55 protein-coding genes are annotated in these 57,671 nt (G+C 44.1%); 27 read left to right on the forward strand and 28 right to left on the reverse strand.

The window, feature by feature from the left end; translation table 11 throughout:
- Both ACTTJ8_RS01245 and ACTTJ8_RS01250 read left to right on the forward strand, forming a co-directional pair.
- A partial coding sequence (locus ACTTJ8_RS01245; protein ID WP_442720108.1) for a formylglycine-generating enzyme family protein occupies window positions 1-243 on the forward strand: 243 nt, incomplete at its 5' end.
- Window positions 244-334: 91 nt separating this feature from the next.
- Entirely contained in the window at window positions 335-2,053 is a 1,719-nt protein-coding gene (locus ACTTJ8_RS01250) for an ABC transporter ATP-binding protein (RefSeq protein ID WP_442720109.1), read from the forward strand.
- 167 nt (window positions 2,054-2,220) lie between these two features.
- Here the strand turns inward: ACTTJ8_RS01250 and ACTTJ8_RS01255 are convergent, their stop codons facing one another.
- The 8 genes from ACTTJ8_RS01255 to ACTTJ8_RS01290 all read right to left on the reverse strand — a co-directional run bounded on the left by ACTTJ8_RS01255 (window position 2,221) and on the right by ACTTJ8_RS01290 (window position 10,972).
- Window positions 2,221-2,898, reverse strand: a complete 678-nt coding sequence (locus ACTTJ8_RS01255; protein ID WP_442716394.1) for a hypothetical protein — start codon at window positions 2,896-2,898, stop codon at window positions 2,221-2,223.
- Between the two features lie 150 nt (window positions 2,899-3,048).
- Window positions 3,049-3,945 (reverse strand): hypothetical protein, encoded by an 897-nt coding sequence (locus ACTTJ8_RS01260; protein WP_442716393.1) that lies wholly within the window; start codon window positions 3,943-3,945, stop codon window positions 3,049-3,051.
- A gap of 61 nt (window positions 3,946-4,006) precedes the next feature.
- Window positions 4,007-4,537, reverse strand: a complete 531-nt coding sequence (locus ACTTJ8_RS01265; RefSeq protein ID WP_442716392.1) for a hypothetical protein — start codon at window positions 4,535-4,537, stop codon at window positions 4,007-4,009.
- Between the two features lie 733 nt (window positions 4,538-5,270).
- A complete protein-coding gene (locus tag ACTTJ8_RS01270; protein ID WP_442720110.1) occupies window positions 5,271-6,827 on the reverse strand; it encodes an L-lactate permease in 1,557 nt (518 codons plus the stop codon).
- Between the two features lie 14 nt (window positions 6,828-6,841).
- Complete coding sequence (locus tag ACTTJ8_RS01275; protein WP_487248072.1) at window positions 6,842-7,696, reverse strand: carbohydrate ABC transporter permease; 855 nt, start codon at window positions 7,694-7,696, stop codon at window positions 6,842-6,844.
- A gap of 10 nt (window positions 7,697-7,706) precedes the next feature.
- The gene (locus ACTTJ8_RS01280) at window positions 7,707-8,585 is read right to left on the reverse strand and encodes a carbohydrate ABC transporter permease (protein WP_442716390.1); all 879 of its coding nucleotides are present in this window, start codon (window positions 8,583-8,585) and stop codon (window positions 7,707-7,709) included.
- A 210-nt stretch (window positions 8,586-8,795) separates the two neighbouring features.
- On the reverse strand, window positions 8,796-9,983 hold the full coding sequence (locus tag ACTTJ8_RS01285) for an NAD(P)H-dependent glycerol-3-phosphate dehydrogenase (protein WP_442720111.1): 1,188 nt from the start codon (window positions 9,981-9,983) through the stop codon (window positions 8,796-8,798).
- A 23-nt stretch (window positions 9,984-10,006) separates the two neighbouring features.
- Window positions 10,007-10,972: a phosphodiester glycosidase family protein gene (locus ACTTJ8_RS01290; protein WP_442720112.1), complete on the reverse strand. Its 966-nt coding sequence runs from the start codon at window positions 10,970-10,972 to the stop codon at window positions 10,007-10,009.
- 225 nt (window positions 10,973-11,197) lie between these two features.
- Here ACTTJ8_RS01290 and ACTTJ8_RS01295 point away from each other — a divergent pair, with 225 nt between their 5' ends.
- The 9 genes from ACTTJ8_RS01295 to ACTTJ8_RS01335 all read left to right on the forward strand — a co-directional run bounded on the left by ACTTJ8_RS01295 (window position 11,198) and on the right by ACTTJ8_RS01335 (window position 21,066).
- Entirely contained in the window at window positions 11,198-12,670 is a 1,473-nt protein-coding gene (locus ACTTJ8_RS01295; protein ID WP_442720113.1) for a type I 3-dehydroquinate dehydratase, read from the forward strand.
- Window positions 12,663-13,394 carry a ribose-5-phosphate isomerase RpiA gene (gene rpiA, locus ACTTJ8_RS01300; protein ID WP_442719164.1) on the forward strand — a complete coding sequence of 244 codons (732 nt, stop codon included), beginning with the start codon at window positions 12,663-12,665 and terminating at the stop codon, window positions 13,392-13,394. Before ACTTJ8_RS01295 ends, rpiA begins: the two co-directional genes overlap by 8 nt.
- Window positions 13,395-13,524: 130 nt before the next feature.
- A complete protein-coding gene (locus ACTTJ8_RS01305; RefSeq protein ID WP_442720114.1) occupies window positions 13,525-14,241 on the forward strand; it encodes a 5'-methylthioadenosine/adenosylhomocysteine nucleosidase in 717 nt (238 codons plus the stop codon).
- Window positions 14,242-14,345: 104 nt separating this feature from the next.
- Window positions 14,346-15,284, forward strand: coding sequence for an AEC family transporter (locus tag ACTTJ8_RS01310; protein ID WP_442720115.1), 939 nt, complete (start codon window positions 14,346-14,348; stop codon window positions 15,282-15,284).
- A gap of 189 nt (window positions 15,285-15,473) precedes the next feature.
- Window positions 15,474-17,231, forward strand: coding sequence for an aminopeptidase P family protein (locus ACTTJ8_RS01315; protein ID WP_442720116.1), 1,758 nt, complete (start codon window positions 15,474-15,476; stop codon window positions 17,229-17,231).
- A gap of 78 nt (window positions 17,232-17,309) precedes the next feature.
- Window positions 17,310-17,825 carry a crossover junction endodeoxyribonuclease RuvC gene (gene ruvC, locus ACTTJ8_RS01320; RefSeq protein WP_442716383.1) on the forward strand — a complete coding sequence of 172 codons (516 nt, stop codon included), beginning with the start codon at window positions 17,310-17,312 and terminating at the stop codon, window positions 17,823-17,825.
- 94 nt (window positions 17,826-17,919) lie between these two features.
- A complete protein-coding gene (locus ACTTJ8_RS01325) occupies window positions 17,920-18,705 on the forward strand; it encodes a YesL family protein (protein WP_442720117.1) in 786 nt (261 codons plus the stop codon).
- Between the two features lie 190 nt (window positions 18,706-18,895).
- Window positions 18,896-19,600 (forward strand): purine-nucleoside phosphorylase, encoded by a 705-nt coding sequence (gene deoD / locus ACTTJ8_RS01330; protein ID WP_442719160.1) that lies wholly within the window; start codon window positions 18,896-18,898, stop codon window positions 19,598-19,600.
- A gap of 104 nt (window positions 19,601-19,704) precedes the next feature.
- Window positions 19,705-21,066, forward strand: coding sequence for a CapA family protein (locus ACTTJ8_RS01335; protein ID WP_442720118.1), 1,362 nt, complete (start codon window positions 19,705-19,707; stop codon window positions 21,064-21,066).
- 300 nt (window positions 21,067-21,366) lie between these two features.
- Here ACTTJ8_RS01335 and ACTTJ8_RS01340 read toward each other — a convergent pair whose 3' ends face one another.
- From ACTTJ8_RS01340 to ACTTJ8_RS01360, 5 genes are all read right to left on the reverse strand, one after another.
- Window positions 21,367-21,759, reverse strand: coding sequence for a leucine-rich repeat domain-containing protein (locus ACTTJ8_RS01340; protein WP_442716379.1), 393 nt, complete (start codon window positions 21,757-21,759; stop codon window positions 21,367-21,369).
- A gap of 20 nt (window positions 21,760-21,779) precedes the next feature.
- Window positions 21,780-22,550, reverse strand: a complete 771-nt coding sequence (locus ACTTJ8_RS01345) for a FliG C-terminal domain-containing protein (protein ID WP_442720119.1) — start codon at window positions 22,548-22,550, stop codon at window positions 21,780-21,782.
- 153 nt (window positions 22,551-22,703) lie between these two features.
- Complete coding sequence (locus ACTTJ8_RS01350; RefSeq protein WP_442719936.1) at window positions 22,704-22,853, reverse strand: hypothetical protein; 150 nt, start codon at window positions 22,851-22,853, stop codon at window positions 22,704-22,706.
- 212 nt (window positions 22,854-23,065) lie between these two features.
- Complete coding sequence (locus ACTTJ8_RS01355; RefSeq protein WP_442720120.1) at window positions 23,066-24,754, reverse strand: ATP-binding protein; 1,689 nt, start codon at window positions 24,752-24,754, stop codon at window positions 23,066-23,068.
- A gap of 1,027 nt (window positions 24,755-25,781) precedes the next feature.
- Window positions 25,782-27,131, reverse strand: coding sequence for an acetate kinase (locus tag ACTTJ8_RS01360; protein WP_442715719.1), 1,350 nt, complete (start codon window positions 27,129-27,131; stop codon window positions 25,782-25,784).
- 348 nt (window positions 27,132-27,479) lie between these two features.
- Here ACTTJ8_RS01360 and ACTTJ8_RS01365 point away from each other — a divergent pair, with 348 nt between their 5' ends.
- From ACTTJ8_RS01365 to ACTTJ8_RS01375, 3 genes are all read left to right on the forward strand, one after another.
- Complete coding sequence (locus ACTTJ8_RS01365; protein ID WP_442720121.1) at window positions 27,480-28,106, forward strand: hypothetical protein; 627 nt, start codon at window positions 27,480-27,482, stop codon at window positions 28,104-28,106.
- Window positions 28,107-28,340: 234 nt separating this feature from the next.
- The gene (locus ACTTJ8_RS01370) at window positions 28,341-29,084 is read left to right on the forward strand and encodes a flagellar filament outer layer protein FlaA (RefSeq protein ID WP_442719491.1); all 744 of its coding nucleotides are present in this window, start codon (window positions 28,341-28,343) and stop codon (window positions 29,082-29,084) included.
- Window positions 29,084-29,833: a flagellar filament outer layer protein FlaA gene (locus ACTTJ8_RS01375; protein WP_442720122.1), complete on the forward strand. Its 750-nt coding sequence runs from the start codon at window positions 29,084-29,086 to the stop codon at window positions 29,831-29,833. The genes ACTTJ8_RS01370 and ACTTJ8_RS01375 overlap by 1 nt, the downstream gene beginning before the upstream one ends.
- A gap of 146 nt (window positions 29,834-29,979) precedes the next feature.
- Here ACTTJ8_RS01375 and ACTTJ8_RS01380 read toward each other — a convergent pair whose 3' ends face one another.
- Together ACTTJ8_RS01380 and ACTTJ8_RS01385 are read right to left on the reverse strand one after the other, a co-directional pair.
- Window positions 29,980-30,648 carry a DUF8091 domain-containing protein gene (locus tag ACTTJ8_RS01380; protein ID WP_442720123.1) on the reverse strand — a complete coding sequence of 223 codons (669 nt, stop codon included), beginning with the start codon at window positions 30,646-30,648 and terminating at the stop codon, window positions 29,980-29,982.
- The gene (locus ACTTJ8_RS01385) at window positions 30,645-30,887 is read right to left on the reverse strand and encodes a hypothetical protein (RefSeq protein ID WP_442715724.1); all 243 of its coding nucleotides are present in this window, start codon (window positions 30,885-30,887) and stop codon (window positions 30,645-30,647) included. Before ACTTJ8_RS01385 ends, ACTTJ8_RS01380 begins: the two co-directional genes overlap by 4 nt.
- Window positions 30,888-31,125: 238 nt before the next feature.
- On the opposite strand from ACTTJ8_RS01385, the gene ACTTJ8_RS01390 reads away from it, so the two are divergent.
- The 6 genes from ACTTJ8_RS01390 to gpmA all read left to right on the forward strand — a co-directional run bounded on the left by ACTTJ8_RS01390 (window position 31,126) and on the right by gpmA (window position 37,737).
- Window positions 31,126-32,448, forward strand: a complete 1,323-nt coding sequence (locus ACTTJ8_RS01390; RefSeq protein WP_442720124.1) for an extracellular solute-binding protein — start codon at window positions 31,126-31,128, stop codon at window positions 32,446-32,448.
- Window positions 32,449-32,702: 254 nt separating this feature from the next.
- A complete protein-coding gene (locus tag ACTTJ8_RS01395; RefSeq protein WP_442720125.1) occupies window positions 32,703-33,602 on the forward strand; it encodes a carbohydrate ABC transporter permease in 900 nt (299 codons plus the stop codon).
- 67 nt (window positions 33,603-33,669) lie between these two features.
- Complete coding sequence (locus tag ACTTJ8_RS01400) at window positions 33,670-34,515, forward strand: carbohydrate ABC transporter permease (RefSeq protein ID WP_442715754.1); 846 nt, start codon at window positions 33,670-33,672, stop codon at window positions 34,513-34,515.
- A gap of 57 nt (window positions 34,516-34,572) precedes the next feature.
- A complete protein-coding gene (locus tag ACTTJ8_RS01405) occupies window positions 34,573-35,211 on the forward strand; it encodes a DUF4912 domain-containing protein (RefSeq protein ID WP_442720126.1) in 639 nt (212 codons plus the stop codon).
- A gap of 72 nt (window positions 35,212-35,283) precedes the next feature.
- Complete coding sequence (locus tag ACTTJ8_RS01410) at window positions 35,284-36,849, forward strand: 1,4-alpha-glucan branching protein domain-containing protein (protein ID WP_442718589.1); 1,566 nt, start codon at window positions 35,284-35,286, stop codon at window positions 36,847-36,849.
- Between the two features lie 144 nt (window positions 36,850-36,993).
- Entirely contained in the window at window positions 36,994-37,737 is a 744-nt protein-coding gene (gpmA, locus tag ACTTJ8_RS01415) for a 2,3-diphosphoglycerate-dependent phosphoglycerate mutase (RefSeq protein WP_442720127.1), read from the forward strand.
- Window positions 37,738-37,974: 237 nt separating this feature from the next.
- Here the strand turns inward: gpmA and ACTTJ8_RS01420 are convergent, their stop codons facing one another.
- Window positions 37,975-39,177, reverse strand: coding sequence for a ZinT/AdcA family metal-binding protein (locus ACTTJ8_RS01420; RefSeq protein ID WP_442720128.1), 1,203 nt, complete (start codon window positions 39,175-39,177; stop codon window positions 37,975-37,977).
- Between the two features lie 371 nt (window positions 39,178-39,548).
- Between ACTTJ8_RS01420 and ACTTJ8_RS01425 the strand changes: the two genes are divergently transcribed.
- A complete protein-coding gene (locus ACTTJ8_RS01425) occupies window positions 39,549-40,607 on the forward strand; it encodes an MraY family glycosyltransferase (protein ID WP_442720129.1) in 1,059 nt (352 codons plus the stop codon).
- A 107-nt stretch (window positions 40,608-40,714) separates the two neighbouring features.
- Complete coding sequence (locus tag ACTTJ8_RS01430) at window positions 40,715-41,455, forward strand: tRNA threonylcarbamoyladenosine dehydratase (protein ID WP_442720130.1); 741 nt, start codon at window positions 40,715-40,717, stop codon at window positions 41,453-41,455.
- A 14-nt stretch (window positions 41,456-41,469) separates the two neighbouring features.
- Here the strand turns inward: ACTTJ8_RS01430 and fliJ are convergent, their stop codons facing one another.
- From fliJ to hslV, 10 genes are all read right to left on the reverse strand, one after another.
- Window positions 41,470-41,928, reverse strand: a complete 459-nt coding sequence (gene fliJ, locus ACTTJ8_RS01435) for a flagellar export protein FliJ (protein ID WP_442720131.1) — start codon at window positions 41,926-41,928, stop codon at window positions 41,470-41,472.
- Window positions 41,929-41,942: 14 nt separating this feature from the next.
- The gene (gene fliI, locus ACTTJ8_RS01440) at window positions 41,943-43,379 is read right to left on the reverse strand and encodes a flagellar protein export ATPase FliI (RefSeq protein WP_442720132.1); all 1,437 of its coding nucleotides are present in this window, start codon (window positions 43,377-43,379) and stop codon (window positions 41,943-41,945) included.
- A 3-nt stretch (window positions 43,380-43,382) separates the two neighbouring features.
- Window positions 43,383-44,321 (reverse strand): flagellar assembly protein FliH, encoded by a 939-nt coding sequence (fliH, locus tag ACTTJ8_RS01445; protein ID WP_442720133.1) that lies wholly within the window; start codon window positions 44,319-44,321, stop codon window positions 43,383-43,385.
- A 79-nt stretch (window positions 44,322-44,400) separates the two neighbouring features.
- Entirely contained in the window at window positions 44,401-45,462 is a 1,062-nt protein-coding gene (fliG, locus tag ACTTJ8_RS01450) for a flagellar motor switch protein FliG (protein WP_442715736.1), read from the reverse strand.
- Window position 45,463: 1 nt separating this feature from the next.
- On the reverse strand, window positions 45,464-47,167 hold the full coding sequence (fliF, locus tag ACTTJ8_RS01455) for a flagellar basal-body MS-ring/collar protein FliF (RefSeq protein WP_442718583.1): 1,704 nt from the start codon (window positions 47,165-47,167) through the stop codon (window positions 45,464-45,466).
- A gap of 50 nt (window positions 47,168-47,217) precedes the next feature.
- Window positions 47,218-47,580 (reverse strand): flagellar hook-basal body complex protein FliE, encoded by a 363-nt coding sequence (gene fliE, locus ACTTJ8_RS01460; protein WP_442715738.1) that lies wholly within the window; start codon window positions 47,578-47,580, stop codon window positions 47,218-47,220.
- 40 nt (window positions 47,581-47,620) lie between these two features.
- Window positions 47,621-48,076, reverse strand: a complete 456-nt coding sequence (gene flgC / locus ACTTJ8_RS01465) for a flagellar basal body rod protein FlgC (protein ID WP_442720134.1) — start codon at window positions 48,074-48,076, stop codon at window positions 47,621-47,623.
- A gap of 25 nt (window positions 48,077-48,101) precedes the next feature.
- On the reverse strand, window positions 48,102-48,521 hold the full coding sequence (gene flgB, locus ACTTJ8_RS01470; RefSeq protein WP_442715740.1) for a flagellar basal body rod protein FlgB: 420 nt from the start codon (window positions 48,519-48,521) through the stop codon (window positions 48,102-48,104).
- Between the two features lie 64 nt (window positions 48,522-48,585).
- Window positions 48,586-50,046 carry an ATP-dependent protease ATPase subunit HslU gene (hslU, locus tag ACTTJ8_RS01475; RefSeq protein WP_442720135.1) on the reverse strand — a complete coding sequence of 487 codons (1,461 nt, stop codon included), beginning with the start codon at window positions 50,044-50,046 and terminating at the stop codon, window positions 48,586-48,588.
- Between the two features lie 209 nt (window positions 50,047-50,255).
- A complete protein-coding gene (hslV, locus tag ACTTJ8_RS01480) occupies window positions 50,256-50,795 on the reverse strand; it encodes an ATP-dependent protease subunit HslV (protein ID WP_442720136.1) in 540 nt (179 codons plus the stop codon).
- Window positions 50,796-51,044: 249 nt separating this feature from the next.
- Here hslV and ACTTJ8_RS01485 point away from each other — a divergent pair, with 249 nt between their 5' ends.
- The 5 genes from ACTTJ8_RS01485 to ACTTJ8_RS01505 all read left to right on the forward strand — a co-directional run bounded on the left by ACTTJ8_RS01485 (window position 51,045) and on the right by ACTTJ8_RS01505 (window position 56,248).
- Window positions 51,045-51,998, forward strand: a complete 954-nt coding sequence (locus ACTTJ8_RS01485; protein WP_442720137.1) for a 3-oxoacyl-ACP synthase III family protein — start codon at window positions 51,045-51,047, stop codon at window positions 51,996-51,998.
- A gap of 63 nt (window positions 51,999-52,061) precedes the next feature.
- A complete protein-coding gene (locus ACTTJ8_RS01490; RefSeq protein WP_442720143.1) occupies window positions 52,062-53,027 on the forward strand; it encodes an ACP S-malonyltransferase in 966 nt (321 codons plus the stop codon).
- A gap of 25 nt (window positions 53,028-53,052) precedes the next feature.
- Window positions 53,053-53,511 (forward strand): hypothetical protein, encoded by a 459-nt coding sequence (locus ACTTJ8_RS01495; RefSeq protein ID WP_442720138.1) that lies wholly within the window; start codon window positions 53,053-53,055, stop codon window positions 53,509-53,511.
- A 12-nt stretch (window positions 53,512-53,523) separates the two neighbouring features.
- A complete protein-coding gene (locus ACTTJ8_RS01500) occupies window positions 53,524-54,459 on the forward strand; it encodes a DMT family transporter (RefSeq protein ID WP_442715745.1) in 936 nt (311 codons plus the stop codon).
- 115 nt (window positions 54,460-54,574) lie between these two features.
- A complete protein-coding gene (locus ACTTJ8_RS01505) occupies window positions 54,575-56,248 on the forward strand; it encodes a CoA-disulfide reductase (RefSeq protein ID WP_442720139.1) in 1,674 nt (557 codons plus the stop codon).
- A 264-nt stretch (window positions 56,249-56,512) separates the two neighbouring features.
- On the opposite strand, the gene ACTTJ8_RS01510 is transcribed toward ACTTJ8_RS01505, so the two are convergent.
- Both ACTTJ8_RS01510 and ACTTJ8_RS01515 read right to left on the reverse strand, forming a co-directional pair.
- Window positions 56,513-57,067 carry an L-threonylcarbamoyladenylate synthase gene (locus ACTTJ8_RS01510; protein ID WP_442715747.1) on the reverse strand — a complete coding sequence of 185 codons (555 nt, stop codon included), beginning with the start codon at window positions 57,065-57,067 and terminating at the stop codon, window positions 56,513-56,515.
- Window positions 57,042-57,491: an FtsB family cell division protein gene (locus ACTTJ8_RS01515; protein WP_442715748.1), complete on the reverse strand. Its 450-nt coding sequence runs from the start codon at window positions 57,489-57,491 to the stop codon at window positions 57,042-57,044. The genes ACTTJ8_RS01510 and ACTTJ8_RS01515 overlap by 26 nt, the downstream gene beginning before the upstream one ends.
- Between the last annotated feature and the right edge of the window lie 180 nt (window positions 57,492-57,671).

The following is a 57,671-nucleotide window of genomic DNA, read 5'->3' on the forward strand; positions in this document are numbered from 1 at the left end:
GGGTACGGTTTATACGATATGAGCGGAAACGTGTGGGAATGGTGCTGGGACTGGTACGACGATAATACGCCTGCCGAGGGACACGACCTTGACGGTGTTGGGGCGGGTTCGGTACGCGTCATTCGCGGCGGCAGCTGGTTTAATAGAGCGATTTACGCCGCTTGCGCCTCTCGGGACATCAGTAATCCGGTCAGCAGATGTGACTTTCTCGGTTTGCGTGTGGCGTACAGCGTTGGGAAATAATGGGGTAATGGGGGGATGCTTAATTACGCATTACAAATTATCCATTACACATTGGATTAAACATTACAAATTATTTTTAAGGGAGGTTTATATGACTAAACTACAAAAATGGTTCGGGGTAACCGAATCGGGGGCAAAAGGAATTGTTACAGCGTCGGTATGGTCGATGCTTGCGGATGTCGCATTTATTCTACCGATGTTTGTGATGATGTTCTTTTTGCAAAGTTATTTTGACGGGACGCTGCGGTCGGCGGGATTTTATATCGGTATTATTGCTGCCCTTGCGGTTGTGATGTATGTGCTTGTGCATATCAACTATAATACGCTCTACACCGCGACGTTCAAAGAATGTAAAGAACTGCGTGTGAATATTGCAGACCGGCTCAAGGCGCTGCCGCTTGCGTATTTTTCCAAACACGATGTTTCCGACTTATCGCAAACGGTGATGACCGATGTCGCTACAATCGAGCATGCGCTCAGCCACGCAATTCCGCAAACAATCGGTCTTGTGTTCTATTTAATTATAATCGGCGCAATGATGATTACTGCGCATCCGGGATTAGGCTTATGCGTATTTGTTCCGATTATTATCAGCTTTATTCTATTGATCCTGTCGAAAAAAATTCAGATACGGGAGACAACGCGCGACTTTCATAAACAACGTGAGCGAACGGAATTTTTTCAAGAAGCGATAGAACTGCAACAGGAAATTAAAAGCTATGGTCTGACGGAAGACACGGCGGGAAAACTGAACCGCAATGTCGATGAAGCGGAAAAATTGCACTTAACTGTGGAAGCACATCAAGCGATCCCGCTTAACATCGCACTGCTGTTTTTAAAGTTTTCTATCGGCATTACCGTATTTTTCGGACTAAAAATGTATCTGGCTGGCACGGCGCCGCTTTTGTATCTTATCGGCTATATTATTGCGGCTTCCCGTGTTGTGGATGCGGTTGCAGGTGTTGAAGCAAACCTTGCAGAGATGATGTATATTGACGCACGGGTCAAGCGCATAAACGAGCTGCGCGAAACAAAAACGCAGGAAGGAGAACCTGCTTCTTTGCAGCATTACGGTATTCAATTTAAAGATGTTGAGTTTTCGTATAACGATGGACAAAAGATTATCGACGGTATTTCGTTTACGGCGGAACAAAATAAAGTTACCGCACTTGTCGGTCCGTCAGGCTGCGGAAAAACAACCGTACTCCGGCTTGCGTCCCGTCTCTATGATTACGGCAAGGGACAAATCCTCATCGACGGCAAAGACATTGCAACGATTGATACCGATAGCCTTTTCAATAAAATTTCGATTGTCTTTCAGGATGTCGGGCTTTTTAATACCTCGATTATGGAAAATATCCGCGTCGGAAATAAAAATGCCAGCGATGATGAGGTAAAAGAAGCTGCCCGTCTTGCCAACTGCGCCGAGTTTATCGAAGCGCTGCCGGACGGCTACAATACGGTCATCGGCGAAAACGGCAGCAGGCTTTCCGGCGGAGAGCGTCAGCGTCTTTCCATTGCGCGCGCTCTTTTGAAAAACGCACCGATTATCATCCTTGACGAAATCAGCGCCTCGCTCGATGTGGAAAACGAAATGAAAATACAGGAGAGTCTTAACACCCTCATCAAAGGTAAAACGGTGATTATCATTTCGCACAGATTAAAGTCAATCGAGAACGCCGATAAAATCATCGTAATGAATCAGGGCAAAGTTGATGCGGAAGGTACGCACGCAGAGCTGTTGCAAAAATCAGCGCTGTATCGGAGTATGATTGAGAAGTCGGGGTTGACTGAAAGTTATACCTATTAAAAAGTGCAGGTAAAAGGAGCAGGAGATCATATATATAAAAAAATAACCAACCCTGACGTAGGGCGTTGCCGATAAACGGCGGGTATCAGGGTATTAAATCCACCGCTCGAATAAACGATAGCTAAAATCAACAACCCCGACGCTCGCACTCGCGTCGGGGTTGTTGATTAGTTTTCAGCGACCGAGGTTGCACGTAAGGCAGATATTTTCACTAATTCGTTAATACGGGAAAGAGCTTCTTTTTCCTGTTCATTTTTGGCGGAAATCTTGCCTAATGCTGTATCAATTTGCTCTTGGAAATTGTCTTTATCGATTGTGTACAAAACCACGTATTCAAATTCGGTTTTACCGGAAGACTGCTGCATTTTAACCCAAAATTCACGGCTTTTTTCAAATCCGCTAATTTTATTTGAAGAGAAAATACCGATTGCCTGCTCCGCTATTTTGACGGTTGCTGCATCATCTTTGTTTCCCTTGATTGCTGTTCCCAATTCGCTTGTTACATTCTGTGTAATACTGCGCGAAAGAGTATCTGCTGCATCAGCAGCTGCCCACGATTTGAGTAAATCAACGTCTTGTCCGCGAGCTGACGCAAACTTGATGTATTTTGAGCTGAACTCGCTCATCTTTTGGATTTTATCAACCGCATCACCCTGCAAAATAATCCGCGCCCATTCGGGAATTTCTGTTCCATATGCCGCACCTTGCCAGTCAACGACCTGAGGACGCGGTGCCATGGGCGCTGCCTGAGCACCGGATGTTGTAGTGCAGCTCGAAACTAAAAGCGCACTTCCTGCCAAAACCATAAAAACCGCACATATAAGTGCATTCATTGTCTTTTTCATTGTTTCCTCCATATAAAAAGAGTATTTTGATAGTATTTAGCACCCTAAAACCGATTCGCAGTTTACTAAGCGGACAAGGCAATGACTTTCGTGCCAGAACAAGCCGCTTAGCTTACACTGTTTAGGTGTTTCCTTTAGAGTTAATGTACGTTAATCTAATGACAAGGAATATCCAAGAGAGACTGCAGTCTTACCGTTTTCAAGTGGTGCAACTGCAAAATTCAACCCGTTGAGAATATCTGCAGCCCCCATCGATTGGTTTTTATTCCGCTTTACATAATATTTAGGACGTACAAACCCGTAAATAATTCTTGCTGCACCTGAAATACATCCGAGACTCAGAAAAGCAAGTCCTGCATCACTACCACCGCTAGACAGATCAGCTATACCGCCAATAAACATACCAAGGTTTGCCGCATGCCATGCGGTAAGAATAGCACCATCTACATAATTCCCTGCAATATACGCACCCGTTCCAAAGAGCAGATTGCCGAATCCTAATCCCGCAAGCTGCCCGCCGTGATAGCGATCCGCCCGCAGTACTTTTTTGCTGCCCTTCTTGGCTCCTGCCGATAAGAGCAAAACAACCGTCTCACTGGCATCAACTTTTGCACGATAAATGTCTTCTACTGCTGCCGTGGTAACGTTCAGTGCATGAATAACGAGCAAATAGGACTCTCCGAATGGTTTTAAGTTCCCGCGGATAACCGTCTGAGCCCCCGCCATTGCACCGATCTGCTGAATGGACTCATCGCCGACTTCACCCGAAAGCTGGAAATTCATTTCCTTTTTAATTGCAGCAAGGTTAGCACGGTCTGCAACCTTGAGCTTTCTCAATCGTACAAAGTTGACTGTCAGTTCATCCAGCATAAAGTCGCTCATATCTTCCGTGTCGGAAGAAATACCGATAATCGCTATCGTGCTGCCGGTCTTGATTGTTTTTGAAAACTGCTCCGCCGTTTCTGCCAAAGCAGCCTCAATTTCAATGGCAAAAGCCGCTGCATGAACCGTTAGCACCGCTACCATAATGCCAAGGATTTTTTTCATTCCTCTCCTCCTCATATTTTAGTATTTTCCGGCTGCAAAACATTTCCACAGCCGTATTACACTATTTAAAGACATCCATAAAGTTGGCGCGCAAATCTTTACCGATTTCGGTGTATGCCTTTCTGACCGCACTATCAAAATCGCGGTGTCCCCATTTCTTATAGCGGCGGGAATAAGAATACAGAGAATCACCGTGCCGATTGAGGATTTTCAGCACCAGATTCGGCTGGACAAACACGCCCGCATCATTTTCCGATCGCTCCAGCGTAATCTTGCCGGAGATGAGCAGCCCTGTGTTGCCTCCATAAATAAAGCCTTCATTTTCGAGAATTTCTTGTAAGACTGCAGCAATGGCGCCGTTCTCATCGTTTTCAATCCTTATTCCAAAAGATAAGCGCGGTTTAATTGTACGCATTCCCGTAATGCATTCATTTTCGATTGCGTTAATTTCTGCCTGATAGATTTTACTTTTTTCTGCGTTAAGAACGGTGAGTGTGTCTCGTGTTTTTTGTAATTGTCCTAGGTATTCTTTGAGGTGGGAAAAACCGGTAAAAGCGGAAATAGAAATACCTGCATTCTTACAGTCTCTCAATGTGTTTTTTGCTTTTTGAATACCACTATCCAGCTCTACCGTGCAGCGTTTTGCAGCATCAGCTTTATTGATGTAGGCGCAAACATGCCATTCCCCCGCGCGGTCGCAAAAAGCTTCGGAAAAACTGAGAAGAGGTAAGTCTGTCTCGGATTCGATTATGAGAGAGCTTGAAGCGGAACGGGATTTTTCGATCGAAGCAGATTCGGTAATAGTGCTTGAAACTTCACGGTTGATGGTTATGGTAGAATTAAAGTAGAGTGCGAGCTGCGTAACGGCATCTTCTTTTGCCTGTGTCTCGGATGCACCTGAACCGAGCGCACTTATGAATAGCGTATCAGGATATTTTACACTTCTATGAGAGAGCCACAGAGGAGCTTCTTGGGCATACGCAGAAGCAGTAAAGTAAAGTAAAGTAAAGTAAAGTAAAGTTGCGGTGTTTCATAGCTATAACATATAAAGATTGTAAGATTGTCTAGAAACCAATCCTATCTACTGTTTAGTATCTCAAATCAAAACAGTTTTGTCAAGTATCGTCCTTAGAATACAACAGTTGTATAAAGTATGAACTTTGGAGACTGTTGCATTGGTGTGCGATAGCGCACATACAATAAATGAGGTTTGCGGTACGCAAACTTGCCGTTCAGGAATATATAGGATGGATATTCGTGGGCGCGGATGTCCATGGTATTAATCAGAAGTACGTTTGAACAACAAACGTACCACCCGATAAGCACTACGCCTGCGCAGTGCTCCCAAATACTAACACCCCAAGCCAGCAAATCAATCCGGCGAGCAGTGCATACAGAATGAAATACTTAAATACCGACGCTAAAATCTTACTTTCCGATCCGGTTAAATTGGTTGCGCCTGCTCCGATGGCGATATTCTGCGGACATACCATCTTACCGATCCCTGCTCCCATCACATTCGCTGCAGTAATCCAATACGGATTGAGCTGCAAAGCCGTTGCTGTTTCCAATTGCAAATTACCGAATAGCACACAGGTTGACGTGCCTGAACCGGTTATAAAAGCTCCTAACACCCCGATCAGCGGAGCGACAAAAGGATAAACCGGACCGGCTCCGGCAACCGCTGCAATAGCAATATCGGAAATCATACCGCTATAGATCATAATCTTTGCAGTTGCTATAACAGCGCATATCGTAAAAACTGCTGTCCAGTATTTTTTAAGTGTTGCTATAAAAACACGCATCGTATCACTCAACCGTGCCTTTTGAATCAAACTGCCGCAGACTGCTGCAATAAAGATCATAATCCCCGGCGTATTTATCCAACTAAATGTAAGCGGTTTGCCGCCCGTGCCTGTGTACACCATAACGGAAGTTTTTATGTCTTTGATTGCATTATACAGCGGAGGGAAAAGCGGAGAGGTAGACAGCAGCAGTATAAAAATCAATATGAACGGAGCCCATGCCTGCAGCCCTTCTGCAAAGCCGATGTGAGCTGTTTCCGTCTCTGTCTGCACCGGCTGCGCTGCCGACTTAGTGAAAAAAGCATTGCGTATTTTGACAGCGATAATAATACAAAGCATTGCACACATCGAGCCGACAATATTCGGCAATTCAGGTCCCAAAAATCGTGCAAATAAAAGACTCGGTATGATAAAGGACAAAGACGCAATCAATGTAGTCCCCAGCACCCCTTTCAGCGCTTTTATCCCGCCGCCGCAGATCATTACTGCAAGGAATGGAGAAATAAAGGTATGAAGCACTTGTATGAAAGCAGCGGTCGAGGCAAGCGGTAAAAGCTCCAACCCGGTAATAGATGCCAATGTAGCAGTAGGTACCCCCACGGAACCGAATGCAGTCGGTGTTGTATTCATTACCAGACAGGCAAGTACTGCGGACACAGGATCAAGACCAATACCGGCAAGCATAGATGCAGGAATTGCAACAGCAGTTCCGAACCCAGCCATTCCTTCCATAAAATTGCCGAATCCCCACCCGATAATCAGCAGCAATATTCTTTGATCATTGGAAATAGTACCGAGCATTGTCTTAATGCGCTCCATAGCCCCGGTTGCTACACTCAGATTGTAGGTAAACAATGCGGCAATAATGACCAAGCAAATCGGCCATAGCGCATTCAGTATGCCTTCCAGCGCAGCTGATGCAACATGGAGTACCGGCAGCTTCCAATACAATCCTGCTAAAGCAGCAGTCAGGAGCAAGGCAATGCCGCATGCCGTATAACTCGGCATTTTAAGTTTACCTAAGGCAAGAATAAGCCACAAAATAGGCAGCAGTGCAAGTATAAAGTGTACCAACATCGGTTTTCTTCTCCTTATTCTTTTAATGCACCTTCGCCGAATCCCTTGATAAGCTGTGCATGGAAGATAATATAGAACACAATCATCGGAAGTACTCCGATGACAAGCGAGGCATATTGTAAACCGTAATCGATATTAAGCCGTCCTGCAAATTGGGTGATAGCAACCGGTAAACTCTTCAGAGCCGCCTTCGTAGTAAAAACAAAGACAAATAAAAATTCATTCCAATGATGTAGGAAAGACAGGATCACCATCGTTGCAATCACGGGAACCGATAAGGGCATAATCATCATCCAGAATATATAGCGGTATTTTGCACCGTCTATTTCAGCAGACTCGATCAACGCATTGGGAATGCCCCGGACGTATGAAATCGCAATCATAATGGAAAGAGGCAGATCGAATGCAATGTACGGAATAATAACACCGAGGCGGGTATTGATCATTCCTAATTTTGATTCCAATTGAAATAGCGGAATAATAACAGCATGAACACTAATCATTAAACCAAAAGCAAAAATCGAGGTAAATACTTTTGCTGATTTAAAAGGAAATTTAGTAAGCCCGAATGCAGCAGCCATTGCGAACAGCATGGTAGACACTGTTGCTGTAATGGTATAGATAAAACTATTGAGCAGTGCAATACCGAGACCGCCCTTAGCCCATGATTCGGTGTAGTTAAACAAGGTAGGCTCTTTTGGTAATCCTAACGGATAAATCATAATTTCAGCATTCAATTTAAAAGAGGAATAAAAAAGCCAAATCAGCGGGAACAGGGTGAGTACCGCAAAGCTCAGCATTAAAATATAAGCGCTCACTCGCCAGCTTTGAGAGGCTTCTTTCAGTATATTCCGTTTTGGGATCATCATATTGAGCCTCCTAATAATCAAAGCGTTTTGTTACGGCACGGCTTACCAGCAAGGCAATAACAGTAAAGATGATAATGATAACAGCAAGCGCGCTACCGTAACCATAGTTTTGAAACACAAAGGTTGTATTGTACATATACACAGCGATAACCTCTGTAAAATGCGCAGGACCGCCGCCGGTCATTGAATACACAAGATCAAAACTCTTAAAACTGCCGGAAACTGCAAGAATGGTATTGATAAAAATCACGTTTGCAAGCATCGGCGCAATAAGGCGGATAAAAATTGTTCCCTCCCGCGCTCCTTCCAGTTGAGCAGCCTCTATTACACTGTAGGGTATCCGCTGTAAATTTGCTAAAAAGATGACCATATAAAGACTGGTATGCTGCCACAACAGCACAAAAAGGATAGGCGCAATCGCAAAATACTTATCCTCAAATATTGTCATAATATAATCAGGATTATCGGTTAACTCACGTACAATAGTAGGAACTACACCGACAGGAGAAAAAATCCGGTTCCATAGCTGCGCTACAATAACGGAAGAAATCGTAATGGGAAGGAAAATCAGTACTTCAAAAAAATTAGCATGTTTGACCATTTTGCGGTACAGCATATAAGCAAGAAGAAGTCCGAGCGGAATTTGTCCCAATACCGAAATCAATACAATGAGGATATTATTCCGTAAGCCGATATAGAATACCGGATCGGTGAACATTCTGATATAGTTTCCCAGTCCGATAAATTCCATCTTTCCATATCCTTTCCATTTCGTCAGGCTTAAATAAAAGCTGAACAGCACGGGAAAAACAATGATTCCAATGTAAATGAAAAAAGCAGGCAAGATAAAAGAAAGATAGCTCATCCGTTTTTGCCGTAAATAAGTCATAGAACGTGAACCGCCTTTTAGAGATATCCTCTATACCAAAATTTTAAAAGTAGAGCAAAACTCCAAAAATTTATGCCTAAGTTTTTAGAGATGCCCTGTATGCACTAACCGGAATTGAACACAGCGGTATTAGCTTATCATAACAACTTATCCCTAAACAAGCCCCCATGACATTTCGGTGGAGCATACCGTTCCTCATACATCGCATTGCTATGAGCCGCTTAACATCTCTTCGATAAACTCTGCCGGTTCCCATTCCTTATTCAATATCTTATAGAGCCCTGCACACAAGGGCAGGCGCAGATCATATTGAGCGGCGAGTTTTTTCAGATAAGAGCACGCTACAATGCCTTCCGGTAAATATCCGAGGTTTCCGATATGGGCGATAAGATCATCAATCCCAGTAAAGGACTCCAAAAGCCGCTTGGTGATAATCTCCCTACCGAATTTACGATTCCGCCCGTACTTACTGCGGCAGGTAACATCCAAATCTCCAATCCCGGAAATAGAGGTAAAGGTTTCAGGATGGGTTGCGCCCATTGCCCGTCCAATAATCTGAATTTCGTTTAAGCCTGCCGCTAACAGAAGCGATTCCGTATTATCACCGAAAAAGTCAGACGATTCGATTAAAGCATCCAGTAAACCGAAGGCAATCGCAATCACGTTTTTTGCAGCGGCACAAACTTGTACACCGATAATATCAAGACTCGAATACACCAATAAACTGCGGGATTTCAGCATTTCGCGGCAGCGGATCGAATTGAGAGGATTCTTTGAAGCAGCAATTAAGCCGGTAAGCTTTCCGGCAGCAACTTCTTCCCCATGACTCGGTCCGGCAACATATACAACATGATCCCGATACACATCCGGTAATTTTTTTTCTAAAGCATCGAGAATAAGCTGCGGTTCACCCTTCGCATCGGGAAGAAATCCCTTGGTCAGTACCGCAATAAGCGGATATGTGTCATGGGTATCGGAAGAAACTCCAATACCGGGAAAAGATATTCCGGTGCCGGAAGATGCAGCGCCGGCTACAGTATCTGCACTCTCTGCAGAATCCGCGCTATCTATAGAGGATGCACCGCCTACAGGCTCTGCAGTTGCAAAAGGAGTACACGTAAGTAAGCGCTCAACCGTATCCATTAAATAGAGTGAAGGGCTTGCCAAAAAAAGAACATCTGCAAATCTGCATACCTCCTGCATATCAGAAGAAGCAGTAACAGAAGGCGGCAGTTCATAACCCGGTAAGTATTTTGTATTGACATGTTCAGTATTGATTGCGGAACACAGCTCAGGGCTGCGGCTCCACAGCATAACCCGGTTCCCGCTCCGGGCAAGCGCAGAGGCGGCAGCAGTTCCCCATGAACCTGCACCAAGCACCCCAACATTTTCACGCATAATAAAGCTCCTTTACCATAGACCTATTCGGTATACACAATACCGAGGTTACTTGCAACAGGGATATGAATATTCCATCCGCGGCTTGGAGAAATAAGCCTTTGTTCAGCACCTTCTTTGAGTACCAGCGAACTTGAACTGCCGCCGTCGAATTGCAGAGCATCGGAGGCTCCTAAACCCCGCAATAGTACTGCCGATTCCGTATACGAAAGTCCTTGGCTGTAGCCTTTCCATTCACCTTCCACTGCAAGCATAAACAACGTAGCACCATCGGCGGTAAGCCCTACAGCTGTCCGGGAATCGCGGCGTTCCAGCTTTTGAGGCAACACACGTCCATCCTTTAAAATCATCCAAAATCCGCCAAGAGCTGAGCGCACTTCCTCCGAGAAGGCAGCTTCCGTCTGCGTTTCAATAATCCGTGCAGTCTTATCGGCAGAAAAAAGCAGCGCCCCGTAGCGCGGATTCGGTGTACTCATACAGCTATACTCCGTTATATGAACCCCAATTACCCTGCGGTATCTACTAAATAAAAGCGATTCAGCATGGAACGGAGCCGCATTACAGGCAGCAACCGTATGCAGCCGTTCTGCAAACTCCTGTGTCGTCTCTCCAATAACACATCCTTGTGTATCGTAAAACCGGGCAGCCTCTGTGGTAACAATGCGGATAGAAGGATGATGTAAATCGATTTTAACGGCATGAGCAATAAGCGGCAGCCGGCTGTCATAGATATCCGCAGCTTCAACCCCCGGACAAAGCATTCGCCATACTATAGAATGTGTATCAGGCTCAAAAGACTGCTCCTGCTGAGAAGGAGGAAGCCCGGCACATCCTGCACACACAACAATGAGTACTGCAAGTACTAGATACCAAAAGCCCTTGTGCATGGATAGCCGCCCTGAGCGAGTCTGTCGTGAATACTTCTTATGTACCGGTATACTGCCGAAGCGCATACCTATATTAGGGAAGAATATATCAACATATTTCATTTTGTATAGCCTAACGGATTTACTATCCCTTTGCAAGAGAAAAGTGCAACCGTCTCAGACCTTGGAGCGAAGGTTCACCACCGCTAAAGCCGCCCAATCAAGAAGTCCTATCCGATAAACCGGTACTTTTCCTCAACGTATTGTGACTGAATTCAAGACAGGACGGTAAGGCTGATATGCGCGTATTTGCCAAAGGTATGTTATGTATGGTATACTATGCCTACCATGCCTCCTAAAATATGCCTTGTACTAACAGAAAATACAATAGGAAAAGATTTGCAGCTCATTGAGCACTATCGGCAGTGGATTGATGCTGTTGAACTACGGGCTGACTTTCTTGATCCGCAGGAATTACTGCACATTCGGAAGTTTCCGGAGCTTGCCGGTCTGCCTGTCATCTTGACTATCCGCAGGCTGCTTGACGGCGGACAGTTTAAAGGGGGCGAAGGCTCGCGTATTACCCTGTTTGCCCGCGGACTGGCATTTGCCGACTCTGATCCGGTTAAAAACTTTGCGTATCTCGACCTTGAATCAGATATGCAAGTTCCCAGTTTGGAAGAAGCAGCCCAAGCCTTTGATATAGGTATTATCCGCAGTCTTCATAGCACAGAGCCTATCCGGGATTTAGTCAGTACAGTGCGGGAGATACGGCGGACTGATGATGAAATTGTGAAAATCGCCTATAAGGCTCACTGCCTTGCTGATGTAACACGGTTATTTCAGCAGGCGGGTACTATAAAAGGACCGAATACCCTTATTGCAATGAGTAAGTACGGTATTCCCTCCCGTATTTTGGCTCCGCGGCTGCATTCAGCCTTTGTCTATACCCTACCGCAGGATTATATGACAAAAGCAAATCTCGCACAGGAATTTATTGATCCTATTACCTTACAAACGGTATACCGATTCCGTAGCATAACCGAATCAACCAAAATATATGGTGTCGCCGGAGCCGATACCTCAAAAAGCCTGAGTCCTGCCATTCACAACGGCGGTTTTGTACGCAAAGGAAAAGATTCTGTTTATATTCCTATTTCGGCGGTAACTGTTGAAGAGGTTCTTGACTTTGCGCAATGTGCGGGTATTTCAGGATTATCTGTTACTCATCCATTCAAATTTGATATTATTCCCTTCTTAGATTCAATCGGTCCTGCATCAAAAGCAAGCGGTGCCGTCAACACGGTGCTTTGCAATGAGGGCTGCCGGCAAGGTTTTAACACCGATATTGACGGGTTTACACGGGCGTTGCAGGAGTTCTTACATATAAAAACATTGCGGTTTCGGCATGTTGCAATTATCGGTACCGGCGGCGCCGCTCACGCAATCGCAAATGCTGTGTACCAGCTGCACGGGAATGCTTGCGTATTCGGACGCACTGCGGAAAAGGCACAGAATTTAGCGGAACGGTATGGTTTTCGCTGGGCTGTGCTGGACTTAGCATCTGTACCTCTATTAAAAAAATATTCGGCTGTTATAATACAAGCAACGTGTAGCGGTATGCAGGAAGGTGAAGATCCTTTAAGTTTTTATAGCTTTTCCGGGTATGAAAAAGTATTTGATGTTATCTATACCCCTGAAAAAACGGCGCTTCTCAAACGTGCCGAACATGCAGGCTGTGCAGTTACAAACGGATATGATATGCTCCGGTATCAAGCATATAAACAATTCGAACTTTTTACGGGAGGCTCTTATGAGTAATACAATAAGTAGTGAAGATCAAAAGATATTGGTTGCGCATACAGCGATTGATAAGCTGATCGCAGAAGGTCTTATTCATTCGGGAATGAAAATCGGTCTTGGAACAGGCTCCACAGCCATGCCTGCGGTTAAACGGCTGGCTGAGTATATTGCAAAAGGAACGCTCAAAGATATTGCAGCAGTTCCCACCAGTTTTCAAACATCAATAGCGTGTGAGGAATTTAATATTCCGATTTTTTCACTCAGCTCAGGACGCATTAACGGTTCCTTAGACCTCACCATTGATGGAGCGGATGAAATTGACACCAAGAAAAACTTGATTAAAGGCGGCGGGGCAGCCCTGCTCCGCGAAAAAATTATTGCGTACAATAGCGCGGTCTTTGTTGTTATTGCAGATGAGTCAAAAAGCGTTAAAACGCTTGGGGTGAATTTTCCGCTCCCGATTGAAATTGTACCGGAAGCGCGTCTCAGTATTATGAAAAAACTAGAAGCCTACGGTGTTTCTATGATTATCCGTGACGGTGTACGCAAGAAGGGACCGGTTATTACCGACAACGGAAATTTTATTATGGATATAAAGTGGTCAGCTCATGAAAAAATCAATCCGGTAAAACTAGAAAGCGAGCTGAATGCTATTCCCGGTATTATCGAAAACGGATTTTTTACGCAAAAAACGCCCCGTGTGTTTTTAAGCAGAGCGAGCGGTATTGTCGAAGAATTTTAGTGCGATGTCTTCTAAAAATTATGGGGCATCTTTAGAAGCTCTATACCTGATTTTTTAGAGATGCCATATAGTGCTGTTTTAGAAGATGTTTAAAGGGGATGTTTCAAGGGGTATTTAAGAGGAATATGGTATGAGGATAGGTGTTTTTGCCGCCGAGCAGCAAGAAATTGAGAATATTCAGCAGCGTTTGCAGGGGAAGAAAACTGAAAAAGCCGGTTTGATTTTTTATACTGCTGAATATGGCGTACATACTGTCATCAGTGTATGCGGCGGAATCGGGAAAGTGAATGCGGCAGTCTGCACTCAACTGCTCATTTCAGACTTTGGTGCAGAGGTTATTATCAATACGGGAACAGCCGGCGGCTTGAATGAAACGCTGCGGGTATTTGATCTTGTTGTTTCTGTCGATGCGGTGCAGTATGATGTTGATGTTTGCCCCTTTGGGTATGCACGAGGACAAGTTCCCGGTACACCCTCCCCTTTTTGGCAAGCCGATGATAATCTACGCTCTTGTGTGATGAATACGTTTGCCAAGCTGAAAACCGAGTGTGCTGACGATTTTCGCAATACCAACACTATGATTGCAGGGAGAATTGCATCAGGGGATCGGTTTATCGTAGATACTGCAATAAAAAAAGACATAATTGATGTCTTTCATGCTGACTGTGTGGAAATGGAAGGCGCGGCTGTTGCACAAACCTGTGTAATGAATGCGGTTCCCTTTGTTATCCTGCGGTGCATCTCGGATAACGCCGGAGAGCCTGCCGCTCTATCATACCAGCAGTTTTCCAAAGAGGCATCCCGTATTTCTGCCATGCTGGTATTGCATACGATTACGCAGCTGTAGGGCTTTGCTATAATGCCGGGATTTTTTAAGATATTCGGCGGCGGAGTGACATTTGGGGGAGTTTTGAGACACCGCCCACCCCTAACACCCGGAAAGGAATAACGATGGGAAGTTTTTATGTAGCCTTTAACGCAGTTATGCCGGCAGTTCTGCTGGTATCGTTTGGGTATTTTCTTAAAACAAAGCATTATTTGAATGAAAAGACAATTTCTCAGTTAAATAAGCTGTGTTTTGATCTCTTGTTGCCGATTGTAACGTTCAATAATATCAGAAAAACAAATCTGAATGCAGTGTTCGATCTATCTTTTGTGCTGTATGCTGCCGGGAGCATTATTGCAGCAATCTTTTTGTTAGTTGCCATTGTTCCCTTTTTTGAGAAAGACCGAAAAAAACAAGGCGTTATGATTCAAGGTATTTTTAGAAGCAACTTTGTTATGCTCGGTATTCCTATTTCTACCTATATTGCAGGTGAACAAAGCGCCGTGCTGGCATCAATGCTGATTATGGTAATTATCCCTATCTTCAATGGTTCTGCGGTTATTTTGCTTTCAATCTATGGCGGATATGCGGTTGATAAAAAGAAGCTCATTCTCGATGTCTTAAAAAATCACATGATTATTGCTTCGGTATTGGGGATTATTATGTCACTGGTGCATCCGCCGATCCCGACATTTTTAGATAAATCACTGTTGGATGTCGGTAAAGTCGGGGCTGTGTTTCCTATTATTGTGCTGGGCGCAATGCTCGATTTTTCAAAGATTTCTGCAAATTTCCGCAATTTGAGTATTACCCTTGCCGGAAAACTGATTGTCATGCCGCTCATTTTCCTCACCATTGCGATACGGCTCGGCTTTAGTTCCCAAGAAGTTGTTGCACTGATAGCGTTATACGGTTCACCCACAGCGGTTATTTCGGCAGTTATGGCAGAGCAGCTCGGATGCGATGGAGAGCTTGCTGCGCAAGTTGTTATCTTTTCTACGGTTATGTCGTGTATTACGATATTCGGAATTGTATTTGTGCTCAGTTTTCTAAAAGTGATATAGGGGATGCTCTACAAATTGAGGGCAGCTCACTATCATTTCGATAACGAAAACACTCGGTCTGTTCGACAACTTCCGTTTCCGAACAGGTTTACTTTAGAGCATCTTGAATCCTCCCTCGTGTTTCAGGATTGCGCATTCAATAGGCAAACGGGAAGCGCTCACTGCGAGCTGTCCGTTGAAGGAGATTATATGATAATTGTTGACCGTATCAACGTATTACGGAAAAAAATGGCAGAATGCGGATTGGATGCATATTATATTCCAACCTCTGATCCGCACCAATGTGAATATCTTGCTGAGCACGATAAAACCCGGGTTTTTATTTCAGGTTTTACCGGATCAGCCGGTTCGGTATTAGTTACCAAAACGCAAGCCTTTTTGTGGACTGACGGCAGGTACTTTTTACAGGCAGAGAAAGAATTACAAGGCAGCGGCATTATATTACAAAAAAGCGGAGAGCCGGGTGTTCCAACCGTATTTGAATATCTTGCAGAAAACCTACCGGCCGGAAGCACAATCGGTATGGACGGAAAGGTAATTGCAGCGGATTTGTTTACTCAATTTACCAATGCCTTACCGGAAATGAAGTTTATTATCGATCAAGATTTGATTGGACAAATGTGGGAGAACCGCCCTGCCCCCGTGCTGAGTACTGCATTCTTACTGGATATACAGTATACCGGAAAGTCAGTCAAAGATAAAATCTCCACAGTCCGTGAAATACTCAAAGAAAAACATACTGATGCAACTGTTATCGGTGCATTGGAAGATGTATGCTACCTCTTTAATATCCGCGGTAACGATATTGCCTGTACGCCGGTTGTTACTGCATATACAATTGTTGATATGCAGTCAGCGCGGCTCTATATCGATGCGCGGCAGATGACGGATGCAGTTCAGACAGCCTTGGAACAAGAAGGCGTTTCGGTACTGCCTTATGAAGCAGTCTTTGACGATGCTGCAAAACTCACCGGTACGGTATATATCGATCTTGCACGTACCAATATCTTTTTGCGTAATAAGATCAGTGCATCCATCCATACCGGGTTGAATATTACCGCAGCGATGAAGGCGATTAAAAACGAAATAGAAGTGAAAAATTACCGAAATGCCTTCTTCAAAGACGGAATCGCGATGGTTAAAATCTTGAAATGGGTAGAAGATCATGCAGCGGCAGGTGTAACTGAATGGGATGTTTCCGAACAACTGTTAAAATTCCGCGCCGAGCAGCCGGACTTTTTAGAAGCGAGCTTTACTACCATTGCCGGATATGGATCCAATGCGGCAATTATCCACTATGGGCCGCATAAAGAAACCGCTGCAACCTTACAGCCTAAAGGGTTCCTACTGCTGGATTCAGGCGGACAATACCGGGATGGAACTACGGATATTACCCGCACTATTCCGCTGGGACCGCTGACTGCAGCTGAAAAAGAAGACTATACGCTGGTACTCAAAGGACATATCCAGCTTGCATTGGCAAAATTTCCTGAAGGCACAACCGGTTATAAACTTGACATTCTCGCCCGCAATCCGCTGCGGCAGTACGGCAAGGACTACAAACACGGTACGGGACATGGTGTCGGTTACGTGCTTTCAGTCCATGAAGGCCCGCAGAATATCGGTTTGAAATATGTGAATACTCCAATAAAAGCGGGTATGATTACTTCAAATGAGCCGGGATTTTACTGTGCAGGAAGCCACGGTATCAGAATTGAAAACCTCACCCTCGCAAAAGAATGGAAAACCACAGAATACGGCACCTTCTTGGAGTTTGAAACACTGACCTTGTGTCCGATTGATACACGCCCAGTACTGAAAGAACTGCTGCTGCCTGAAGAGATTGCGTGGCTGAATGACTATAACCGGACTGTCTGCACTACATTAGAAGCCCATTTGGATGATGTACACCGTACCTTCTTAAAAGAACGGACACAGGCGTTATAAGACAGCCCATTATCAATCAACCTGTTCTGAAACCTCCGTTTTGGAACAGGTCTCACTACTGACGGAGATTATAGAGGAATGATGACGCAAGGGGCTATTTCTGGAAAAATTATTATGGGGATAGACCCCGGGCTTGCCTCTACCGGCTATGGGCTTATTATGGTAAGCGGCAGCAGAATACGCTGTATCGACTACGGAGTGATACACACTGAATCGGCACAGGTTCAAGGGAACCGGCTGCTTATCATTTTTGACCGGCTGACGGAACTTATCCGCACCTATACTCCGGCAGCCGCAGGTATTGAAACCCTCTACTTTGCTAAAAATGTAACAAGCGCATTGAGTGTTTCCGAAGCCCGCGGAGTTACCTTGCTCGCTTTGGCTCAAGCCGGTATTCCAGTGTTTCAGTATGCGCCGAACGCGATCAAAAAAGCTGTTACCGGTATCGCGCAGGCGGAAAAAGCTCAAGTCCAGCTGACTGTTCAGCTTTTACTCGGGCTGAAAACAGTCCCAAAACCGGATCACGCTGCAGACGCACTTGCTGCTGCCATTACCTACGTTAATACCGGTACAGCCGATATTTTTTCGAGCTAAAGGTAAGAATCAACAATCCCGACGCGGTTTGTGTGAGAATCCATTCCAAAACGTAAATATAGCTTTTTTTTTCTCTTTGTGATAGAATCGCACTATGATTGGTTTCTTTCTAAAAAAGAATTTTTTTGACGGCTGGGATCATTTTCTGCCGCTTGCCGGTTTTAATATTGTTCTGATAGTAGTCATTTTTTTGTTTTTTACCCTTGTATATGCTCTTTCATCCATTCCGCTCCTTGCTTTCTGCGCAATAGGAGCCGGTTGTCTGGTGCTTGGCGTGCTTTTGCTTACTATTTCTAACATGACGGCACAGATTGCAGATTACAAATCTTTCTCGATCAAAGATATTATGGAAGAAATGCGTCAAGTGTGGCTGCATGGCTCTCTTTTTGCCGGTTTAGAACTGTTGAGTTTTGCTTTAATCAGTATCACAATCCCTTATTATTTTGCATTGAAAAATTTTTTAGGCTTCTTTCTGGGTGTATCTGTTATATGGATATTTATTATCATCCAACTGTCATTACTGTGGTTTTTCCCGATACGGAGCAGACTTGAGTCGAATTTCCGCAAATGTCTTAAAAAGTGCTTTATTATTTTCTTTGATAACACCGGTTTTACGTTGTTTATGGTGATCTACAGTGTCATCCTGATAGTATTAACGCCGTTTTTAGCCTTCTTAATGCCGGGATTTTCAGGATTGCTTCTGGCATGGAATAACGCATTTAAGTTGAGGATGTATAAATATGATTGGTTGGAGCAGCATCCTGAAATACCGTTAAAAATTGCCCGTAAGCAAATTCCATGGGATGAGCTGCTTGCAGAAGACCGCGAAACAGTTGGAACACGCAGTATTAAAAACCTCATTTTTCCATGGAAGGATTAGCGTAATCACCACTCCTCACACGGTATATGAGGATTAATCCTCTGCACAAATCAACAACCCCGATGCGGCTTGTGAGCATTAACTCTCCGCACGAATCAAAAGGATATAAGCCGTTTCGTGTAAGCGAGCGAGATGAATTTAATTCCCGGTTCTCTGTGCCGGAGGTGTATATATTTTAAGGGAGGATACTATGAGTACCCATATTGGAGCAAAACAAGGCGAAATTGCTGAACGCATTTTGTTGCCGGGCGATCCGCTGCGGGCTAAATTTGTAGCGGAACATTTTTTGGAGAATGCACATTGCTATAATGAAGTGCGCGGGATGTTCGGTTTTACCGGCACCTATAAAGGTGTACCTGTTTCCGTACAGGGTACCGGAATGGGGCAACCGTCGTTATCGATCTATGTAAATGAACTTTTCCGTGAGTATAATGTACAAAAAGCAATCAGAATCGGAACGGCAGGTGCTTTGCAAAAAGATATTCCCCTACGGGCACTGGTTATTGCCATGAGTGCATCTACTAATTCCGGTTCCAATACATTGCGGTTCCGCGGAACTCAGTTTGCCCCGACTGCTGACTGGAAACTTTTAAAACACGCATACGATGCAGCTGTCCGACTGGGCTACAACCCCTTGGTCGGCAGTATCGCTTCCTCAGACGTGTTCTATGATGAGTTGGAGACATGGAAACTCTGGGCTGAGTACGGTCTTTTAGCAATAGAGATGGAAGCTGCTGAACTGTACACACTTGCCGCAAAATATAAACGTCAGGCACTCACACTGCTGACAATCTCCGATAATATGGTTACTCATGAAGAAACCACAGCTGAAGAGCGGCAGCTGTCTTTCACTGCTATGATGCAAACTGCATTGGAAGCTATTATCGCAGAATAACCCATTTCCGTTGCATATAAACGGCATACACTGTCAGCTATAGTCTACTGTTGACAGTGTTATGATGCTATTTTTAGAACCCGTTCACATTTGAGACCTTTCCTATGTACAAACCGCTTCCTTTTTTTCTCACTATATTCTGCCTCTGTTTTTTATGCTGTACCGTAACTGGTACGGAACTGTCTGTTTTACAGCAGACGACAGCAGCATCCCCAGCGCAAGATGAAACTGCCCCCCATTCTCATGCAGATAGCATACAAGCGAAAACTATTTCAGACTCCGCACTTCTGCTTACCTTTGCAGGGGATTTGATGGCTCATACCGTAAACTTTAATATGAAGAACTATGATTTAATATATAAAGATATAGAAAAAATATTACATGATGATGATTTGAGTTTTATAAATGTTGAAACTCCTGTATGCGATACCCTGCCTCTTTCTTCCTACCCTAGCTTTAATGTACACACCGATTATTTGCGGGCAGCGGTAACAGCCGGTTTTGATGTGCTCAGCTTTGCAAATAACCATACTAATGACCACAGAACAGTAGGCATTGACGGTACACTTGCTGCAGCTCAGATAGTACAAAGAGAACGGAATGCAGCTGGAACCGTACCGGCATTGCTTGCCTATTCAGGATTGAAAGAACAGGTCGGCGAACCGTTTAAGATGACTCAACTCTACTACAAAGGTTGGAACATCCTTTTTTGTGCAGTAACTGAAATTTTAAATTCGTATGATTCATCGAAGGAGCGACTTTACTATAGCCCTCCAACCGAAAAAGGACGAGCCGCCCTGCTGACAGCCATTCAAAAAGCCCGCGAGCAGTATCCGTGTGATCTTTTTGTCCTTAGTTTACACTTGAATGAACCTGAGTATATCCGCACTGTTTCAAAAAAGAAGAAAGCGTGGTTCCGGGATCTTGGAGAATCCGGAGTTGATATTGTTTGGGCTCATCATCCCCATGTTATGCAGCCATGGGAAACAATCACTGTGAAAAGACCCTTGTCCGCCGTATCTAGCGGTCAAAATCACACGGTGCAATCCGATACCATATTGCAAAATCTAAATGGCATACTCACCGCGGCGGTTACCGGAGAGAGGATTCCGTGTGAAAATAATCCTACAAAGCCGCCTTTGAAGCCGATGGAAGAGCATCCTGTTTTTTGTATGTACTCAATGGGGAATTTTATTTCGGGGCAGCGCTGGCATGTCAATTATGAAGACCCGTCCTATTATCGTGAATACACCGGCGATGCAGTAATGCTGCAAGTACAGAGCACCCGCAAGAACTCCGGAGGAATTGCCTTTACCGTGTCGCCTATCATGATTACACAGTACAACGAACCAAGCTATCCGGTGGTAAAGCAGTTTACTCCTACCTGGATTCAAACACTGAATGAGAAAGAACAGCGATATTTTAACCGCCGTTTTACCCTTATGAAAGACTATCTGCCGTTGTAAGGGATGTTCTCTTTTAAAGAAACTGCTCTATCGTAGAAAACGAAATTAATCAATAGCTCCAATGCTGATTGTGATCCTTACTGAAAATCTCTTAAAAAAACGATTCGCAATCCGCTTTAGCGCATGGAGAAAATCAATTAATGTACGAGTTCGGGGCTACTGTAATTTGGTCATCCCGTATTGTGGCGTTCTTTTTCAGCATTGCTTTTACTGCATCGGTTTTTACAGTAAAATGTATATCGGCATGTACGTTTTCAAATGCTGTTTCGTCAATATCTTTTATAACAGTAGACTCTATAATTACTGTTTTAAGATTCCTACAGGTGAAAATGCAAACGGACCAATTTCGATGACACTATCGGGGATAACAATAGCGGGTAAATCGAAACAACAGGTAAATGCAGCGCTGCCAATCACCGTAACAGTGCGGGGTATCGTAACGCTTGTTAAAGAAGTGCAGGCAGAAAATGCCTCCCTATCAATCAGCGTAACACCGGCAGGTATTGTAACACGTGTTAAACCGCTGCAGAAGGAAAAAGCAAATTTACCAATCTCTGTAGTACCGTTGGGTACTGCAAGGCTCCCTATGAGTCTCCTGGGATTGGTTGCTCCCATTACCATATCGCCCTCTATTTCTAAAAACTGCATATTTGCTTGTTCTTCGTCTGTAAGCGGTATTTTTGTTTGTTGCATAGTATTCTCCTTTTACCATTTTAGACAGTTTTTCTATTCGGTGCAGCTGCCTTGAATATCGTTTTCTTTTGCATTAAAAAAAGTTCTGCATCCGTGTATTGCAAAACGATTTCGCCGCGTTCTACTAACTGACGGAGCTGCTCGATAATCTTCTGCCGGGATGCCCGTACTTCCTGTATGGGTACCGGTCCCATATAATCCAGCTCTTCTTTCACTGCTGCCGCGGTCTCTTTGGACATATTGCGTTCCATTTTTTCTTGTACGGCGGGACACGGTACACTGAACGCCCGCAAGAAGTCTTCTTTATCAATTTTACGCAGCAGTTTGATGATAGAATGATTATGCAGTAGAGCAATATCTTTAAAAAGGAAGATGCGCTTCCGTAATGCTGTGTATGCTTCATAGTTGGTTTTCTCTAAAAAGGATAGTACATTTTCCGTAAACCGACTGTCCGTAAGCCCGATCATCTTTTCTAAAAAATCTACACCGCCGAGTTCGCTGCTATACGGCGCTATCATATACAGTTCTATTTTATTCCGTATATCCGCTGCAATGTGTTCCGCCTCATCTTCAGATTCCTTGTTTCCCTGTACAAGGTTTTCGATAACCTGAAACCGTATACGATCGGGAAGCATCTGCAAAAGTTCAGCCGCTTTCGGCAAAGGCACATTCCTAAGCAGCGGCGGTATAATCAGCAGATCTTCTTGCTGTAAAACTGCACACAGCGTTTTTGTATCACACTGCTCTATAAAGTCAAACGGTGTTTCTTGTTCATTTTTAGGTTTATTCATCTGTTCCTTAAAATTCAGCAGGCGAACAAAATATCAATTTTGGAGGATGCTGAATTGGTACGCGATAGCGTACATATAATCTGTGATGTTTGCGTTAAGCAAACTCATCGGTTAACGAGGCACCCCTATTTGGTTGCCGAAGTTATACCTTCCTTAAAATTCAGCAGGCGAACAAAATATCAATTTTGGAGGATGCTGAATTGGTACGCGATAGCGTACATACAATCTGTGATGTTTGCCACAAGGCAAACTCGCCGTGTTTTTCAGCTGCGCCATTTTAGCGGCTGAAAATAAACCTTCCATATTTATCATAACTCCTTCTTGTCAATTAAACATGAATTATTCTATAGGGTATCTCTAAAAAATGAGGTTTTTAAAGGTTCTCTATACATTCTATACACTATTTTAGGTAAGTCTACTATTAGCCCGCAAACTTACCGGATCGATAGAGGAAATAGCCAAAAAAGCAAAAAAAGAATAAACTTTTGAGCTATTCCCTATCCGCACAAATTGCCTCAGCAAGAAAAGCCGATCCTTTGTTCATAATCATGGCCGATTTTTTCATGCTTGCAAAGCTCGTGCAGTGTTTCAATATTTGGGTGCATACCGGTTAATACTTCGTCCATCATTGCTTTGCGGACAATGTTGTCAATCTGTCCGCCGCTCAAATTGTAATTTTCCGCAAAAGCCGTCAATTCGTTTTCGCCGAGAAACTTCAGTTTTGATTTCCAGATTTTCCGTTTTGCCTCGACGGATGGATTTTCAAACTTGATCTTAAATAGAAACCGCCGTTCAAATGCCGTATCTAAATTGTCAGCAAGGTTTGTCGTTGCAATCAAGATACCCTCAAGTTTTTCCATCTCTTCCAGAATAATATTCTGCATACTGTTTTCTGTCTGTGCCACATTGCTGGAATTGGTATCTTTCCGCTTGGAAAAAATTGCGTCCGCTTCATTGAAAAGCAGTATCGGCATCTTTCCATCTTGCTCCTTTTTACATGCACGGCAGAGTTGATGATAATCGGTAAAAATCTTTTTAATTTTCTTTTCGCTTTCGCCGAACCAGCATGATTTTACTTGGCTGATATCAACATGCAAAATCATCCGCCCCGTTGCTTTTGCCAGCTGATACACTGTTTCTGTTTTTCCGGTACCCGGCGCTCCGTACAGCAATACGGCAACCCCTTTAGGCAAACCTTTTTCCGAAAGCCGATTTTGTATTTCACAAAAATGTTCTTCCTGCAAAGAAGAGGTAAGACGGGCTATTTCCGCTTCATTTTTTTGCTCATAAAACAGGTCTTTTGCCGTAATTGCGTCCGGTTGAATAATACCGGTTCCCTGTGCCGGTTTTGTAAAAAGATCGATGTTTTCTCCTAACAACAGTTCTTTTGCTTTTTGGGTAATCTCAATCGTTGCATCGGTAAGCGTGCCTTTTTGATCGAAAGCGACTAAGTCCTCTTTAAATAAAATGAAACGTTCATCCATACACTCCCGTGCAAGAGCAAACTTTGTACTCGCCGGATACACGGTAGCGTCGAGTAATTCTGCAAGTCCTACTTCATCTCCGGTAATATAATGAGAACAGCAAGTGTAAAACATCATCCGTGCCTGAAGATTTTTTTCACCGGGCAGTAATTGCTTTGTTTCAATAACAAAGGGGTCGTCTGCATATCTTTTTTCTTCTGCATTCATTATCCGCACCTTTATCCCCAAAGAGTGCCGACGGCATACTTCATGTCTGATTTTATTTACCATATCGAGTACATCCGTTTCAGCCGGTGCGGGGGCAGTGATAACCGGCTTTTCATTCTGCAAAAGACACTGCAAAAATTCTTCCGAAAACTGAAACGAACTGTCTAAACCTATTTTATCATCATGCAGTGCATTTACGGTATACATATAATGTTTTACAATAATCGATTCGATATCTCCTCTACACGCCAACATCGTAAGCATTGAGCAGTCGAAAAAATCTGCGATTGTATTTAACCGGCAGGGTTTTCTCCTATTTTCAAAATGCAGGGCAAGCATAGCACAAAGAAGCCATGTCTGACGCTCATCCGTTCCAAAATAGTCATTCAAATGTGCAACAGCATGAGAAAATTCCTTTGAAGTCTTAATCTTTAACTTTGACCCGGCAAGTTTTTCCGCTACAGCGGCAACAGCTTCAATGACATTCATCGTCAATCCAACATTTTTCGGCATGTAATGCTCCTTCGTTTAAGCTAGGGATTAAACCGCCCAAAATAGTATGAGGTTTTTGGATGGTTATTTTGAATAGTATGTATTGAGATAATATAGGAGGATAAGGGTGTATATTTTATGAAAAAAGTGTAAAGGTACGATAAATTTAAATGGATTTTCCATTATTCGTGCGTACATTTAATTTAGAAATAACATGCTATGAAAACAGTTAATCGATTACCCATCCTGCATCAATCATTTCTGTAACAGAACTAAAAGCGGCAATAATTTTATCATTCGGCTTAGATATAAATCCTCCTTTCATAATCATATTCGGCGAGTAGCAATGTTTATTCGTGCGGAGGTTTTAATACCCCGCCGCTTGCGTCGTAACGAAAGGTATTAAAGCCGACTGCAACCACCTTATGGAACACACTGCGTCGTACGGCAAAAAAGTGTCCTCAACGTATCATAGATACGCCTCCGGTTAGAATTTACTAAGCGCCTTGTATCTGCTCCGCCTGTTTGCAAAAATCGGTTCGGAAGCGGCACGGATACCATATCTCTTCATATTCCAGCAATCGGGTTTTAACAGGATGACTATTCATTAATGCTCATAAGCTGCATCGCGTGTATGCACAGGGACACTACTGAACAAGCGCCGCGCTATCGTACAATAGAGTTTGCGGTAGCAAAGATTACAGTTGGGAATTGCTAAAAACTGTAAGCTCATCAGCTTTACTGATAGCGCTTCTTCTAAAAATCTATATCTTCGTTCTTTTGCAGATACCAGGGGAGAAATGATCAAAGCTTCACGTCCAGGTCAGCCGTTTCGGATGTTTTGCGTGAGGTATCGGTATGGATGACGCACTGAAAGTCTAAATACGCGCTGCTCCCTTCCTGTCATTGTGTGTAGAGGAGGGGCGGGCAACAGCGTTTTGCGAGTATTGGCATCCTCTAAAAACTATACCTGAGTTTTTAGAAGATGCCCTATTGCATCAACCGGTGCAGTGGTATGTACATCGATTGATGCAGGTGAGGAGGTGTTTTAGTGAGCGCCGGGAATCTTTACAACGATGCTTGCAAGTTCCGGTTTCTTTTCCAAGTCTTTCTTTAAGCCTTCAGCCCGTGCCTTGTTGACATAATCGGGTGACTGGAATGAATATGTGAACTTGGTATGTACATCGTATGTCCCTTTCATCAGCGCATAAGCGTCCTCTGTCATAACCAGTTCTTCATCAGTCGGGATAACGAATATCTTTACCGGGGAATCGTCAGCGCTGATACAGGTTTCTGCATTGCGGGTACGGGCAAGCGCGTTCTTTTTAGGATCGATCTTGATGCCGAGGTGGGTTAAACCTTCGCAGACTGCGAGCCGTACATCGAATCCGAATTCGCCGACACCGGCGGTAAAGACGATTGCATCAGGTTTTTGACCGAGAGCTGCAATATAGGAACCGAAATATTTCTGTAAGCGGTATACTTCCATGTTAAACGCAAGCCGTGCCCGGTTATCGCCTTCTTCCATTGCCTTAGAAACATCACGGCGGTCAACATACTGCCCGGTAACGCCGAGTAGACCTGATTTTTTGTTCAAAGCAGTATCCATTTCTGCCGGTGTCATTCCGGTTTTCCGCATAATATAGAAGGGAAGTGCCGGGTCGCAGTCGCCGGAGCGGGTACCCATCACCAAGCCTTCCAAGGGGGTCAGCCCCATCGACGTATCAAAGCACTTGCCCTGCTTGACGCAGCACATCGAAGCACCGTTTCCGATATGGGCAATAACGATATTGGTATCTTCCGGTTTTTTACCGAGGATGACCGCAGCGCGTTTTGCTGTGTATAAAAAGCTCGTTCCATGGAATCCGTAGCGGCGTGCAGAGTATTTTTCGTACCATTCGTGGGGAATTGCATACATAAAGCTCGTTTCCGGCATTGTCTGGTGCCATGCTGTGTCGATAATTGCGCAATGCGGAACATTGGGCAGTACCTTCTGAGCAGCTTCAATACCCATGATGTTTGCAGGGTTGTGCAGCGGACCTAGATCCTGTACTTCGCGGAATGTATTGATGATTTCGGGAGTTACGACAACCGATTTGATAAACTTGTCGCCGCCATGGGTTACGCGGTGCCCGACAGCTTTGATAACGCTCATATCAGTGATAACACCGACGGAAGCGTCTGTGAGTGTTTTAATGATGAGTTCTACTGCATCGGTATGAGTGGGGCAGGGATTTTCCAGTACATACTTGTCTTTTCCCTTTGCCTCATGTGTAATCACACTGCCGGGCTGTGTTACCCGCTCTACCACACCTGATGCGAGGACGCTTTTATTGTCCCAGTCATACACCTGATACTTTACTGAAGAACTGCCGCAATTCAATGTTAAAATAACCATGAAAAACTCCTACTTACTTGATACTATGAATACCGCATATAATGCTTTTTGAGAGGTATTCTTTTTTTATGACTCTTTAGTATACCGCAGTCTATAAGCTGCTGTAAAGACTTAGGCAAAAATTAATCGGAAAGCGCTTTAGAGAAAGACACCTTCCTCAATCCGCCGGTGATGCAAAACAGCGGCATTAGACCTATTCGATAACTGCGTTTTCGAATAGGTCGACGAGTTCTAAATCGCGCAAATAGCACGATTTAAAACATCGCATTTCACGGTAACCTGTTCAGAAACGGAAGTTTCCGAACAGGTTTATTGTCTCTCACTGTGTTTTATGGTATGGTAGTCGTCATGGTTGTGTTATTGCTTTTGTGCTTACCGCTTGTATTTGCTTCTTATGCATTTCAGCTGGAAGATAAAAATAGGCATATTTTTTCATTTTTTTTAGGAATATTTACGGCAGGTTTGCTGATTCCTGTGGTTTCGATCGTATTTCCCCTCGCACTGCACAACATTGATTCGATGAAAAGTTATGTGTATCATGCGTTTTTTACCCATACGATTGTGCCGCTATTGATCACAGCGCTTGCCGTATTTCTCTTATCGGGCTTTCAGCCCTTAGCAGTACCAAGCGGATTATTCGGTCTATTCACCGTAAAAATATATCAGCAGCTTTTTTTTACTAGTGCAGATCCTCGTGTGATGCCCGTTGTGTTCTATATATTGCTGTATGCAAGTACGCTGTTTATTTTTGATGCGCTGCTGCATTTTTGTGCGGAGGTAACATTTTACTATTATACTCTATGCGGTCTATGTTTTTTGGGATTTCTTGGTCTTCTTTTCGGTGCTTATTTCGGATGGGGACTCTGGTATTTCGGAAATATAAGCTCTGTATCTGCTGTTGCTCTTTTTGCAGGACTGACGGTATTGGCTCTGGCGCTGCATATTACGGTGTACCGGAGAGCCGGCTCGGTATAAAAATAGGATGTCAACCAAAGAAAAACTACTAAAAAGGTCTGTTTTTGAGGATTTACCCTCTTGTAAATTTTTCGGTCTTTGCCGATACTGCAAGTAGAGTTCTTTAGCCGCTGCAGAACAGACTGTTCCGTTATGAGTTGATAGAAGGAGCTTGAGTTGTTTGACAAAGTTTCTTTTTCAGATTATAATAAACAGGATTTCTTAGAATATCGGCGGAAATAAAAGGAGTTGTGAATGAAACAAGGCGTTGTTCTTACAGTCTTTGTTCTGATGTTTACAGTCGTTTGTATTCCATTGGCAGCACAGGATAGCGGTGTCAATTATCAAACGTACATGGTGGAGACTTTTGATTCTCCTGAATCATCAGAGATAACATGGAATGGTATTGGAAGTAAGTTTATTACTGAAGGTTATCCTATTTTAAAGTATTTTGACGGAATGCCGAATGCTTTACGGGTTATGCAATCCGATGCTGAACAAGAATACAAATTCTTAGGCGTACAATTCAAATTTAACCGCAAGGGTGATAACTGGGTTGATATTTATCCTACAAAAGGATCGGGCGAGGGTGATAACGCAGCTCCTTACGAAATTCCCTTTAAGGGCATTGTCCAGAGATTAGATCTGTGGGTTTGGGGTGTAGGCTATGCTTATGATCTCGAAATTTTAGTGCGTGACTGCAATGGACGTATTCATACATTGCCGGTGGCTACACTGAATTATTACGGCTGGAGGAATCTTGCCGTTACTGTTCCGAGCAATATCCAGCAAAGATCCCGGTATCTTTCTCAGACTAAGAATATGAGCTTTGTTGCATTTAGAATTCGTACTCAGCCCACTGAAAATGTTGATGACTTCTATATTTTCTTTGATGAATTTAAAGCATTAACAAATACCCGCATGGCTTCTTACGACGGCTTCGAGTTGGAAAAAGCTCAGTTTGCTGATACCGATTCAAATAAGGAGGGCGGAAAATAATGACAAAAAGATATTTTACCGTATTAGTACTGTTATCGGCTCTGTCGCTGTGTGCATTTGCACAAGACAATAGCGGTAATGCGCGAGATGCTTCATCTCTTGATCAAGCGGATCCTTCGCTCATCGGTATTGAATCTGCCGAACAGCGCTTAAAGGAAGTTTCGGTTGATAAGTTTGAAAATGAAGGTTCATGGGTTTGCTCTATGTCTTCTGATGAAGGTATTATCCAAGGGCGTTTGTTCGAGGGCGCTCCCAAGCAAAAGCAGCCGATTCCGGAAGAAGAAGGGCTTAATCTTCCTGATAATAAGGTGTACGGAGCAAAGATTTCGTACTATCGCCGCGGGTATAACAGTTTCGAGATATATGCCGTAAAGCCGATTCCGGTTGAAGGTATTACCAAGACGGTAAGTGTATGGGTTGTTGGAAGAAGCTATCCGCATGTTTTGAAGCTCATCCTTGAAGACTACATGGGAAAGCGCTTCGAACTCTATGTTGGTAAACTTAACCATGCCGGCTGGAAGTTAATGACTGTTGCGGTTCCTCCGCAGAATGCAGCAGGTACAGGTATTGTTCAGAAAGATTACCACTATGGTACCAGCATGGGATTAAAAGTCGTTGGTTTCCGGATTGAGTGCAATCCGTGGGAAGCTTATGGCAACTACTACATTTACTTCGATGACCTCCGCGCTGTTACAGACCTTTATGAAGTCGATCTGCGTGATGAAGATGATATGAAGGATACATGGTAGGATTAGCATACCTCTAAGAGTGATAGACTCTTGGAGGTGATCCCTCGTTTTTTAATGCGTGATATTCTTTTCAGCAGCTTTCCTATAACTTTTTGCTCTGTGATGTGCTGCTGGGAAGGAGGGCGAAAACCGGTGCTTGGTATGTGCTAAGTACCGGTTTTTTTATATACATTGTACTGTCCTGCCTTCTTGCAAAACATAATTTTCCCGCTTTTTTTTAAAAATGATATAACGTATGAGGTATGTGCTCCGGCACCGAGTTTTTTTACATCGGTACTAACACAGAGTTCCGGTAATTTATTGAGTATGTCTTGTGTAAAACTGTTGACTCCATGCAGTATTTCTTCCCGGTTGATTTTCAACAGCTTTTTATCAATGATTCGTGCGTTTTTATATCTGCTTCGGCCCTGTTTATCATCAATTTTAATAATATCGCAGTCCATGTATACAATCCGCACACGCAGGTGTGGATGATCGAGCAAGGGAAGAATTCCCGATAGCTCACGAAAAATTTGGTAAAACGAGCCGTGTTTGGGACTTTTGCGGTAGCTGCGCTGGGTGCCGTCGGCATTGAGCATAATGATAAAGGCGTTTTCGATGACCGGATATACTACGGTGATGGGATAGAGCGGTAAAAGTGTTTCCAGCTTATGCTTGAGAGCGGTCAATTTGGAAGTTTGAATTTCTGTAATGCGCCCGTCTTCAAAAATATCGCAGATAAAGCCGTGTAGAGGTTTTTCTTGTTCTGCGCCTTCGTCGCTGTAAAGATTTTTTAATGTTCTATGCAGATGTGTTTCATTATAGGTGTTGATCATGACAGATAGGCACGTAATTCATCTGCAGACAGCTGCTCCATGATATAGTAGGTTGTAACAATCCCTCTGTCTTCGCGGGTGCGTTTACCGCATACTTGATAGACTATCATTTTGTTGGTTGGAAGCGGCGGATATAATGGCTGTCCATTAATGTCATACAGGGAACCGATAGGCATTGTGCCGGAAATTTCTTGTCTGTCTCCATCGGGAAAGATCATGTAATATTCATAGAGCGTCATAGTGTATCGAGTATAGTGATTTTTATTAAAACCGCAAGTGCTCGTGCTGCACATGATTTTTACAACTTGTAAAAGGTACTGTTTTCAAAACGGTTTATGGCAATTTGCGAATTTATCCTGTAAAAAGTATTTTTTTCTTGCTTTTTCTGCTTAGCCGGTATACAATTTAATGTTGTTAAATTACTATGGGTGTCTTTGAAAGCTGTACTGCTGAAAGATACCGTATGTTTTGGAGGTAATGATGAAAAAGCTTACAGTATTGTTGATGATGTGTGTCGTTGCCGGTTCTGCGCTGTTTGCAATGGGCGGTAAAGAAGATGATAACACACCAATCACCCTTGTTATGTGGACACATGAAGATCCCAACCGGCAAAAGTTGGAAGAAGGCTATGCTGCCGAGTATATGGCACAGCATCCGAATGTTACGATTAAGTATTCCGTGTATCCTTCTACAAAGATACAAGATTTGATACCGACTGCGTATGCAGCAAAGAATGCACCTTCAATCTGGAATATGGAACTACAGAAGGCATATCCGCTTTTGGCACAGGGCTTGGTTGCTCCCATTGATCCTGCAGCACTCGGTCTAAAAAGTGATGCTGATATCATTGCTCAGTATATGCCGCACATGCTTGATCCCGTTACAGACAAGGACGGCTCTCTCTTAGGCAAAAAAGGAAAGGTATACGGCTTACCCTTTGAGCTGCAGAACTGGTGTATTTATCTTAACAAAAAAATCTTCCGGGATGCCGGGCTTGATCCTGAAAAAGATTACCCGAAAACATGGGAAGATATGATGGCGGTTTCAGAAAAGATCGTGAAGCGCAACGGTGATATTATTACACGCCGCGGTTTTGATTTCCGGTATGGCGACTATCTTATCTCGTGGGTTCCGATGGTAAGTCAGCTGGGCGGTGCTGTAGTTTCTGCAGACGGTAAAGAAGCAATCGTGAATACTGCGGCATGGGAAAAAGCTCTTGAATATATGCAGCAGTGGGGACCGAACGGCAAGAACCTCGGCGCTCCTACCTATACTGCAGCACGTAAGCAGTTTGATAACGATAAAAACGAAATAGCCATGCACCTTTCCGGTCTCTATCAGGAAGCACGTATGCTCAAGGCTAATCCCGCTTTTTATAACAGCAATGAGTGGATGATTATTCCGTATCCGGTATTCAAAGGCGGAAAAAACCTTTCAAACTGCTATTACTTCCAGTACTACATGGTCAATTCTCAGATACCTGAACGTGAACAGCGGGAAGCATGGCGCTTTGTTGCATTTATGCTGAGCCATCCTACTCAATATCTGGAAAAAATTGCCTTAATTGCTCCGAAAAAAGAATTGGTTGAAAGCGAACAGTTCAAAAAAATACCCTATAGCAATGTCTTTATCGAGGACTTAAAACGTGCTGAACCGGTATATTTTGGTGCTGCAAGCTGGCAGATCAATGAGTTAATTAAAGAAGCCATCGAAAATGTTATGATGAATAACGTTTCTCCCAAAGATGCTGTTGCAAAGCTCAAGAAAAGCGCACAATCACTCTTAGACGAGCAAATGTAAGAAGAAATTACAGGCAATCTCTAAAAACTGCCAGCCTATCGGTTTGTTCTGTAAAGAACTCGTGTATCATATCCTCTAAAGCGGATTGCACATCAGTTTTTAGAGATACCTGACGGTATCTTGAAAGGGGGCGGTTTAATCATTTTTAGGCTTGATAGTTCTGAGAGATACCGAGTACGTGGCATGGATGGTGAAGGTTATTCTATTTTTATCCGTGCCGGTGCTGCAAACACAGCTTATTTTGAGGAGATAGTATGGCTCAAAGAAGTCTTGAAAAAAAAATCGTAGTATGGGCATGGCTGTTTGTAACACCGGCACTGCTGTTTTTTACGTTATTTTCGTTTTATCCTATTGTGAATGCTTTTTATTTAAGTTTTTGCAATAAAAATATGATATCGCTCAAACCTCCGGTATTCGTCGGTTTTGCCAATTATGTTAAAATCTTTGCATCTCCTGATTTTTGGAATTCAGTGCGGGCAACCATTGTGTTCACGCTTGGTACCTTTATTCCGCTTGTTATCGGCAGTTTAGTGCTTGCTGCATTCTTAACATTCCGCCCTGCCGGTTCACGGGTATTACAGCTCATCTATTATTCACCGGCTGTGTTATCATCAGTTGTTGCAGCCTTGATCTGGAAGCTGATATTTGAACCGCGCGGTATTGCAAATCAACTAGCCAATGTTATCATTATGAGTTCCGGTGTTGATTTTAAGTGGCTCAGTAATGGAGTGATGCTGCAAATTTCTACCATGATTGTCTATTTTTGGAAGTATATTGGCTATTTTACTGTTTTGTTTTTAACCGGCTTGGGGAAAATCCCGCGCGGTATCTATGAAGCAGCTTTAATTGACGGGGCAAGCCGCGGGCAAACTTTTTTCCGTATTACCGTACCGCTTTTAAAACCTACTACGGTGCTGGTATCTATTATGGCGATGCTGCAATGCCTCAAAACATTTTCAACGCAGTACTTATTTACGCAGGCAGGATCCCCCTTGGCGCCGATCAATGTCATCACGCTGAATATTTATAATACGGCAATGCGTAATTACAATGTCGGCAGGGCGAGTGTTATGAGTGTTCTGCTTTTCCTCTTTATGCTCATTCTGACGATTATCCAGCTGCGTTTTTCACGCTCCGAAGACGTTTCGTATTAGTGTTAGGGAGTATACTGTGCAATTCCTTGTTATTTTGAGTATTATATTTGTATTATATATTGTATTGATGATAGTCCTGCCCGAACGCGGAAAAAATATACTGATGACGCTTTTTTTAATTGTCAGTGCTGTTGTTGTTCTTACTCCGCTTTTATTTATGTTTACCGCAGCTTTTATGCCTGCTGCAGAGATAACCAGTATTCCGTATCGGTGGATACCGGAGAAAATACAGTGGTCTAACTTTTACCGTGCCCTTGCCGGGAATGATGGAAATTTTGTTTTTCTCCGCAATACGCTCAATTCGCTCATTGTGTCTTCGATTATCACGGGTACAACGCTCATCCTCTCGTGTATTACCGGCTATGCCTTAGCGAAGTTCCATTTTAGAGGGCGGAATACCGTCTTTTTATTCATTATGATGACCATGATGATCCCTTTTGAGACTATCATGGTGCCGCTCTATATGGTTGTTTTGAATCTCAATCTTCAGAATACATACGGCGGATTGATTATCCCTTTTATGATGAATGCATTCGGGGTTTTTATGATGCGCCAGTATCTATTGACATTCCCCGACGATGTTATTGCTGCTGCCCGTATTGACGGCTGTAGCGAGCCGGGTATTTTTTCCCGCATTGTGTTCGTTAATTCCGGTCCTGCATTGGCAACGCTTGCTATTTTAACATTCCGGCAGCAGTGGGATAACCTCATGTGGCCCTTGATGGTAGCACAGGATCAGCGGCTTAAAACAATTCCGACCTATATTGTGAGCTTTGCCGAAGAAAAATTTGCGGATGAAGGCGCGATGATGGCAGTTGCCTTACTGGCAAGTTTACCGATGGTGATTATGTTTTTAAGCTTATCTAAATACTTCCTCGGCGGTAGCGCTATGTATTCAGCGGGAAAGGAATAATGATTATACCCTTGACATAAACTGCAATATTTTAGATGATGCAATATGGGTGATGTGGTGAAATTTACAAAATCGTATTTACAAACACTATCAACTCAAGCGCTGTTTAGGCTTGCAGACCGGTATGGGCTGTTTTTATCTGATGATTTAGCCCGCCATCTGTTGATCGGAGAATTGCTTGAACTTGAAGATGAGATGAGTACCGATGAAGAGGTGTTGGAAGTGTCTGCTGCCGTACAGCAAAAGAATGCCGTATGCAGCTATAATATGACGGAGATACGGGCAGTATTAAAAGATCCTTTGTGGTTTTTTGTGTTTTGGGATTTTCATAAGCGCTTATTTACAGAATTAACAACCTCAAAGGGATTTGAATCTTTTGTATTGAGGGTGCATTCGCTTGATTCTGAGACATTAACATCAGTGGATTTTTTTGATGTGCAAGTTCCGCTTGCAGATAGGAGCCGGTATGTGCATGTTTCATTTGATGAATGTCTCCATCAAGTTGAACTTATTGCCCGATTCTCGGATGGACATGATCAGCATTTGGCTCAATCAAATACCGTTAAGATGCAGCGGAAGAATATCCTTCAGAAGCTTTGCGTCTCGCAAAATACGGTAAATAAAATAATCAGTTTGTCAGGCTTGCCGACTTTAAAAAAATCTCATTTTCAGCATTATCGGCAAGCCTTTCGATAAATAGATGCAGCCCTTGTTAAGTGATTGCATACGGTTTCTCTCACATTACATGTACTCTATTCGAGGTACCCGATGATTAAAAAAAACATGCTTTTCGTTTTTTATGCCCATGTCCCCTATGTTCCTCATAGAGATACTGTCAGCGATATTGCTGCCGCTCCGTTTTATGATTTGCTTTCTTATAGTTTATTGCCGTTTTTGCGGATGTGCGATCGGCTAGATACTGAATGTATTCCTTTTAAATGCGTACTTGTTATATCTCCGCTTGTATGTGAAATGTTGAAATCTTCTTTTTGCTGCGATCAATATGTAGCGTATATAGACCGTCATATTGCCTTTGCGCAAGAAAAGCTTACACAAGACCTCTCTCCCGCGCAAAAAGAACTGACAATATTACATCGTGATAGGTTGCTGCGTAACCGCGATGATTTTATCGGCTTATATCAAAAAGATATTTTAAAACAAATCAATAAGTTTGCGGCAAAACAGAAGTTTGAACTGATGGCAACATCAGCTACTCCCTGTTTTTTTCCTTTTTATCAGGATATGCCGGAGTCTCTAGCTGCTCAGATGGAGTTTGGTTTGAGCAGTTTTCGGGAGACTTTCGAAATGGTTCCGGCAGGTTTTTGGTTTCCGGCAATGGGCTACAGCGCTGGGTTGGATCGTCTTGTCAAATCTTATGGAATCGATTATACGATTCTTGAAAGTCAAAGTTTCTTATTTGCGGATCATCCTCCTGCGCGGGGAGTATTTTCTGCAGCGGTTACGGAAAGCGGTCTAAGTGTGTTGGGTAAGGATACCGGAGCCTGTGCTGATGTAGAACAAGCTGTAGGCGGCTTTTATACCAACCCTCATTATCTTGATACGGCAAGAGATATTGGTTTTGAGCTTGATGAACAGGGCTTATCAGCCTTATTTAATGTTGAGCAAGGCCGCCGTGCTACCGGTTTCTGTTATTGCAGCAGGAATGGCGAAAAATATGATGTCTCAGTAGGAAAAGCACAGGCAGAACGCGATGCAGAACGGTTTATTGCAAATCGTTCTGCGGTGTTGGAAGAAGCTGCTTCTTTCCTGGACGGAGAATCTCTTTGCTCTGTATGTATTCTTCCACTTACTTTTTTTGGTAAGATATGGTTTGAAGGGATGTACTGGCTTGAATCGGTCTTGAGAAAGATTGCAGCTATGCAGGACATGGAGTGTACTTTACCGACGGAGTACCTAAAAAAGGTGCGGCGTATACAGAGTATTGAACCGTTTTATGCTTCGCATTTACCGAGCGGCTATGCTGATGAGCTGCTCAATAGTGCTAATGACTGGATGTTTCCCTGTATACAAAAGGCGGTGGAGCGGATGATCGATCTTGCCGAACGTTTCCCGAATGATCAGGGGCTTAAAGAGCGGACTCTGAATATGGCTGCAAAAGAAGTGCTGCTTGCTCAGTCGATGGATTGGCCGCTTATGGTTGATGCGCAGATTTCACCGGAATATGCTGCAGAACAATACCGCGACCATATTGCTGCTTTCACCGCAGTATATGAATCTTTGGGAGCCGGTTCGATCGGTACTGAACAGCTTATCAAACGTGAAAAAGAGTATCCGATATTTAAAGAAATGAATTATCGATTCTTTGCAAAATAAATAGAAGCTGCAGAACCAAATGTCTGAACAGTTTCATAAAAATGGCAACTTTTACAGATTGTATATACGCTATAGCGTACCAATACAACAGTTTCCAAAGTTGACACTTTGTTCTGTTGTTCAATTTTAAGGAAGGAGTAATATATGAAATTAGTGCTGATACGGCATGGAGAAAGTGAATGGAATAAATTGAATCTATTCACAGGATGGACTGATGTAGAGCTGTCTGAGAAAGGCGTTGAGGAAGCAAAGGAAGGCGGAAAGGCACTTGCTGCTGCCGGTTTTGATTTTGATATTTGCTATACCTCTTATTTGAAGCGTGCTATTCATACACTGCAGTTTGTGTTGGATGAGCTTGACCGCAACTGGTTGCCGGTGGTAAAGACTTGGAAATTAAATGAACGGCACTACGGTGATCTGCAGGGGTTGAATAAGGCTGAAACAGCTGAAAAATATGGTGAAGCTCAGGTAAAAATTTGGCGGCGTTCTTTTGATATTGCACCGCCGGTACTCGCCGAAAACGATACGCGCTGTCCGTATTTGCAGACACCGTACCGCGGAGTTGATAAGGCTGAACTTCCCCGTACCGAAAGCTTGAAAGATACTATTGCCCGGGCAATTCCGTATTTTGAAGGTGTTATTAAAAAAGATATGCTGGCTGGTAAACGGGTGTTAATCGCTGCACATGGTAATTCCCTTCGTGCATTGATAAAATATTTTGAACAGCTCAGCGATGAAGAAATTATTCAGGTTAATCTGCCGACCGGTGTACCGTTGGTGTATGAATTTGATGAAAACTTTAAAGTATTGAGCAAAGCCTATTTAGGTGATCAAGAAAAGATCAATGCCAAAATCAATGCCGTTGCAAATCAAGGAAAAGCAAAATAACAGATGCAGTGGTTGATCCTCCGGTGCTTTGCGTCGGAGGATAGTGCCTCCATGAGATGGTGGCAGTCAGCTTTTAATATTTACATAATTATGGCTTCAAAGTGCCGGAGTATGCAATTCTCCGCATGAATAAAAAAGACCGGTCCTTCAAGCAAAAATGGGTCGCGTACTTCGCATAAATTATTTTTAGGAGATATGCTATCGGACCGGTCAAAATTTCTTCACGAGTAGAGTATACTACTTTTTCGTTGCTTGCTGCAAGAGCTTGCGACCGGTACTGAGTACACGGTGTGCAACAAGCTCTTCTGAGCTATCTGCCGGAATGCAAGTTGGTTTTGAACCATCGGTATTACCGATTTCACTTGGTTTCATGCCGTACCAAACATGCATGTGGGCTGGTGTGCCATGCGGTGTCGTCATTGCTAAGAATGCAAATTTCCCTGCTTGCTGCCGGTCGGTTGCCATAAAGGCATTGGCAGAGGCTCGGAGTTCGTTTGCGCCATCCTGCATATACGCACTGCGTGAAAGTTCCGTAGTGCCCTTCCATACTACTAACTCATTCTTATCCATCCCGGTGATAAATTCAAGGTGTGTAAAATCGGCGGCATTACCGTAAGATTTTTTCGCCATTGCGATGATCTCTTCCTTGGTGAAGTCGTTACCATCTTTCTTTCCTGCAAATTCTTTAATGAGCTGTGTATATGCGTTTTGAACGGCAGGGCGCTGATCATCATAAATCAGTGCCGTGTTGATCCATTTTCCGGCATATGCTGCAAATGATGCTTGCGGAAGCATACCTGCCAGTTCCGGAACAATTGGAGTAAAGAGCTTTACCAAATCTTCATGCGAGTATGCTGCTTCAGTGTAGGTCGGCCACCACAGAGGATCAGCGTCAACTAAGGATTTTATATCGGAGCTTCCAAACCGTATATGCCAGTGCAGCATGCTGTCGGGACTGTCGCGGTGTGGAGGTACTGCAATAAAATAGCGTGCGCTTGCAAGACCTTGTACCGGCTTTACCGCTTCAAAAGTATACCATGATGCTTTTTCAAATCCTTTAATAGGACTTGTGCCGACAAAACGGTATTCGCATGCGATTTGCTGTTCTTTGCCGTCTTGATCTGTTACGGTAAATAAAACGGTATTGGAACCATCAAATTTTGCTTTTAATACCGGTGTTTTCAGCATGCCTGAAACTGCTGTTTTAAGCCCTTCAGCATTGTAAAACGGCATTTTTTCTGCCTGCGCAGTATAGGTGTCATTCAATTTGGACGCACCGGACACTGCGCTGAGAGATTGCCATTCTCCTTGCCAAGCAGCAAGCTCTTTTCCCTTTTCCAGCTGTGCTGTTGCGGGTGTTGATGAACAGCCTGTGATACATACACTGCAGAGCATCAATACTACTGCAATGTATCCAAAATGTTTTTGATATATCATCATAAAACCTCCTGATGAATAGACCTGTTGGATAATTGCGTTGTCGAACAGACCGGCGAGTTCTAAATCGCATAAATAAGTACGATTTAAAACATTGCATTTTAAGGTACCCTGTTCCGAAACGGAAATTTTCGAATAGGCTTTGACTACCATAATTACAAAACTTGCTTAAAATGTCAACCATCTGTAACAATTTTTTTCCTATTTATAGGAACCTCTAAAAATCTAATCGAGTTTTTGCAGATATCCTGATGAATTGTTTTGATTATCTTTGCTCTCTGCGGTTTATATTATAGAAAAAACTGCATCTATCATCTTTGTTTTGCTTTTTCTCAGTTGTTGATTTTATTGTCTATGCGGTATATAATCCTCAAATGCTTTTTTATATATCAGGGCTGTTGTCATCTGCTTTTGGACCTATGCGGCTTTTACAGTCCTATTTAGTGCTTATTGCTATTGCGTTTTATCTCGGTTTTTTTCTGACTGTGTTTGTATTGCCGCGTTTTTATGTTCGGTTGCCTAAGGATCGGGGTAGGGAGTTTACGGTTGCTCCTGAAGCGGCAAAGGGGAAACCTACCGGCGGCGGTGTGGTATTTATTACCATATTTGTTGTGATGATTTTTTTGCTGATTATTCCTTCAGCGACGCAAATTGCAGTATTGATTTTAACCTGGCTGGTTATGTTGACTGGGTATTTGGATGACCGCTCTCTTACGCCGTGGGGAGAATACCGAAAGGGACTTTTGGACTTGGTACTGTCGCTGATAACGGCAACGGTGCTTTTCCATTGTTATTTTAACGATAGTATTTCCTATTGGATCCCGTTTATGAGTCAAAGTATTGCGGTGCATCCCGTAGTATTTTTTACTGTTTCGGTTTTGATTTTGTGGTTTTCAATTAATACAACGAATTGTACCGATGGAGTGGATGGGCTTTCCGGGACGTTGATTTTAACCGCGCTCATTTCCCTCGGCGCTGTTTTCTATTTTATTATCGGGAATGTGAAAGTTTCAGCGTATTTGCTGATTCCGCATCGGATGGATGGTGCTCAGTGGGCTCTTATTTGTTTTAGCCTTTCCGGAGTGCTTATGGGGTATCTGTGGCATAATGCCTATCCGAGTAAAGTGATGATGGGGGATGCAGGCTCCCGTGCTCTTGGTTTTTTTATCGGAGTGCTGGTTATTATTTCCGGCAATCCGTTCTTACTGTTGATGACGAGCGGGATGATCCTTTTAAATGGCGGTACGGGGCTGGTAAAACTTGCTTTGCTGCGCTTTTTTCATATCCGCATTTTCAGGAATATCCGCTTTCCGCTGCATGATCACATGCGGAAGAATTTGCAATGGTCGTCTACACAAGTATTAATCAAGTTCCTTATTTTGCAGCTTTTGATTACGGTTGCTGTGTTCGCCGTTCTCTTTAAAATCCGGTAATTTTGAACTGCTTAAAGCGAATGGGAATGGTGAAAAACTACACGCTTTATCCGTTTTTTCATGCTGATCCGTATTTTTAGCGATGTCCGATAATCTTGAGTTACGGTATGAATGCTCATGAGAATATGCTGCTGACGGCAGACTCCGCTCTGTTTGTCCGGAGCGAAGCGCTTATAGGTGCAGAAGGGATTGAACGGTTCCGCAAACTGCGGGTTGCCGTGTTCGGAATCGGCGGGGTAGGGGGCTATACGGTTGAAGCGCTTGCCCGTGCAGGGGTTGGTACGCTCTATCTTATTGACGGCGATACGTTGAGCTATTCTAATCTGAACCGGCAACTCTTTGCGCTGCATTCTACCATCGGGCAGTATAAGACTGCCGCTGCTGCTGCACGTATTGCCGATATAAATCCTGCCTGTACGGTTTATCAAATAACCCGGCACGTTTTACCTGCGGATGACGGTACGCTGCCGGATTTACCGTTTTTACCGGATATTGATTTTATTGTTGATGCTGTTGATACTATTGCACTGAAAGTTGCACTTGCAGCAGCGGCGGAATCCTGCAGTATTCCGATGCTTGCGGCAATGGGCTGCGGGAATAAGCTCCGTGCTGATCTCTTTACGTTTACAGATATTTATAGTACCTCTGTATGTCCCTTGTGTAAAACAATGCGAGGTCTGTTAAAAAAACGGCAGGTTAAGCGTTTACGGGTCTTATATTCACGGGAAATACCGAATGTCAGGAGCCGTCCGCCCAGTTCTGTTTCTTGGGTACCTGCCGCTGCCGGTATTTTATTGGCTGGAGAGGTGCTTAATCAGGTATTGCTTGGTGGTGTATCTGAACGGTAAAATGCGGCGTTTTCCTAAAGCGCTTTTCTCCTTAGCTCTTCCATTTTCCGATGCTCTTGTGCATTGATCATATCATCCAGCATTACATCTTGCTGTTTCAGCCAATCTGTTCTCCATTCTACTTCTTTCCGTTCCCGTAGTTTTGTAACGATGAGCCGTTCTTGGTGTGCTTTTATATAGAGCGCCCGCATTTTTTCTATTACCAGCTCTGCCTCTGCCAGTGCCTTGAGCTGTTGTTCACGTTCTCCATGAAGACGTTCAAGGTAGTTGCCGTGTATGCTGAAGTCTTCACTGGTTTTTGCACTGACTTTGAGTGATTGGCGCGTCCGTACTTCTGCCTTGCCTATTTCTGTAAGGCGTAATACGATCGATTCGCGGGCAGCAATAGCATGACCGAGATTTGTTTCAGCTTCTTTTTCACGGAAGGTGCGGAGATCTAAGAGTTTTTGCAAGCGGAAGTGAAATCTTTGCATATCTATCGGTCACTTTACTGGACTATACCCGATTCTGGCTGGTTAAGCTCTGTCTGATAGAGATCAGCTGCTTCTGACGGCATAAGATATTTCTTAGCAGCTCCTGTTCCTTCTTGAAAGCTTTCTTCTTGCGGTATATCAATATGCGTAATGCTGCTGAGCTGCTCAAGTGTTTTGTTGATAGGAGCTGGATCGTTGGTTTCTTGCTGCAAAAACGCTTCGATTTTTTCGTGGTGATCGATTGCTTCGTCGATGGCTGGATTGCTGCCTTTTTGATATGCTCCTACTTGGATCATATCCTCCGCCTCTGCATACACAGCCATGAGGCGGCGCATATATTGGGCTGCTTTTTTGCTGCATTCGCCGGAGACACGGTTTGCTAAACGGGAAATACTGCCAAGTATGTCGATAGCGGGGTAGTGTCCGCGCTGTGCAAGTTTTCTATTGAGTACAATGTGTCCGTCTAAGATACCGCGTACCGCATCTGAAATCGGTTCGTCCATATCATCACCGTCAACTAATACGGTATAAAAACCGGTAATTGAACCCTTTGCCGAGGTGCCGCTCCGTTCAAGTAATTTCGGCAATACCTCAAATACGCTTGGGGTGTAGCCGCGGGTTGCGGGCGCTTCTCCCATAGAAAGGCTGATTTCCCGCTGTGCTTTTGCAAACCGTGTTACCGAATCAAAAAGGAGCATCACATCCTTGCCTTGGTCGCGGAAATATTCTGCGATTGCAGTTGCCGTGTATGCTCCGCGGATACGGGCAAGCGGACTGGTATCTGAGGTAGCAGTTACTACTACGGAGTGCTTTAAGCCTTCCGGACCAAGATCATGCTCTAAAAAGTCGTTTACTTCGCGTCCCCGCTCTCCAATAAGAGCAATAACATTGACATCTGCGTTGGTATTCCGTGCAACCATGCCCATCAAAGTCGATTTCCCGATACCGGAACCTGCAAAGATACCGACACGCTGTCCTTTTCCGACAGCAAGGAGGGCATCTATGGCACGGATTCCTGTTACAATGCGGTCTTTGATCGGGCGGCGTTCCATAGGATCAGGCGGCTGTGCAATAATAGGGTAGCGGAGGGCTGAGTAGGGTTCTTGTTTGCCGTCGGCAGACTTTCCAAGCGCATCAACCACCCTACCGAGCAGCACTGAACCTACGGGTACAGAGAGCATAGTGCCGCTTGCAATCACTTCACAGCCGATTTTTACACCTTGTATATCGCTATAGCTCATAAGCTGCACGGTAGAGCCATTGAGACCGATGACTTCAGCAAGAATACTCTCCGAACGATTCTTTATATTAATTCGGCATAATTCGCCGACACAGGCTTGCGGCCCTTGACTTTCGATAAGCAAGCCCTGTACGCGGGAAACAACACCGATGTGTTTGATCGGCTCCGTTTCGTCAACCGCTTCGAGATATTTATCAAAGAGTGTGCTCATAGATTACTTACGGCTTGATGCTGCAGGAGCTGCTGCCGCTTGCGTGCGTATGGGGGAAATTTCAAGGATACGCTGTTCAAGCTCATGGAGCTGCGAAGCTATTCGTGCATCTACCGAACCGAAATCAGTTTCGATAATACAGCCGCCTGCATCAACGGTATGATCTTCTACAACGGTTATATTCTTGATGTTTTCAGCAGCAGCTAAGAAGTCCTTGGTATGTTCCGTCGTTAATCCGACATCGGCAAGATTTACCCGCAATATGACATCGGCTCTCCCTTTTACTTTACGCAGTGCATGAATAATATTTGAGCTTACCACATTCCGCTGGTTTTCGGAGATTACTTTTACAACCTTACGGGTCATCAGCAGTACTAAGTCTACAATCTGCTGTTCGGTCTCGGAGAGAATTTGCTGCCGTTTATCCATGGTACGTTCGATCATCGTATGCAGCCGTTCGATTAAACGGGTTACCTCCGCTTTTCCTTCTTTATATCCTGCTTCCCGTCCTGCTTCAAAGCCTTCAGTGAATGCCTTTTTTTGGGTTGCCGCTTCCGTTTGCTCTGCCTTGTCGATAATATCAGCTGCCTTCTTTTCTGCTTCACTGACTATTTCTTGCGATTGCGTCCGCATCTTTTGACTATCGACTTGCGCAGTATTCATTTGGCGCTTCACTTCATCAAAAGCGGTCTTTTTTGCGTTTTCGATAATTTGATCAGCTTCACGGTGCGCATCTTCGATGAGTTTCTCTTTCTCCTGCTCCCACTGGCGTTTAAACTCTTCCGCCTCCTGCTTCAGCTCTTCGAGTGTCGGTCCCTCAGGTACGGGAGCTGTTTCTACTTCTTCTTCAGACATCTCCGGCTCAAATGTTTTTGCCAAACTCAGTACCATATCATCGCTGATCTTTTTTACTTCAAAATCACGGAAAATATTTTTAGCCACTTTCAGAATCTCCTTTTGCAGGCACAATTATTCCATTGACTGAGAGGAATACTCAAAAATTTTAGTTTTTGGAGTATCCTTATACAATCATTTCATCTTCATCCGAGCGGGCAATAACAATATCGCCGTTATCTTCCAAGTGCCGGATGATAGAAACAATCTTTTGCTGAGCTTCTTCGACATCCTTTAATCGGGTCGGCCCCATAAATTCCATCTCTTCCTTCAGCATGCTTGCAGCGCGTTTTGACATATTCTTGAATATTTTATCCTGTACTTCAGTATCGACAATTTTAAGCGCTTTTGCGAGTTCTTCGGTATTGACTTCGCGCAGTACCTTTTGAATTGAACGGTCGTCAAGCATAACGATATCTTCGAATACAAACATGCGCTTTTTAATTTCTTCTGCAAGGTCGGGATCTTGATCTTCAAGAGATTCGATAATCGACTTTTCGGAAGAGCGGTCAACAAGGTTGAGAATTTCAACGATATTTTCAACACCGCCTGCTGCCGTGTAGTCTTCACTGGAGAGGGTAGAAAGTTTCTTTTCAAGAACCCGTTCAACTTCGCGAAGAACATCGGGCGAGGTTCTATCCATGGTAGCAATACGGCGCGCAACATCACTCTGAATGTCATCAGAAAGGTTTTGTAAAATAACCGATGCTTTCTGCGGTTCCAAGTATGCAAGAATGAGTGCAATAGTTTGCGGGTGTTCTTGCTGGATAAAGTTTAAAAGATGCGTAGGATCGGTACGCCGGATAAAGTCAAAGGGGCGTACCTGCAATGAGCTGGTAAGCCGGTTGATAACCTCAATGGCTTTTTGGCTGCCCAAAGACTTTTCCAATAAGCCGCGTGCATAGTCGATACCGCCGGTTGTAATGAATTTCTGAGCTTGCATTAAATCCTGAAATTCCTGTAAAACTGCATCTTTTAATTCGGATTCGATGGTCTCCGTACGGGCAATTTCAAAAACAAGCTTTTCAATTTCATCTTCACGGAGCTGCTCCATGATTTTTGCAGAAATTTCTTCCCCGACCGAAACTAAAAATATTGCTGCTTTCTGCCGTCCATTCAAGGATTTTATATCTTTTTGTTTTTTGCCGCCTGCTGCATTTGCTTTTTCTTTTGCTGGTGACACTGCCATACTATTCCTCCATCAACCATGTGCGCAGCAGCAATGCAACATCTTCAGGATGCTCGCGCGCAAGATTTATAACATTTTCTGATAGTTCGCGCCGCTTCATCTCTTCTACGGACATCGAAACTTCCATACCTGCCTGTTCAGCCTCCCACAGAGCTTTTTCACGTTCAAGCTGATGCTGGCGTAAGAGTTCTTCTTCGCGGAGGCGTTTTCTCCGTTCAAGTTCTCTGCTTATCACGCGGTAGATAATAAAGATGAGCAGGAGAACAGCCAAACCTGACAAGCTGATTAAGATAATCCGCTGCCGTTGGATAGCTTTAAAGTACGCCTCATCCTCTTTTTCAAAATCCGCCATACGGTCGAACTGGATATTAAGTACACTCACCGAGTCATTGCGCTTTATATTGTAGCCGATAGCGTCTTGCACTGCTTTTGTTGCCTTTTGCAGCTCTTCATCGGAAATAGGAATATACTCGCGTTCTATGTGTCCGTCTTTGACTACCACATTCCCGTTTGCATCTTTCTTTTTGCGCCATTGCCCGTCTATATTGACCGACACGGTACGGCGTCCCATTTCAGGGCTGACAATCTCAGATGTTCTCCGGCTGCCGATTTCTTCGTTGGTTCTTACGATAGACTGCGTAGACAAACCGGTAAGGTTACTAGTGTCCCTGTATGAAGGCGGTGTTTGTCCTTCTACACCTGCCGGTCCTTCGGGATTATAACCGGTGCCTTGGTAGGTGGTGGTTGCTGTTTCCGAAGACCGTGTTACCGATGCGCGTATTTCGGAGTCATCATAGGGGGTATCCGGGTTATCCGCCTTGAGCTGGAACGGGAGATATTCAATTGTTTCCGCCGTTTTTTCCGACATATCCATATCGATTTTAATACTGAGATCACGGACACGGTCGGTACCGTATGTTTTTTGCAAGATATTTAATATCTTTATTTCATACTGTGTTTCCAGCTTTGAGATAATCTTTTGCTGTTTTTCGATAAGGGATAGGCGGTCATAATCTTTCATACCGGCAAAATCATTCAGAATACTTCCATTGTTATCCGCGATGGTGATATTATCATCTGTGAGACCTTCTACCGCGTACTTGAGGAGTTTTTGGATTCCTTCTATCTTTTTGCGGTTTGTGCTGATGTCGCTGCCGGGTTTGGGATAGAGAATAATGCTGGCTGTCACCGGATTTTGCTCTGCCTGAAAGAGTTTATCCTCCGGGATATTAACGACAACGCTTGCGTCATCCACATCATCCAGCGCTTTAATATGTTTCCTGACCTCTTCGATAACGGCACGCCGCACATCAATGTTCCGCTCAAAATCCGTCCGCGTCCAGCGTTCTACATCAAAAATAGCCCATGGATCGGTGTTTTTGGGAATAAGATCTTCCCGTAACAGGATAGTCCGCATTCTACGGGCTGTTTGTTCATCCTTTACGGAAATAAGTCCCGCCTCGGAAACGGACGTTTTTACATTTTCTTGATTGAGCCGCAAGACAATCCGTTCTCTGAGCGCTTCATCCGTTACCGGAGTATCAATAAGCAGCACAAGAGAGGGCTTTGCTGACCATGAGGTAAGCAAGACAATAACAACGATTGCCGCAATGACAACAGCTGCCAATATCCCCTTTTGGATAGGCGTCCACTTGCCCCACAGTGTTTTGATTTGTGCGAGCGTTTTTTTAAACCATTCGTTCATGTGTCCTCCCCTTACAGAACGAACCTGCTACAATAAGTATAACAGCTCCATTATCTGGTTATAGTAATATCATTCCAACTTTTTACAACGCGGTCAATCAGCGTTTGTGCAATTTTTAACGACATACTGGCTTCCGCCATTGCAATCGTTATGTCATGTACATCAACGGATTCCGGGTCAACAATCATCTGCTGACCAAGTTCCGCAGTACGCTGCTGTTTTGTATTTACTTCATCAAAGGCTTTCAGCAAGGTTTGCTCAAAGCTCATTGCTTTTTTGTTTACTGCCGTATCAACTAAATCCGTATCGGAAACCATGCGGCTGCGGAAGTTGTCAACGGTAACCGGCGCTATTGCCGGATTTTTCATAACGGCAGGTACCTTGTACAGGGTTGCCGTATTAGTAATAGTCATACTGACTCCTTTTTAACCTTGGCTATGTACCGGTACCCTATTAGCGTCCGATTTCAAGTGCCCGCTGGAACATTTCTTTTGATCCTTGGACAACGGCAGCATTTGCTTCATAAGAGCGGGAAGCGGAGATAAGGTCAACCATTTCCGTTACAATGTTTACATTCGGGTATTCCACATATCCTGCCTTAGGTCCTGAAAGAATGGCATGGGGATGATCGGGTTCATACGAAAGCCGCGGTTCGGAATTGTCTTTTTCTATGCCGGTTACCCGCACTCCCGTACCGACTCCCCGATCCATATCCCCTGAAACGAAGGGAAGCCGCCAGTCAATCCCATCACTTTTTTGTGCAAGAATGACACGGCTGCGGCGGAAATAACCGCCTTCCTGTGAACTCGTAGTGGAAGCATTGGCAATGTTGTCGGAAATAACATCAGTCCGCAGCCGTTCGGCGCTCATGCCGGTTGCCGCTATATTGATACTGCTAAAGATACCCATGTATTGCTCCTATAAACCTCAAACCTTATTTTAATACCGACTGTACTTGACTGTACTGAAAACCGGTCATTTGACTCAACAGCTGATACTGCATTTGGATCTTGAGGATGTTCATTGCTTCTTCCTCAGCATCGACATTGTTTCCGTTTGCTTTCACTGTAGTTGCATAATCCAGTACACGCCGCGGAGACACTGACCGGTAATCGATAACTCCGTCTGATGCAATATGGCGGGGATCAGTTACTGCAAGCTGAAATTGCCCCGCACTCCGTTTTTCGGAATCGAGGGCACGCTTTAATTCCGTTTCAAAATTGACCGAAGTCCGCTTAAAATCCGGTATCTCCGAACTTGCAAGGTTATTTGCCGATACGGTATAGCGGAGAGCGTTTACATCAAGCGCCCGGTGTAAAAGATCAACCGTTTTTTGAAAACTGTTAATATGCATCTCAACTCCTTTAAATTATTTGTATACTCATATATCGGCAGTAAAATTTTTTGCTTGAGACAGCTTACAAGATATAGCGGGATAAATCCTGATTCTGTACTATATCTTTGAGGCGTTCGTCAACATACGAGCGGTCTATTTCGACTGTTTTTCCGCTCATTCCGCTGGCGTTAAACGAAATATCTTCCAGCAGCATTTCCATAATAGTATGAAGACGGCGTGCCCCGATATTTTCCATCCCCGCATTGACTTCTGCTGCGAGGTTACTCATACGGTCTATTGCATCATCGGTAAAGATGACGGTAACGCCTTCGGTCTCAAGCAGCGCCTTATATTGTTTTGTCAATGCGTTCTTGGGTTCAAGCAAAATCCGTTTAAAGTCCTCAGCATGGAGCGATTCCAATTCAACTCGAAGCGGAAAGCGTCCCTGAAATTCAGGGATCAGATCGCTCGGTTTTGAGATGCTGAATGCACCTGCTGCGATAAAGAGGATATGACGGGTATCGACAACGCCGAATTTCGTGTTGACTTTTGAACCTTCTACAATAGGAAGAATATCACGCTGTACGCCTTCGCGGGATACATCGACACCGCTGCTGCGCTCGTTTTTTGAAGCAACCTTATCAATTTCGTCGATAAAGATAATGCCCATCTGTTCAACCCGTTCTTTGGCTTCTGTCGAGATTTTATCATGATCAACGAGCCGGTCAAGCTGATCATCCATAATGACTTCGCGCGCTTCTTTTACGCTTGTTGTTTTCCGTTTATGCTTACCGGCGCCCATCAGCATACTGCTGATGTTTGACATAGCATTTTCGAGGTCTTCCATGCTGGAACCGCCGGCGAATATTTCAAATGAGGGCATGCCGGACTGCTGGATGGATACTTCTACCATTTTATCTTCAAATTTCCCGTCCCGCAGCATTTGACGGAATTTTTCCCGGGTTTCGTGCATATCGCCTTCGTTCTCAGAGCTGTTTTCCTCAGCTGTTTCCTGTGTATTATCGGCTTGTGCAGGTTCTTCTTCTTCGGCTTCTGTCTTGTTTGCGATCAGAAGTTGCCTGACTGTCTTTTTATGCTTGCCCTTTTTTTTATTTGATCCGGGCAGCAAGAGGTCGAGGAGAATTTCTTCTGTGTTTTTTTCCGCTTGAGCTCTGAGCGTGTCCTGCATTTCGCTTTTTACCATAGAATAGCCGACAGCCATGAGGTCGCGGATCATCGATTCAACATCACGTCCGACATAGCCGACTTCCGTGTACTTGGTTGCTTCTACTTTGAGAAAGGGCGCTCCTGAAAGTTTTGCAAGGCGGCGTGCTATTTCTGTTTTGCCGACACCGGTTGGTCCTATCATCAGAATATTTTTTGGGGCTATCTCTTCACGGATATCCTCACTCAATTTGAGCCGGCGGGTTCTATTCCGCAGGGCAACGGCAACTGCTTTTTTTGCCTTTGCCTGCCCGATGATGTATTTGTCTAGTTCCGCAACAATATGCGGAGGGGTTAATTCATCTAAATTGATGGTCATACTATCTCCTATAAAAACTTTTGCAGAATAAACCTGTTCGGAAACTTCCGTTTCTGAACGGGTTACCTTAAAAAGCGATGTTCTAAATCGTACTATTTGTGCGATTTAGAACTCGTCGACCTATTCGAAAACGCAGTTATCGAATAGGTCTAATGTGTGAGATAAAAAGCAGTAACGCAATTTCAGCCGTCCTTTTTATCATAACGCTCTTACAGTTCTTCTATATGTATGTTCTCGTTGGTATATACGCAGATTTGACCCGCGATATTCAGGCTCTTTTCTGCAATCTCACGAGCAGTTAGGTCAGTATTGCGGAGTAGGGCAAGCGCTGCGGCATAAGCGTAGTTTCCGCCTGATCCGATCGCTAGTACCTCTTCCTGCGGTTCAATAACATCTCCATTCCCTGAAATGAGCAAAATAGTCTTTGCATCTGCGACTAAAAGCAGCGCTTCAAGGTTTTTCAGCATTTTATCGGTTCGCCAGTCCTTTGCCAGTTCTACCGCTGCTCTGGTAATGTCTCCGGCATATTCTTTTACTCTACCTTCAAATTTTTCAAGTAAGGTGAAAGCGTCGGCTGTTGCACCGGCAAAACCGGTCATTATCTTTCCGTCATAGATTTTTCGTACCTTGCGGGCATTTCCTTTCATAACGGTTTGCCCCATCGTAACTTGTCCATCTCCTGCCATCGCAACTTTCCCGTTCCGTCTGACAGCAATAACTGTTGTACTTCGTACTTTTGTGTTTCCCATGTATAACCTCATTCCATGTAATTTACAAATATAACATAAAACGCGGGGATTGTATATCATCCGAGCAGCAGCTTCAGGAAATATTTTAGAAGACCGCTATTCTTTTGCGCAAAATGCCGCCCTGTTTTTAAAAGACGTGCTACTGTTCTGCCATAGTTGACAGAGAATTGAAAAATATACTAGGGTATCTTGTAAAACGTATGTTGTTTTGAGAAAATTTCTACTATAATATTTATTTGGAGACGAAACATGGCAATTATTATTCAGGGATTTGGTAAATCACTCCCTTTAAAAGAGATGAAAAATACGGATTTTCCTGCGGAACTCGGTACATCGGATGAATGGATACGGAGTCATACCGGTATTGGATCCCGCCGGATTGCCAGCGCGGAGGATACAAGCGCATCGCTAGCGTATCAGGCATGTATGGATGCGCTTAAAAACAGTAAAACTTCCGAGCCTATAACGGCGGATAAAATAGATCTTATTATTTGCGGCACGGCAACCCCCGATTTTCCTGGCTCTCCATCAAACGCTTGCCTTATTCAAAATAAGCTGCAAGCGGTGCAGGCAGTGTGTTTTGATCTGACGGCAGGGTGTTCCGGTTTTATCTATGCAATGGACACGGCGGCGGCTATGATGGAACGGCACCATTGGCGTTTTGCACTTGTATGCGGAGCCGAAGTCTTAAGCCGTATTATGGACTGGACAGACCGTTCTACCTGCGTTTTATTCGGTGATGGAGCAGGGGCGGCGCTGCTTGAAAACACCTTTGAACCTTGCGGGCTTGGTATCGGCGCTACCGTACTCGGCACTGACGGCACCGGAGCGGACAAACTCTATATTGCGCCTGACCGCCGGGTACACATGAATGGAAGAGCTGTGTACGAGTTTGCAGTCAGCCATATTACTGCAACAGTCAAGACTCTCCTTGCAAAGGAACATTTACAGGCAGACGATCTCGATTTAATTGTCTGTCATCAGGCAAATGAACGGATACTGGAAGCAGCGGCGAAACGGCTTAAAATCAATTTCGATAAATTTGTCCGCAATATTGAAAACTATGGAAATACTTCAGCTGCTTCCATCCCAATCACTCTTGCTGAACTGACAGAGCAAGGCAAGCTGCATGAGGGTATGACTATCCTCATTACCGGATTTGGCGCGGGCTTAACGTGGGGCGGCGCTATTATCCGGTTCTAATCCTGAGGGGTATTCTTAAAACCCACGTTTTTTAATATCCCTGTTTTTTATAGAAGGTACATGATGGAATACGTTTTTTTATTTTCGGGACAAGGCTCTCAATTCAAAGGTATGGCAGAAGATATTTGTAAAAAATATCCGGCTGCCCGTGCCGTTATTGATACGATGAGTGCCACCGCAGGAGAAGATATTGCCTCCTTCCTGTGGAATACGGAACCGGCTGAACTTGCACGGAGCGACAGGAGTCAGCTTGCGATTACGGCAATGCAGGCGGCGATTCTCGCGGTGTTGCAGGAGCATGGAATCACACCTTCCGCTGCTGCGGGCTTTAGTCTGGGGGAATTTTCTGCATTGTATGCGGCAAAGGTTTTAGACCTTACAACAATGACAAAGGTTGTCGCTTTGCGCGGAAAAATTATGCAGAAGGCGTGCGAAAAATTAGATGCACGGGGCAAAGCATCCGGAGGCGCATCAGGTATGGCGGCGGTTCTCAAACTTGCGCCTGAGCGGATTATCGAAGTACTAAAACCATATTCCGATCCTGAGGCAGGAACCGTCTTTGCAGCAAATTTGAACAGTCCGATGCAGACCGTTGTGTCGGGAACTGCGGCGGGGCTGGATATTGCAGAAAAGCTCTGTAAGGAAGCAGGTGCAAAACGGGTTGTCCGGCTTGCGGTAGCAGGTCCCTTCCATTCGCCGCTCATGCGGGAAGCTGCAGAGGAATTTTCAGCTGTGCTGCAGGATATTCCGTTCAATGATCCTGCCGTTCCGATTTTTTCAAATGTAACTGGAAAGCGGCTTTTAACTGGCGCAGAGGCAAAACAGAATGCTGTGCTGCACTTAACCCATCCGGTACGCTGGCTGGAGGAAGAACAGGAAATTGCTGCGCTGACAAGCACGGCAGCCTTGCTGGAAGTAGGTCCGGGAATGACGCTGTGCAATCTGTGGCGGGACAGCGGCTGTGCAGGAAACTGCCGCCCTACCGGTACTGCGGAGCAGCTGGCTGATGTGATAGACGAATATCATTGAGGGAGTTTGCAACTTACATACGAGTATGTTTGAATTAAAACCGGTTGTCTGTAAAGAAGTGGATAAAAAACTCCACGCCTATTATACGCTGACATGGACTGCTCTAACCCGTGCCGATAAATACAGGATCACCACAGCAGTTCCGGCTATTGCCGGTCTGTATGAACTGTATTATATGGATGCACATAAGCGGCTTAATCTGCTCGCGGTTACCCATGCATGGTACGGAGGCTTACGCAGTAATTTGCGGCAAGCGGTTGATCCCTATCACACGCACGATCTTGCATTACGTGCACTTCTTGAAGAATCTCCACTGTACTACCGCTATTCATGTTCGGATTCTTTTGGAGATCTTGTAGATGTTGTATGGTTTCTCCATACGGGGTACTTTCCTCATGATACACGGGTAGCTCACTCACAGCGCTATAAAAAAATCTTTTTAACAGAACAGGCTCCTGATAAAATATATTGGTTGGATGACTAAGGTGGAATAGATATGAATAAGCTGAAGAAAAATGAACTTACAGGACGTATTGCCCTTCTCGTTGCATCCTTATTCTGGGGAACGACATTTGTTGTTATTAGCAGTACCAATGATTTTTTCCCGCCTGCATTTTTGGTTTTTATGCGGTGTGCAATCGGTTCGGGGTCATTGCTGCTCTTTTTTATCCGGCGTTTAAAAAAACTATCACGCCAATATATTATGATCAGTGCCTTTCTCGGTTTTCTAATGACGATCGGCTATTTAATGCAGGGGTTTGCAATCACAAATGCAGGCTGCCCGCCGGGGCGGTGCGGCTTTCTTGTTGCGACCTATTGTGTCCTTATCCCTTTTATCTCGTGGGCGGTAGAAAAAAAGAAACCGAATATTTATCACATTATTGCAGCGGTTATCTGTTTGATAGGTATCTTGTTTATTTCGCTGCCTGATCTTATTAAAGATTCAGATGTAAGTGTTAATTGGGGCGACCTTATTGCTATGTTGGGCAGCGTTATTTTCGGCTGTTATCTTGTATTTCTGAGCCGGTATGTGAATAAACTCGATCCCATCCTGCTCACCATCGGTAATCTTTTTTTCGGTGCCGTATATGCGGGGCTGTATAGCTTCTTTTTTGAAAATACCGCTGTAATTGTGTGGAATACTCATTCCATCTTTGCTGCCGTATATCTCGGTTTTGTGTGTATGTCGGTTACCAATGTGCTGCAAGCGATCGGTCAGCAGTATACCCCTGCGTCTACCGCTGCCTTGATTTTTTCTTTGGAGTCGGTTTTCGGCATTATCATCGCGGTGTTGTTCTGGCATGAGCAGATAACCGTCTCGCTTATTATCGGGTGCTTTTTTATCTTCACGTCGATTGTCATTTCCGAAACAAAGCTGGGATTTTTAAAGAAAAAGCTGAGTAGTACTGTTTTTAGAAAGTTTTTGTCTTAAAAAGGAATCTAAGGAAAACCTCTAAAAACTCAAGTTTTTAGGGGTTCCCTATATACTGAAAAGTATCCTAAAATATTCCGTTTTGCTGCCTACTGAGACAGCACAGGAGGAAAATATGAGTAAATATGTTATTGTCGGCGGTGTTGCAGGCGGTGCAGGAGCAGCCGCCCGCTTGCGCCGATTAGATGAAAACGCTGAGATTACCGTTTTTGAACGGGGAAGCCATATCAGCTTTGCAAACTGCGGTCTGCCGTATTATGCAGGCGATGTCATTCAAAATAGGGATGCACTTTTTGTAATGACACCGGAACGGTTTAAAGAGATACTCAATGTTACTGCGTTGGTAAAGCATGAAGTTACGGCAATCAATCCGGCAGCAAAAACAGTAACCGTTAAAAACCTCGATACCGGTGCCGAAACAACAGAGGCTTATGATGCGCTTGTTTTAAGCCCTGGCGCTTCCCCCATCCGCCCTCCTATTCCGGGAATTGATGATGCAAGTATCTACACCCTTCGGTCTGTGAGCGACATCGATGCGATCAAATCAAAGATCGACAACCCTGAAACAAAGCGGGTTGCTATTATCGGCGGAGGGTTTATCGGCTTAGAAATGGCAGAAAATCTTCATCACCGCGGTATGCAGGTTTCTATTATAGAAGCAGTAGATCAAGTTATGAATGTCGTAGACTATGATATGGCGGCGATGGTTCAAGCAGAAATACGGCGGAAAGGGGTTCGGCTCTACCTCAAGGACGGGGTAAAAGCATTTGAGCGCCGCGGTAAGGATTTGGCTGTTTGTCTACAGTCGGGAAAAGAGGTACTCTGCGATGCGGTGATACTTTCAATCGGTGTACGTCCCGACACAAAGCTGGCAAAGGACTGTAATCTTGAACTTGCCCCGAACGGTGCTATCAAGGTGAACGAATATCTTGAAACTTCGCACAAGGGTATCTATGCAATCGGTGATGCTATTTCCTTTAAGAGTCCGCTGTTGGGAATGGACGTAAGTATTCCGCTTGCAGGACCTGCAAATAAGCAAGCTCGTATCTGTGCTGACAATATCATCTACGGTAATAAAAAAGCATACTGCGGGGCAATCGGTACAAGTGTTGCAAAGATATTCGGTTATACCGCAGCCGCAACCGGTTTAGGAGAAAAAGCGCTGGATAGGGCTGGTGTGCCTTATAAGCAGGTTGTAACCCATGCAATGCACCATGCCGGCTATTATCCGGGAGCTTCTCTGCTTTCAATTAAAATTTTATACAATCCCGAAAGCGGTAAGCTGTGGGGAGCGCAAGCTGTCGGGGTTGAAGGCGTTGAGAAAAGAATAGATGTGATTGCAGCCTATATCAATAAGGAAGGTACTATTTCCGACTTGGCTGAATTTGAACAAGCGTATGCACCGCCCTTTAATTCTGCAAAAGATCCGGTTAATATGCTTGGGTTTGTTGCAGAAAACGACCGTGATGGATTATCAACAGTCATTTCATGGCGGGATATTCCGCAGTATGCAGAAAAAGGAGCTTTTTTCCTTGATGCGCGTACCCCTGAAGAGTTCCAGCTGGGTTCATTGTCGGGTGCTGTTAATATTTCGAATACCGCATTACGAAGCCGCTTAGCTGAGGTACCGAAAGACCGCACCATTGTGGTCAACTGCGGTATGGGCTTACGGGCTTACCTTGCGGTGCGTATTTTACGGCAGAACGGCTATACCGATGTTGTAAATCTTTCCGGCGGATACATGACGTATAAAGCGGTACAGGATGAGTTGGAGCTGTTAGCAAAATAAGGCACTTGCATTAAAAATATTTTCAGCGGTTGACTTCTTTCTGTGCGAAATTTTGCTTAAAATTTCGCACATTTTCCCAGTAAATGGGTAAATGTATCACGTAGAGTAGATAAAAATCGCGGAAAAATTGAGACTGTGACACCATTTGAATCGCGAAGAGGTTCAACTCTGGTCGAATAGTATCAATTTTTCTGCGGAGTTGTTAAAAAACGGTCTGATCTGTTTATCCTGATATAGATAGGCAATGGCAACTAGCGTAGGAGCTTACCGTATATTTACCGAAATTGCGCCTTGACGGAGTATTTTCGGTACTGCGGAACAGACATCTATGATAGTAGAAGGTAAGCCTGCAAGTTCTCCGCCGTCCACCGCTAAGGCAACCGATGCTTCAAATTCCGCACAAATAGTGTCGATATCCGTAAGAGGCGGCGTTCCGGAGCGGTTGACGCTGGTGGAATAAATCGCCTCTCCGGTTGCTGCAATAACATCTCGTAGCCATGGATCGGCAGGACACCGGAATGCTTGGGTTTCAGAGCCTTTCAGCGGCACAATAAGAGTGAGCGGAGCAGGCCATAGCTGTAAAAGATAGTCCGGTACTGCTGCATCCGTGTACCGGTAGATATCGGACGGTTTTGCTATAAGGGCTATGAAAGGTTTATTTTCTTCCCGCCCCTTTATCTGTGCGATAGCATCAGCTGTTTTGCCGAATAGACCGGAAAAACCATAAATAGTGTCAGTGGGAATGATAACAATTTTGTTGTTACGCAGTGCCGAGGCAGCGGCAGCGGCTGAACTAGTATCCTTCTTTTGAATGCGCATGTTTTTTACTCACAATCATTTCACATAATATCACAATAATACCGACAGAAATAGCAATAGTTTTACAGATAGCATCCGGCAAAAAACGCGGCGGCTCAATTAAATAAAGGACTCCTGCATCATCGGTATATTCAGTTGTTCCTGAAAAATTCATGAGCTTGATCAGACCCTCTCCCTTGTGTACATAGCCGAGGTCATGTGCATAGACTGCGATGGTTTGAGGATCGGAAGACAAATTTGCAATACGTATATTCAGCTTTTCGCTCATATCGGAAAGCAGCTGCACATGTTGAATCAGCGAATCACGCTGCCGTTTTAACTGCTGTACCGCAAAAAAACCGCGCGGTCCGAAAAAAATTGCTAAAAAACTATAAACAAGTGCAAATATAAAAATCGGTGCGATGATTTTCAAATAGAGCTTCATATCTTACTCTAATAACGGCAAAAAAAATATTTTCTTGAACTTTTCTTAAAACTGAGTATAATGAAGAAGAGGGGCTGCTTGGAGCAAAGATTGTTTTGGATATTTACAAGTATTTACAACCTTCAAGCTGCTTTCGCTCATGTTATATGCAGACAATGCCGATATATGGTATAATACCAC

The sequence above is a fragment of the Treponema sp. genome, assembly GCF_052169735.1.
GTDB lineage: Bacteria > Spirochaetota > Spirochaetia > Treponematales > Treponemataceae > Treponema.

Excerpts from the sequence above, each read along its gene's own strand:
- ACTTJ8_RS01250 (WP_442720109.1), top strand. The coding sequence starts at position 335 with ATGACTAAACTACAAAAATGGTTCGGGGTAACCGAATCGGGGGCAAAA.
- ACTTJ8_RS01255 (WP_442716394.1), bottom strand. The coding sequence starts at position 2,898 with ATGAAAAAGACAATGAATGCACTTATATGTGCGGTTTTTATGGTTTTG.
- ACTTJ8_RS01260 (WP_442716393.1), bottom strand. The coding sequence starts at position 3,945 with ATGAAAAAAATCCTTGGCATTATGGTAGCGGTGCTAACGGTTCATGCA.
- ACTTJ8_RS01270 (WP_442720110.1), bottom strand. The coding sequence starts at position 6,827 with ATGTTGGTACACTTTATACTTGCACTGCTGCCTATTTTGTGGCTTATT.
- ACTTJ8_RS01275 (WP_487248072.1), bottom strand. The coding sequence starts at position 7,696 with ATGATGATCCCAAAACGGAATATACTGAAAGAAGCCTCTCAAAGCTGG.
- ACTTJ8_RS01280 (WP_442716390.1), bottom strand. The coding sequence starts at position 8,585 with ATGACTTATTTACGGCAAAAACGGATGAGCTATCTTTCTTTTATCTTG.
- ACTTJ8_RS01285 (WP_442720111.1), bottom strand. The coding sequence starts at position 9,983 with ATGCGTGAAAATGTTGGGGTGCTTGGTGCAGGTTCATGGGGAACTGCT.
- ACTTJ8_RS01290 (WP_442720112.1), bottom strand. The coding sequence starts at position 10,972 with ATGAAATATGTTGATATATTCTTCCCTAATATAGGTATGCGCTTCGGC.
- ACTTJ8_RS01295 (WP_442720113.1), top strand. The coding sequence starts at position 11,198 with ATGCCTCCTAAAATATGCCTTGTACTAACAGAAAATACAATAGGAAAA.
- rpiA (WP_442719164.1), top strand. The coding sequence starts at position 12,663 with ATGAGTAATACAATAAGTAGTGAAGATCAAAAGATATTGGTTGCGCAT.
- ACTTJ8_RS01305 (WP_442720114.1), top strand. The coding sequence starts at position 13,525 with ATGAGGATAGGTGTTTTTGCCGCCGAGCAGCAAGAAATTGAGAATATT.
- ACTTJ8_RS01310 (WP_442720115.1), top strand. The coding sequence starts at position 14,346 with ATGGGAAGTTTTTATGTAGCCTTTAACGCAGTTATGCCGGCAGTTCTG.
- ACTTJ8_RS01315 (WP_442720116.1), top strand. The coding sequence starts at position 15,474 with ATGATAATTGTTGACCGTATCAACGTATTACGGAAAAAAATGGCAGAA.
- ruvC (WP_442716383.1), top strand. The coding sequence starts at position 17,310 with ATGATGACGCAAGGGGCTATTTCTGGAAAAATTATTATGGGGATAGAC.
- ACTTJ8_RS01325 (WP_442720117.1), top strand. The coding sequence starts at position 17,920 with ATGATTGGTTTCTTTCTAAAAAAGAATTTTTTTGACGGCTGGGATCAT.
- deoD (WP_442719160.1), top strand. The coding sequence starts at position 18,896 with ATGAGTACCCATATTGGAGCAAAACAAGGCGAAATTGCTGAACGCATT.
- ACTTJ8_RS01335 (WP_442720118.1), top strand. The coding sequence starts at position 19,705 with ATGTACAAACCGCTTCCTTTTTTTCTCACTATATTCTGCCTCTGTTTT.
- ACTTJ8_RS01340 (WP_442716379.1), bottom strand. The coding sequence starts at position 21,759 with ATGCAACAAACAAAAATACCGCTTACAGACGAAGAACAAGCAAATATG.
- ACTTJ8_RS01345 (WP_442720119.1), bottom strand. The coding sequence starts at position 22,550 with ATGAATAAACCTAAAAATGAACAAGAAACACCGTTTGACTTTATAGAG.
- ACTTJ8_RS01350 (WP_442719936.1), bottom strand. The coding sequence starts at position 22,853 with ATGGAAGGTTTATTTTCAGCCGCTAAAATGGCGCAGCTGAAAAACACG.
- ACTTJ8_RS01355 (WP_442720120.1), bottom strand. The coding sequence starts at position 24,754 with ATGCCGAAAAATGTTGGATTGACGATGAATGTCATTGAAGCTGTTGCC.
- ACTTJ8_RS01360 (WP_442715719.1), bottom strand. The coding sequence starts at position 27,131 with ATGGTTATTTTAACATTGAATTGCGGCAGTTCTTCAGTAAAGTATCAG.
- ACTTJ8_RS01365 (WP_442720121.1), top strand. The coding sequence starts at position 27,480 with ATGGTTGTGTTATTGCTTTTGTGCTTACCGCTTGTATTTGCTTCTTAT.
- ACTTJ8_RS01370 (WP_442719491.1), top strand. The coding sequence starts at position 28,341 with ATGAAACAAGGCGTTGTTCTTACAGTCTTTGTTCTGATGTTTACAGTC.
- ACTTJ8_RS01375 (WP_442720122.1), top strand. The coding sequence starts at position 29,084 with ATGACAAAAAGATATTTTACCGTATTAGTACTGTTATCGGCTCTGTCG.
- ACTTJ8_RS01380 (WP_442720123.1), bottom strand. The coding sequence starts at position 30,648 with ATGATCAACACCTATAATGAAACACATCTGCATAGAACATTAAAAAAT.
- ACTTJ8_RS01385 (WP_442715724.1), bottom strand. The coding sequence starts at position 30,887 with ATGACGCTCTATGAATATTACATGATCTTTCCCGATGGAGACAGACAA.
- ACTTJ8_RS01390 (WP_442720124.1), top strand. The coding sequence starts at position 31,126 with ATGATGAAAAAGCTTACAGTATTGTTGATGATGTGTGTCGTTGCCGGT.
- ACTTJ8_RS01395 (WP_442720125.1), top strand. The coding sequence starts at position 32,703 with ATGGCTCAAAGAAGTCTTGAAAAAAAAATCGTAGTATGGGCATGGCTG.
- ACTTJ8_RS01400 (WP_442715754.1), top strand. The coding sequence starts at position 33,670 with ATGATAGTCCTGCCCGAACGCGGAAAAAATATACTGATGACGCTTTTT.
- ACTTJ8_RS01410 (WP_442718589.1), top strand. The coding sequence starts at position 35,284 with ATGATTAAAAAAAACATGCTTTTCGTTTTTTATGCCCATGTCCCCTAT.
- gpmA (WP_442720127.1), top strand. The coding sequence starts at position 36,994 with ATGAAATTAGTGCTGATACGGCATGGAGAAAGTGAATGGAATAAATTG.
- ACTTJ8_RS01420 (WP_442720128.1), bottom strand. The coding sequence starts at position 39,177 with ATGATGATATATCAAAAACATTTTGGATACATTGCAGTAGTATTGATG.
- ACTTJ8_RS01425 (WP_442720129.1), top strand. The coding sequence starts at position 39,549 with ATGCTTTTTTATATATCAGGGCTGTTGTCATCTGCTTTTGGACCTATG.
- ACTTJ8_RS01430 (WP_442720130.1), top strand. The coding sequence starts at position 40,715 with ATGAATGCTCATGAGAATATGCTGCTGACGGCAGACTCCGCTCTGTTT.
- fliJ (WP_442720131.1), bottom strand. The coding sequence starts at position 41,928 with ATGCAAAGATTTCACTTCCGCTTGCAAAAACTCTTAGATCTCCGCACC.
- fliI (WP_442720132.1), bottom strand. The coding sequence starts at position 43,379 with ATGAGCACACTCTTTGATAAATATCTCGAAGCGGTTGACGAAACGGAG.
- fliG (WP_442715736.1), bottom strand. The coding sequence starts at position 45,462 with ATGGCAGTGTCACCAGCAAAAGAAAAAGCAAATGCAGCAGGCGGCAAA.
- fliF (WP_442718583.1), bottom strand. The coding sequence starts at position 47,167 with ATGAACGAATGGTTTAAAAAAACGCTCGCACAAATCAAAACACTGTGG.
- fliE (WP_442715738.1), bottom strand. The coding sequence starts at position 47,580 with ATGACTATTACTAATACGGCAACCCTGTACAAGGTACCTGCCGTTATG.
- flgC (WP_442720134.1), bottom strand. The coding sequence starts at position 48,076 with ATGGGTATCTTTAGCAGTATCAATATAGCGGCAACCGGCATGAGCGCC.
- flgB (WP_442715740.1), bottom strand. The coding sequence starts at position 48,521 with ATGCATATTAACAGTTTTCAAAAAACGGTTGATCTTTTACACCGGGCG.
- hslU (WP_442720135.1), bottom strand. The coding sequence starts at position 50,046 with ATGACCATCAATTTAGATGAATTAACCCCTCCGCATATTGTTGCGGAA.
- hslV (WP_442720136.1), bottom strand. The coding sequence starts at position 50,795 with ATGGGAAACACAAAAGTACGAAGTACAACAGTTATTGCTGTCAGACGG.
- ACTTJ8_RS01485 (WP_442720137.1), top strand. The coding sequence starts at position 51,045 with ATGGCAATTATTATTCAGGGATTTGGTAAATCACTCCCTTTAAAAGAG.
- ACTTJ8_RS01490 (WP_442720143.1), top strand. The coding sequence starts at position 52,062 with ATGGAATACGTTTTTTTATTTTCGGGACAAGGCTCTCAATTCAAAGGT.
- ACTTJ8_RS01495 (WP_442720138.1), top strand. The coding sequence starts at position 53,053 with ATGTTTGAATTAAAACCGGTTGTCTGTAAAGAAGTGGATAAAAAACTC.
- ACTTJ8_RS01500 (WP_442715745.1), top strand. The coding sequence starts at position 53,524 with ATGAATAAGCTGAAGAAAAATGAACTTACAGGACGTATTGCCCTTCTC.
- ACTTJ8_RS01505 (WP_442720139.1), top strand. The coding sequence starts at position 54,575 with ATGAGTAAATATGTTATTGTCGGCGGTGTTGCAGGCGGTGCAGGAGCA.
- ACTTJ8_RS01510 (WP_442715747.1), bottom strand. The coding sequence starts at position 57,067 with ATGCGCATTCAAAAGAAGGATACTAGTTCAGCCGCTGCCGCTGCCTCG.
- ACTTJ8_RS01515 (WP_442715748.1), bottom strand. The coding sequence starts at position 57,491 with ATGAAGCTCTATTTGAAAATCATCGCACCGATTTTTATATTTGCACTT.